The following is a 57,047-nucleotide window of genomic DNA, read 5'->3' on the forward strand; positions in this document are numbered from 1 at the left end:
GGATAATATAACAGTGGAAGGGGATTTGATAACCCCTATAGCCATGACTGAGGGTTTGAGGTTTGCCGTTCGCGAGGGCGGAAAGACTGTAGGGGCAGGGGTCGTAACCAAGGTGATCGAGTAAAGTAGGGACATTCAGCATTAATAAAGGAAAAAGATGAAATGGCAATAGGTCAGAAGATACGGATAAGGTTAAAGGGATATGATTATAAATTGCTTGATCAGTCTGCAGCGGAGATTGTTGAGACAGCAAAACGGACCGGCGCAAGGGTGTCGGGTCCTATCCCTCTGCCAACTAGTATTAACAAGTTTACTGTTCTCAGGTCGCCGCACGTGGATAAGAAGTCGCGTGAGCAGTTCGAGATGCGGACACATAAACGGCTTATAGATATTTATGAACCGACTCCGGAAACAGCAGATGCATTAATGAAGTTAGATATATCAGCTGGTGTTGATGTGGAGATAAAATTATAAAAACGGCTGACTCGATATCAGCATGAATTTAGAAAGATAGAAACCAAAATGATTAATGGACTGATTGGAATAAAACACGGAATGGCTCAGATTTTTGCAGCAGATGGACGTGTAATACCTGTAACAGTGGTTGAAGCCGGGCCATGCAGGGTTATCAGGAAGAAGACCATTGAAAAAGATGGATATGAGTCTGCTCAGGTAGCGTTCAAGGATGCAAAGGAAAAACATCTTACAAAGCCTGTGTTGGGTCATTACAAAAAGCATGGCGCTGCTCCTTCAAGATATTTAGTTGAATTTAGCGGTGATATGGCGGCGCTAACGCCAGGGCAGGAGTTGACTGTAGAGGTATTTCAGGAAGGCGATATGGTTGATGTAAGTGGTGTGACCAAAGGAAAAGGATTTCAGGGGGTTATGAAGAGACATAAGTTTGCAGGTGGTCCGGCAACTCACGGATCCATGTTTCACAGGGCACCTGGGTCTATAGGATGCAGCGCCTATCCGTCAAGGGTCAGGAAAAACAAAAAGCTTCCGGGTCATATGGGGAGTAAGAGGCGCACTATTCAGAATCTCGAGGTAGTTGGGGTTCGTAAGGAGGATAACCTTCTTTTGATAAGGGGTGCGATACCTGGCAGCAAGGGATCTATAGTGTATGTAAAAAAAGCTGTAAAGAGCAGATAACTTACAAGAAAAGCGAGTGTGGGAGATTATGTTACAGGAACCAGTTGTAGATTTAAATAATAATGTCGTAGGCAATGTTGATCTTGATGAGAAGATTTTTGGCCAGCCTGTAAATGAGGCGCTTTTGCACGAGGCGGTAACTCTGTCATTAAATAATCAGAGGCAGGGAACTCATTCCACCAAGACGAGATCGTTTGTAAGCGGCGGTGGGAAAAAGCCATGGAAACAGAAAGGCTCCGGGAGGGCCAGGGCAGGATCATCCAGGTCTCCGGTATGGGTCGGTGGTGGTATTGTCTTTGGTCCGCATCCACGCGACTACTCGTATAGTATGCCAAGAAAGAAGGGCAGGCTTGCGCTATGCAGTGCCCTTGCATCAAAGCTGAAAGATAAGAACTTAACGATTATTGATGCATTTGGTATAAAGGATGGCAGGACAAAAGAGGTAGTATCTCTCCTTCGCAGGCTGAATGTTACTGGTAGTACCTTGATTGTATGTGACAGTCAAAACGAGTTGGTATACAGGGGTGGGCGTAATCTTCCCGGGGTTGTTGTTATGGATGTTGTGCAGATAAATGTATATGATCTCTTGAAATATAAGAACCTTATTATAACAAAAAATGGTATCGAGAAAGTAGCTGAGGTGTGGTCATGAATATTGATATCCATGACATAATCTGCTATCCGATTATTACGGAACGGAGTACCATGCTGAGAGAGGAAATGAACAAGGTGCTGTTTATTGTAAATTCGTATGCTAACAAGATACAGGTTAAGCGGGCAGTTGAAGAATTACTTAAAGTAAAGGTTGAAAAAGTTAATCTGATAAATATGCCGGGTAAGAAAAAAAGACTTGGTAAATTTGAAGGTATAATGCCGGGAAAGAAGAAGGCAGTGGTTACCCTGAGAAAAGGGGAGAAATTGGCAATATTTGAGGGTGCGTAAATTATGGGACTAAAAAAGTTTAAACCGACGTCTCCAGGTGTAAGGGGGAAGACAAGCCTTACGTTTGATGAGATTACGAAATCAACGCCTGAGAAGTCGTTGGTTTCATCAAAGAAGCGATATGGAGGCAGGAATAATAATGGGCGTATTACTGCTGATCATAAGGGTGGCGGACACAGGCAGCTCTACAGAAAGATTGACTTCAAGCGTGACAAGATATCTATACCTGCTAAAGTAGCGGCGATAGAGTATGATCCTAACAGGACTGCAAGGATTGCATTACTTCATTATGCTGATGGTGAAAAGAGGTATATTGTATGTCCCGAAGGATTGAAGGTTGGTGATCAGCTCAGTTCAGGACCGGAAAGTGAGATAAGGGTAGGTAATGCACTTCCATTATCAAATATTCCATTGGGAACGATGATTCACAATATTGAACTATTACCGGGCCGGGGTGCGAAGCTTGCGAGAAGTGCCGGCGCTGCAGTTCAGCTTATGGCCAAGGAAGGTGATTATGTGACGGTCAGGCTGGGGTCCGGTGAGATAAGGATGGTGCATGCGAGGTGTATGGCTACCCTTGGTCAGGTCGGAAACATAGAGCATTTCAACGTCTCTATAGGCAAGGCTGGAAGATCCAGGTGGCTTGGCAAGAGACCTCATGTAAGGGGAGTTGCTATGAATCCGGTTGACCATCCGCATGGCGGCGGTGAGGGTAAGACCTCCGGAGGCAGACATCCATGCACGCCATGGGGTAAGCCGACAAAGGGCTATAAGACTCGCAGGAATAAGACAACTGGCAAGTTAATTATCAAGCGGAGGAAGTAAGGTAAATGGCACGTTCTGTCAAAAAAGGTCCTTTTATAGATTCTCATCTTTCAAAGAAAATTGAAAATATGAATCGCGGAGGAGAGAAAAAGATATTAAAGACATGGTCAAGACGGTCAACTATAATCCCGGAAATGATAGGACATACCATAGCAGTTCACAACGGGAAAAAGTTTATCCCGGTCTACGTAACTGACAATATGATTGGTCACAAGCTTGGAGAGTTTTCCCCTACCAGATCGTTTAAGGGGCACTCAGGCGGTAAGACGGAGAAATCTACCTCATTAAAATAGTGATAAGTTTGAAGAAGCGATGAGCGTTAAGAAGCAATGAGCCATGAGTAGTTAGTAATGAGTTTGGGGAGATTATTTAGTTAATAAGGGGAGTTGTTAATTTTATGGAATCTAAAGCAATATTAAGATATGCGAGAGTGGCGCCAAGGAAGGCCAGGCGGGTGATGAATCTTGTCCGAGGCAAGAATGTGGGAGAGGCGCTTAATATACTTAAATTTCTTCCTCAGCATGCATCTTTTACGATTGATAAAGTACTGAAATCAGCTATAGCAAATGCCAGACAGAAAAATATTGGCGATGTAGATGAGCTGGTTATCAGCAGTGCCTTTGTAGATCATGGACCGGCGCTTAAAAGGTTTAAGGCGGGCCCGATGGGCAAGGGAATGAGCAGAAAGAAGCATATGAGTCATATAACAGTTGTCCTGTCTACAATAGAGGCAGCTAAGCGTCGTTAAGGTAAAGGGAGGGGTTAGATTGGGACAGAAGGTTCATCCGATTGGTTTCAGGTTAGGGTATATAAAGTTATGGAATTCCAGGTGGTATGCAGAGCGCGGATATGCAGCATTGCTGCATGAGGACCTGAAGGTGAGAAACCTTGTCAAAAGCAAGCTTGCTCACGCTGGAGTATCAATGATTGGAATTGAACGTTCTACGCAGACTGCCAAGGTCAACATTCATACTGCCAGACCAGGAATAATTATTGGCCGAAAGGGAGCAGAGGTAGATAAGCTGAAGAAGGACTTAGAAGCCCTTACAGGTAAGCAGATCTCAGTAAATATACTTGAGATCAAGAAACCGGAGATAGATTCACAGCTTGTTGCAGAGAACATTGCATCTCAGCTGGTAAAAAGAATAGCCTTCAGAAGGGCAATGAAGAAGAGCGTTGCCTCAGCAATGAGGTTTGGTGCACAGGGAATAAAGATACAATGCTCCGGTCGTTTGGCAGGTTCTGAAATTGCAAGGACAGAGTGGTATCGTGAAGGTCAGGTTCCGCTTCATACTCTGAGGGCTGATATTGACTACGGATTTGCCGAGGCTAAGACTACGTACGGCCAGATAGGCATAAAGGTATGGATATATAAAGGTGAGGTACTTTCTGACAGGGAGGATATAGCTGGTGTTAGCGCCTAAGAAGATAAAGCACAGAAAGGTTCAGAAAGGTCGCATGAACGGAAAGGCAACGAGAGGGGCCGAACTTAGTTTCGGAACATTCGGCATCAAGACTCTGGAACCGGGGTTGATTACTGCAAGGCAGATAGAGGCTGCCCGTATCGCTATTACACGGCATGTTAAACGTGGCGGTAAGGTGTGGATCAGGATATTCCCGGATAAGCCTGTAACAAAGAAGCCGGCTGAGACAAGAATGGGAAAAGGCAAGGGACCTGTTGAGGGGTGGGTAGCAGTTGTACTTCCGGGTCGTATATTATATGAGATGGATGGTGTTAGTAAGGAGGTCGCGAAAGAGGCATTGAGACTTGCTGCACATAAGCTTCCTGTTGCGACTAAATTCATAGAAAGAGGCGGGGATATAATATGAAGATGACAGAACTGCTCGCTGCCACAATAGAAGAGCTTAAGGGACGTGAGACTGAATTAAAGAGAGAGATGTTTAATCTCAGGTTTCAGCAGGCTGTCGGCGGCAGTCTTGAAAACCCGATGCGCATTAGAAATGTAAAGAGAGAAATAGCAAGGATTAAGACTGTGGCGCAGCAGCGAAAGGCGGAGGGGTAATGGTTGTGAAGAGGCGCAAAGAATTCGTGGGTAAGGTCGTAAGCGACAAGATGAATAAGACTGTAACGGTATTGGTTGAAAATCTGTACAAGCATCCAAAATACGGTAAAGTAGTCAAGATGCGTATGAAGTTTAAGGCTCATGATGAAGAAAACAAGTGTCATGCAGGTGACAAGGTGAAGATAATAGAGACAAGACCTATAAGTAAAGATAAACATTGGACAGTTGTTGACATACTTGAAAGCAGTCAGGCAGGGGAATAGGAAATTATATGATTCAGCCAAGAACAGTGTTAGAAGTTGCAGATAACTCAGGTGCAAAGAAAGTGATGTGTATTAGAGTAATGGGTGGATCCAACAGGAGATATGCCGGCATTGGGGATGTTATTGTTGTTAGTGTTAAGGAGGCAATCCCTGATGGAACTGCCAAGAAAGGGCAGGTTGCGAAGGCAGTAATTGTGAGGTCTGTTGACAGCATTCGCCGTGATGATGGATCCTACATCAGATTTGACAAGAATGCTGCGGTTCTTATTAATGCCCAGGGTGAACCGATCGGTACAAGAATATTCGGCCCCGTTGCCAGAGAACTGAGATGGAAGAAATTTATGAAGATTATTTCTCTTGCTCCGGAGGTGGTGTAATGCAGTTAAGAATAAAAAAAGGTGATACAGTAGAGGCCATTTACGGCAGAGAAAAAGGAAAGAGGGGGAAGGTACTAAGGGTATTGTCCTCAAAAGGCAGTCGGTATGTGCTGGTTGAGCAGATAAATATGATCAAGAAACACATGAAGCCTTCGCAGAAGATTAAAGAAGGCGGTATCATTGAAAGAGAAGGCCGCATGCATATATCCAACGTATCCATGGTTTGTCCAAAATGCAGTAAGGCAACCAGGGTAGGGGTGCAGGTCGGTGATGATAAGAAGCTGCGTTATTGTAAGAAGTGCAGGGAGATCATTGATTAGTTAACGTCGTACTTGAATAAAGGTATATTATGGGAAAAGGTCAAATAAAAAATAGTTTGCCAAGGTTAAAGGAAAAATATCAGAAAGAGGTTATTCCGGCACTTATTCAGGAGTTTTCTTATGAAAATCCTGTCAGGGCGCCTCATATCAAGAAGATTGTAGTCAACGCCGGAATTGGAGAGGCCGTTCAAAATGTTAAAATGCTGGATGGTGTGGTTGAAGAGCTGAAACAGATTTGCGGGCAGCAGCCACTGGTAACAAAGTCGAAGAAGGCTATTGCCAGCTATAAACTTCGAGAAGGAATGCCAATAGGCTGCAAAGTTACCCTCAGGGGAAACAGAATGTATGAGTTCCTGGACAGATTAATCAGTATAGCATTGCCGAGAATCAGGGATTTCAGGGGGATTAATGGAAATTCCTTTGATGGTATGGGAAATTATACACTGGGTTTGAAAGAACAGATAATTTTCCCGGAGATAAAGTATGAGACTGTGACATTTGTTCATGGATTTGATATCACAATAGTTACAAGCGCTGAGAATGACAATGAGGGTAAGGCCCTGTTGAGATTGATGGGGATGCCGTTTAGGAAATGACGTTACTGATGGAGGGAATGTGGCAAAGAAGTCTCTGATAGCAAAATCAAAACTGGATCCCAAGTTTAAGGTCCGCAAATATAACCGATGTCCGTTGTGCGGCAGATCAAGGGCGTTTTTGCGGAAATTTCAGATGTGCCGTATATGTTTCAGGTCTAATAGCCTGTTGGGTAATATCCCGGGCGTGATTAAGTCGAGCTGGTAACATAAGAAGCAATGAGTGTAAAGCAATGGGTAATGAGGTAAACATAAATAAGTGTTGATGACCTGGATTCTAACGGTTTGGAATCCTATTAATTTGGAGTAATTTAATATGGTAATGACAGATCCAATAGCAGACATGTTGACCAGAATCAGGAATGCGAGTAATCAAAAGCATTCAGCTGTTGATATACCTATATCTAAGTTGAAACTTGAGATGGCGAGGATTCTTAAAGAAAGTGGTTTTGTTCAAAATTACAACGTTGATGGAGAAGGTAAAGATAAAAAGATATCTGTACAGTTGAGGTACAACCGGAATGATGCCCCGGTCATTACAGGTTTAAAACGTATCAGTAAACCAGGATGCAGGGTTTATGTAGGTAAAGATGAGGTCCCCCGGGTAATAGGAGGGATTGGGATAGCCATACTTTCGACTTCGAGGGGACTTCTTTCAGATAAAGAAGCACGGAAAGATAAAGTAGGCGGTGAAGTTTTGTGTTATGTTTGGTAAAAAATACTAAGGGGTAAACAAAGTGTCGAGGATTGGTAAGAAACCTATAGCAATACCCAAAGGGGTAGAAGTTAAAGTAGAAAGTAATATTGTATCTGTTAAGGGACCTAAGGGTAGTTTACAGAGAACATTCTCAAGAGATGTAAATATTACAAATCATGAAGGTACAGTCACAGTGGCATCTGTTGGGAATGAAAAACAATACAGATCTCTTCATGGCCTTACAAGAACGCTCATATCCAATATGGTGGAAGGTGTAACAAACGGATATGAAAAGGTGCTTGAGATCAGCGGTGTTGGTTACAAGTCAGCTATGCAGGGCAGAAACATAATGCTGAATTTGGGTTTCTCTCATCAGGTTATTTATCCACTTCCTGACGGGATTGACGCCGCTATTGATAAACAGACTGTTATAACCCTTAAGGGGTCTGACAAGGAGTTATTAGGTCAGGTAGCCGCCAATATACGCGGAATGCGTTTACCTGAACCATATAAAGGCAAGGGAATAAAGTATAAGAATGAGCGAATAGTAAGAAAGGCCGGAAAGACCGGTAAGAAATAAGGAGGAGGACGTTGTCTAAGGAAGATTTGCGGGAAAAACGACATAAGAGGGTCAGAAAAAAGATTGCGGGAACGCAGGAGAGGCCCAGGTTGTGTGTATACAAGAGTAACCGCTACATATATGCCCAGATTATTGATGATATGAAGGGTCACACACTCGCGAGTGCATCATCCATTGAGGAAGCGATTCGGACTGAAAATGTCAACTGTGAGATATCAAGAAAAGTTGGTGCGTTAATTGGAACAAGGGCAGTGGAACGTGGCATAAAAGTAGTAGTATTTGATCGCAGTGGTTACAGGTATCATGGCAATATTAAATCTCTTGCAGATGGCGCAAGGGAAAGCGGACTGGAATTTTAATATTGCTTAATTGATTATGGGGGGTGTCTTGAAGAAGATTAATCCAGATGAGCTTACTTTAAAGGATAAAGTTGTTCACATAAATCGCGTTGCAAAAGTCGTTAAAGGCGGCAGGAGGTTTAGCTTCAGTGCCCTCGTTGTTATTGGTGATGAAAACGGATGTGTCGGATTTGGTAAGGGCAAGGCAGCCGAAGTACCGGAGGCGATACGGAAGGCCATGGAACATGCCAAGAAAAATCTTGTAAGATTTCCTTTAACTAATACTACTGTGCCTCATGAGATCATTGGACATTTTGGTGCAGAGGCAGTGGTCATCAGGCCGGCTTCATCAGGAACCGGGATAATTGCCGGTGGGGCAGTCAGGGCGATGATGGAAGTTGCCGGTGTACAAAACGTATTATGTAAGTCTCTTGGAAGTGGAAATCCTTTTAATGTCGTACGTGCCACTTTAGAAGGCTTAAAATTATTAAGGGTGCCGGAGGAAGTCATTAAATTACGCGAAGCAGCAATTGGAAGTGTGCAATAGTCGCAGGCGATAACCCCTGAATTATCCGGAGAAAATAATGAAAAAGATTGAAATAAAACAGGTAAGGAGTGGTATAGGGACTCCTGAAAAACATAGATTGACAATTAAGGCATTGGGATTGAGGCGCATTGGGCATACAGTTCTAAGGGAAGATACACCGGAAATAAGAGGAATGGTTTGGAAGATAAAACATCTTGTGGAGGTGTCGGAGGGGGTAGATGAAGCTAAATGAGTTAAGACCTGCAAAGGGCGCTAAAAAGAAACGTAAAATAGTAGGCAGGGGGCCGGGATCAGGCCACGGCAAGACATCTACAAAGGGACATAAGGGACAGCTTGCCCGATCAGGCGGAGGAAAGGGGCCTGGATTTGAAGGCGGTCAGATGCCGCTACATAGAAGGTTGATCAAGAGAGGTTTTAATAATCCTTTTAAAATCAGGTACGATGTGGTTAATCTTGATACCCTGGAAAAATATTTTCATGCAGGAGAAGCCGTAACACCAGAGACCCTTTCAGGTAAGGGTATTATTAAACGATCTGCAGATGCAGTCAAGATCCTCAGCCGCGGAGAGATAAGCAAGCCACTGTCTGTACAGGCAAATAAATTCAGCAGGAAGGCTGTAGAGATGATTTTGAGTGCCGGTGGAACTGCAGAGGTAATTTAAGTGTTCGATAGAATAGTCAACAGTATTAAGAATGTATTAAAGATTGAAGAGCTGAGAAGCAGGATCCTTTTCACATTTGGGTTACTTGCAATTTACCGTCTTGGAGCCCATACCCCGACTCCTGGAATCAATGGCGCCGCACTAAGTCAGTTTTTGCGTGACAAGGGTGGTGCACTCATGGGATTTTTTGATATATTCTCCGGCGGTGCCCTGTCAAAACTTTCAATATTTGCACTGGGCATCATGCCTTATATATCTGCGTCTATTATCCTGCAGTTGCTTACTGTAGTTATACCTACACTGGCAAATCTGGCCAAGGAGGGCGAGAGCGGGCGTCGCACCATTACACAATATACCAGATATCTGACGGTTTTAATAAGTTTTATTCAATCATTCGGTATTGCTGTAGGTCTGGAAGGTATGCAGAATGGGATGTTTATTCAAACCCCTGGATGGTCATTTCGCTTGATGACAGTACTTACCCTTACGACAGGCACTATCTTTGTCATGTGGCTTGGTGAACAGATCAATGAACGTGGAATTGGAAATGGTATATCAATTATTATCTTCGCAGGTATTATTGCCAATATACCTCAGGCTGCAATAAACACATTCAGGCTTTACATCGCAGGTCAGATTGGCGCCTTCTTGTTAATAATAGTAGCTATTATGATACTTGCTGTTACTGCTGTAGTCGTATATATTGAGAGTGCAAAAAGGAAGATACCTGTGCAGTATGCCAAACGTGTTGTGGGCAGAAAGGTATATGGAGGACAGAGTACACACATCCCGCTTAAATTAAATACGGCAGGTGTAATACCTCCCATTTTTGCATCTTCACTAATAGCATTTCCAGCTATGGTTGCAGGGTTTATTGCAGTTCCCTGGGTTAACTCAATCGCCAATCAATTTGCTCCGGGATCATTTCTATACACGTTCCTTTATGCAGTGCTGATAATATTCTTCTGCTATTTTTATACAGCTGTTGTCTTAAATCCTGTTGATATGGCAGATAATATGAAGAAATATGGAGGATTTATTCCTGGTATAAGGCCCGGACAGAGGACGTCAGACTACATATACAAGGTAATGTCGAGGCTTACATTAATTGGCGCCCTCTATTTAACTGCCGTATCAATACTGCCGGAACTTCTCGTAGCTTATGCACATGTGCCGTTTTACTTTGGAGGTACGTCAGTGCTGATTGTTATTGTAGTTGCCATGGACACTGCACAGCAGATTGAGACACATATGATAAGCAGGAACTACGAAGGTTTTCTGAAAAAAGGACGGGTCAAGAACAAGGGGTCGTGGTAGATCATAAAGTCTTTGCAGATCTCAGGTGATGCTGAAATAATGTTAAAATGAGTTCAGCTCACTGTTTATATGATAAGAAAGTGGAAAGACATGGATGGTAGAAGGTCAGCATGAATTTTATACTGTTAGGACCGCCAGGTGTAGGCAAGGGTACTCAGGCATGGAAGCTTGCTGAAAAATATGGCATTCCGCAGATATCCACAGGGGATATGCTGCGTGAGGCGATACAAAATGGGACTGAACTTGGCATACAAGCCAGATCATATATGGATAGTGGTAAACTCGTGCCTGACGAGGTTGTTATCGGGATAGTAGAAGAGCGGTTGAGGATGAGTGATTGTGTCTCTGGTTGGATACTTGACGGATTCCCGCGGACCATTCAACAGGCGTCGGCATTGGATATGATGTTAAGCAAAAATAATTCCAAAATTGACCATGTCCTGAGTCTTGAGGCTGCAGAAGAGGATGTTGTAAAGAGGCTAAGCGGAAGAAGGAGTTGTGAGGGATGCCAGAAAACATTTAACTTGCATTATAATTTGCCAAAGAAAGAAGGAGTCTGCGACAGTTGTGGCGGCCGGCTGGTTCAGAGAAAAGATGATCAGGAAGAAACTGTCAGAAAGAGGATGATGGTATACAGGGAAAGTACAGAACCACTTATTTCGTATTATAAAGAACGTGGGACGTTAAAAAGGGTAGACGCGAATGGAGACATTGCGGGTGTATTTGATTTAATTTGTTCCATGCTTTAGAATATGATAATTATTAAGTCCCGGAAAGAGATTGAAAAGATAAGGGCATCCTGTATAATTGTTGCCGGGGCGCTTGATGAGTTAAAAAAAAAGGTGCGATCCGGGATAACGACAAGGGAATTGGATAGAATCGCAGAGGATTTTATAATTAAACATGGCGGGAAACCTGCTTTTAAAGGATACAAGGGTTACCCGAGTGCGACGTGCATATCAGTAAATGAAGAAATAGTGCATGGAATTCCATCAACAAGAGAATTAAAGGATGGTGACATCGTTAGCATTGATATAGGAGTCCTGCTTGATGGGTATTATGGTGATGCAGCAATTACTGTACCGGTTGATGAAGTAGATAGCGAAAGCAAGAGGCTTCTGGATGTGACTGAGAAATCGCTGTATAAGGCATTGGAGCTTGCAGAAACAGGCAACAGGGTGTCTGATATATCCTGCTCCATTCAGGATTATGTAGAAAAAGAAGGTTTCTCGGTTGTAAGAGATTTTGTGGGTCACGGAATAGGGAGTTCCCTTCATGAAGATCCGCCGGTTCCGAATTATGGCGAACGGGGAAAGGGCCCAAGATTGAAGGCCGGGATGGTGCTGGCAATAGAGCCTATGGTAAATGCCGGCAGCAGTGACCTGGTTGTTCTGGATAATGGGTGGACAGCTGTAACCATAGACAAATGTCGTTCTGCACATTTTGAACATACCGTGGCGATTACAGGGGATGGTCATGAGATATTGAGTATGCTATAATATTTAATTTACTTATTTAAAATATCAAGATAATTCATAAAAATGGCAAAAGAAGATTCAATTGAGGTACAGGGTACAATCATAGAGACGCTGCCTAATGCAATGTTTAAAGTTACATTGGATAACGGGCACAAAGTATTAGCCCATGTTTCAGGGAAGATGAGGATGCATTTTATTAAAATTCTGCCAGGCGATAAGGTAACGATAGAACTATCTCCCTATGACCTGACAAGAGGGCGAATTGTATATCGCTTCAAGTAGCTGATTAGAGAGGAGCTTCATCATGAAAGTCAGATCATCTGTAAAAAAAATGTGTATTAAATGTAAGATTATAAGACGCAAGGGAACATTACGCATTCTCTGTTCAAATTCAAGACATAAACAGAGGCAGGGGTAAGAACGGATTTTATAATCATAAGTCAGGAAGTAATATGCAATATGTTAAAGCAAAAAACTGACTTAATTAAAGAGGGGATTACAAATTGGCAAGAATAGAAGGAGTTGATTTACCGGGTGTTAAGAGAGTAGAAGTTGGCCTGACTTACATTTTTGGCATCGGTCGCAGTGCATCCAGGAAGATACTGGCTGCAGCTAATATTGATTTGAACAAGAAGGTCAAAGATCTTACAGAAGAGGAAGTAACTGCGATCAGGGATGAAATAGATAAGAACTTTACAGTCGAAGGTGATCTCAGACGTAAGGTTGCGATGAATATTAAACGGCTTATTGACATCGGAAGTTATAGAGGAGGCAGGCATAGACGGTCTCTCCCTCTGCGTGGACAGAGAACAAAAACGAATGCGAGAACCAGAAAGGGACCGCGTCGTACAATAGGTAATAAGAAGAAAGAAACTAAGTGAGGCAATAGAAATGGCTAAAAAGACACCAAAGAAAAAGGAAAAAAAGAATATTCAGACCGGAGTTGCCCATGTTCAGGCATCTTTCAATAATACGATTGTCACTATAACGGACGTTGGCGGAAATGTAATAGCCTGGTGTAGTGCTGGATCTGAAGGTTTCAAAGGGTCAAGGAAAAGCACACCTTTCGCTGCTCAGAAGGCTGCAGAGACAGCTGCAAGAAAGGGCATGGAACATGGATTACGTCATGTCGAGGTGCTTGTTACGGGTCCTGGCGCCGGTAGGGAGTCTGCAATCAGGGCGCTTCAGGCAGCAGGATTAAAGATTAATGCAATCAAAGATGTTACACCTATTCCTCATAATGGCTGCAGACCGCCAAAGCGGAGAAGGGTGTAGGAGGGAGACTTAGTTGGCTAGATACATCGGTCCTGTCTGCAGGATGTGCAGACGAGAAGGAATGAAGTTATATTTTAAAGGCAGTAGATGTATGACTGAAAAGTGTGCTTTTGAAAGGAGAGGTTATCCTCCAGGTGTACATGGTCAGCGTGCGCATAGGGGGTCGAAAGCGACCAACTACTGCATTCAGTTGAGGGAAAAGCAAAAGGTTAAGCGCGTATATGGTCTTTTGGAGGCACAGTTCAGAGGTTACTTTACAAAGGTATCTAAGAGAAAAGGGGTTACAGGTGAATTGTTGCTGCAAATGCTTGAGCGAAGACTGGATAATGCGGTCTTCAGGTCAGGGTTTGCTGAATCACGAAATGAGGCAAGACAATTAGTTAGACATGGTCATTTCCTGGTCAATGGGAAGAAAGTCAATCTTCCGTCATATCAGATTAAGGAAGGTGACATTATTGAGATAAAGGAAAAGAGCCGTGAGGATGTCAGATTAAAAGATGCCGTTGCAAACCTTGGAAACAAAACTATTCCGTCCTGGTTAGGTGTGGAAGGCGATAATTTCAGGGCACGTGTAACTGGACTTCCGGCCAGAGATGAGATACTGTTGCCGATAAGTGAGCAATTGATAGTAGAGCTCTACTCTAAGTAAATGCGGCTGTAACTACATATAAGCCGGGTGTATTTACCCGGGAGTAGCGAAGGTACTGATATAAGAAAATATTATTCAGGGGGAGCTAATGATAATAAGGACTAAAGACTTTCAGATTCCAAAAAAATTAGAAGTAAACAGCGATACATTAACACCAACATATGGAGAATTTTACGCAGAGCCGTTTGAAAGAGGCTTTGGTGTTACTATTGGAAATTCGCTTAGAAGAGTTCTATTATCCTCAATTGTTGGCGCAGCCATAACATCTGTCAAAATAAACAATGTGCTTCACGAGTTTTCTGCTATCCCTGGGGTAAAGGAAGATGTAACGGACATTATTCTAACATTAAAGAATCTTAGATTGAAGATGTATACTGATAAACCAAAAACGATTTACCTTCAGAAAAAGGGCCCTGGCACTGCGCTTGGCAGGGATATTATTCATGATGCAGATGTTGAGATATTAACACCTGATCTTGTAATAGCTACGATAGAAAAAGATGCAGCGCTGGATATGGAAATGACTGTTAAGCTTGGGCGGGGTTACATTACATCAGAACGTAATAAAGAAGAGGGTCTGCCTATAGGTGTGATACCGATAGACTCTATATTTTCACCAGTTACCCGCGTTAATGTACGCATTGAAAATGCACGTGTAGGAAAACAAACAGACTATGATCGTCTCATCCTGGAGGTCTGGACCGACGGCAGTATAAAACCAGGCGAAGCTATTAATCATGCTGCAAGAATAGTAAAGGATAACTTGAATATTTTTGCTGAAGGTGATATAGATGAAGATGAAAAAGATGATGTGGTAAGTGTAGAAGAATCTCCGTCAGGGAGAGAGGAAGTCATTGAAGGGAATAAGTCTGATACAGCAAAAAATCTTTTCCGGAGTGTGGAGGAACTTGAGTTGTCTGTAAGGTCAGCCAATTGCCTTAAAAATGCCAACATATACACACTCGCGGATCTTGTAAAAAGAACAGAGAATGAGATGCTGGAGACAAAGAACTTTGGCAGAAAATCACTTAATGAGATTAAGGAACTTTTAATATCTATGGGGCTGGCATTTGGCATGGATGTGGACAGCCTTATTAAAAATGACGAAGGGCAGAAGATATGAGACACAAAAATGCGGGAAAACAATTAAGCAGGGATACAAAACATAGAAGGTCATTATTCAGAAACCTTGTAACTGCACTGATGGAACATGGCAGGATTGAGACAACGCTTGCCAAGGCAAAAACGGTCAGGCCGATTGCTGAGAAGATGATTACAATTGGCAAGAGAGGAACTCTTCATGACAGGAGACAGGCGCTTGCATACATTAAGAGTGAATCTGTCGTTACAAAGTTGTTTGAGTCGCTGTCACCTCGTTTTCTTGACAGGTCAGGTGGTTATACCCGGATTATCAGGACGAGACGTAGACTGGGCGATTCAGCAGAGATGGCTATATTGGAATTGGTTAATATTGGGAAAGATGCCGGTAAGAAGGAGACCGCCTGAATCTGCGTTGTCACACCCGTCTCTAATATTCAAAATAATTAAAATTTTATAATATCAGGACTTGCCTTTTTCAAAATAGTGATTATATATCAACCTTGTCAATGCAGCACAAACATTGTGCTTTTAACATCAACTTAATCAAAGAAAGGAGGCGAAAACATGTCAGGAACTACAAAGATCAACCAAAAATTCAGGCCCTTAAAGGACCGCGTATTTGTCAGTTATGCTGAAGAAGGTGATAAGACAGCAGGCGGGATTTATCTGCCGGAGACTGCTAAAGAAAAACCACAGAAAGGTAAAGTCGAGGCTATAGGTAGTGAAGTCAAAGAGATTAAGGCAGGAGATACAATTCTCTTTGATAAATATTCCGGATCCAAGACAAACATTGATGGTACTGAGTATCTGATTCTGAAAGAAGAGGATATCCTGGGCGTACTGGAAGGTTAGATGGGAATTTTATTATAAAAAGGAGGGATGTTGAATGCCTAAACAGATAATGTATGGTGATGACGCAAGGGCAGCCATTCTAAAAGGTGTTAATCAGCTGGCTGATGCAGTGAAAGTAACCCTTGGTCCAAAAGGACGTAATGCGTTATTAGATAAGAAATTTGGTGCGCCGTCAATTACAAAAGATGGAGTTACTGTTGCTAAAGAGATAGAGCTCAAGGATCCCTGGGAAAATATGGGGGCGCAGCTCGTCAAGGAAGTGGCAAGTAAGACCAGCGATGTAGCTGGCGATGGCACTACTACGGCAACTGTCTTGGCACAGGCAATCTTCAGAGAAGGGGCAAAGAATGTCTCCGCCGGCGCTAATTCAATGGAGATTAAACGGGGTATAGATAAATCCGTGGAGGTAGTTGTAGAAGAGATAAAGAAGATGAGCAAACCATGTCAGGATCGTTCGGAGATTGCCCAGATAGGGACGATATCAGCAAATAACGATACTACCATTGGCGAATTGATCGCTGAGGCAATGGAGAAGGTAGGTAAGGATGGTGTTATCACAGTAGAAGAAGCCAAGACCATGGCAACTTCTCTTGATGTCGTTGAGGGAATGCAGTTTGACAGGGGATATATCTCACCATACTTTGTAACTGATCATGAGAGGATGGAGGCGGTACTTGAAGATGTATTGATTCTCATATATGAGAAAAAGATCAACTCGATGAAGGATCTTCTTCCGGTGCTTGAGCAGATTGCTAAGATGGGCAAACCATTGTTAATTATATCTGAGGATATAGAAGGTGAAGCGCTCGCAACATTAGTTGTTAATAAGTTGAGGGGAACATTGAATTGCTCTGCAGTCAAGGCCCCTGGGTTTGGTGACAGGAGAAAGGCTATGCTGGAGGATATTGCAATCCTTACAGGCGGTCAGGTAATTTCAGAGGATATTGGTCTCAAATTAGAGAATGTAAAGATCACGGATCTTGGACGTGCAAAACGCGTTACAATAGATAAAGATAATACTACTATTGTGGAGGGCGCCGGTTCTCATGACAAGATCCAGGGTCGCGTAAAACAGATTAAGGCACAGGTTGAAGAAACCTCATCTGATTATGACAGAGAAAAACTCCAGGAGCGTCTTGCGAAATTAGTGGGTGGAGTAGCCGTGATAAATGTTGGGGCATCAACAGAGACAGAGATGAAGGAGAAAAAGGCCAGAGTTGAAGATGCACTGCATGCCACAAAAGCAGCAGTGGAAGAGGGTATAGTTCCAGGTGGTGGAGTAGCGCTTCTTCGCGCCATTTCAGCACTGGATAAACTGAAACTCGAAGGTGATCAAAAGATAGGCGTCAATATTATTCGGAGGTCTCTTGAAGAACCTATCCGTCAGATTGCTAATAATGCCGGACTTGAAGGTTCTGTTGTGGTCGAGCGTGTCAAGCGCGAAAAGGGCACCTTCGGATTTGATGCATCAAAAGAAGAGTATGTAGACATGTTAAAGGCAGGAATTATAGACCCTACAAAGGTTACGAGGGTTGCTCTGCTGAATGCATCAAGCGTTGCATCTCTTATGCTGACGACTGAAGTGATGATATCAGAGATTCCTGAAGATAAGGAAAAGATGCCGGCCATGCCTCCAGGTGGTGGAATGGGTGGTATGTATTAATTTGTATTTTTAGTATTGTTTTAAGAGCCTCCCGGCTAAGTGCTGAGGAGGCTTTTTTTTTAACTTGATCATTTAAACTAAAGAAAATGTGATTGTCTTACGATTTATATTCATGAAAGGAAGGCATTCACTTGTCAATTGATAAGAGTAAAATTTTAGAAACTGCACAGCAATATACAGGCAGAGGCCAGATTCAGAAGGCTATAGATGAATGGAAAAAACTCTTAACTGATAATCCTAATGATGCTAATATCTATAATTCAATTGGAGACATGTATCTTAAATATCAGACAAATGAGCAGGGAAAAGACGATGCGATAGCTAACTATGTCAAGGCCGCTGAGATATTTGAGTCATCAGGTTTTGCCCTCAAAGCTATTGCTGTACTAAAAAAGATTCTTAAAATAGTCCCTTCCAGCAAAGATATCTATATCAGACTTGGTAACCTTAACTGCGAAAGAGGTCTTATCGGCAATGCCCGCGAAGACTATTTGGCGGCTGCTAAGCTATACTCGCAGGATGGCCAGGTCAGAGAGGCACTGGATGTCTACAGAAAGATCGCAGACCTTGATCCGGCAAACCTGAATGTCCGTCTTAAGATTGCGGATATCTATCTGAAAGAAGATTTGATTAGTGAAGCTATTGAAGAATATAACAAAGTAGCCTCTGTCCATGTTGAGTCAGGACGCTGGGATGAGGCAGAGAGTATATATAGACTAATACTGCGGGTAGCCCCGGATAATGTTGATACCTTAATTAAAATAGGAAGGATTCGTCTTCAGGATGGGTATTTTGAGGAGGCCATGGCGTTCGTTAAAAAGGCACTTGAGCGTTCACCTGACTCGGAAGAGGCATTTTCAATACTTATTGATATATATGACAAGACTAAAATGTATGATGAGGCTGAAGAAATCATAAAAAACCGCATTTATGATAATCCTGATCAGATAGTATACAGGGACCTGCTTGGATCTATCTTGTTAAATAAAGGTGATTTAAAGCGTGCGACTGATGAATATCTCAGTCTCAGCAGGGATTGCCTGGAGAGAAATCTCATTGAAAAGGCATTCGAATATGCTGAAAAGACAATAGATATTACCCCGGATTTAATATGTGCACATGAGAATCTCTTTGACGTGGCTGTTGCATTGGATAAAAAACATAAGGTGGAGGACAGGGGTTTATTTCTCGCTAAATATTATTACGAAAGTGGAGAAATTTTAAAATCAGCTGATTATTATAAGAAGATACTGGAAATAAATCCATCTTCACTTGAGGCTAAAGAAGGGTATGCTAAAACACAGCCGGAATCAGAGCCGGAAATTCAGAATTCTGAAGTGTTCTCAGTTACCACTGACACATCGGAGCAACTTGCGTCAGCTGATGCATTTATGAAATATGGCCTTATTGAAAAGGCTGTGGATGGATATCAGTCCGCACTGAGTGTTGACCCGAATAGCAAGATTGCGCATTCTAGATTAAAAGATGCATATAAGGCTGCAGGCGACGTGTCCAGGGCGATCGAAGAATGTTTAATCCTTCTAAAAATATATGAAGAGGAGGATGAAGGTGACAGCATTGTAGAGTTGATCCAGGAAGCTATAGCGATTAACCCTAATGACCATAGAATACAGGAGTATAGAGATAAGCTGATTCCTCATGTACATGCTGAGATTAATGAGCTTCTGGAAGAGGCAGGATTTTATGCGCAGCAGGGAATGTTTGATGAAGCTGCTGCTGTATATAAAAAGATATTATTAGTATGTCCTGATAATCAGGAGGCCTCGGCGAGACTGATTGATTTGCGAGGTGTTCAATCTGACACTGCTGTTCCGGCGGTAGAGATCTTACCGGATGACAATGGGCCTTCATCGTCATTCTTTGATCTTGGGGAAGTCTTGAAGGATGCAGAAATAGAAGAGCCGGTCCGGCCTTTTGCTCAGGAGGAGGAACCCATTATAAAGAGCTTTGATGATCTCTTTCATGAATTCCAGGATGGCATCAGATCACAGCTTGGGTCCGAGGATTATGAAACTCACTATAATCTTGGAATTGCCTATAAGGAGATGGGGCTTTGTCAGGAGGCTATTGAGGAATTCAAATTATGTTTGCCAGGCGAAGATAGATTTACTGATGCTTCCTTTATGATTGCACTATGCCACAAAGATGTTTGTGAATATTCAGAGGCAGCAGATATTCTGATGGAGACATTGACAAACCCCAGCTATGATGTCCGGAGTCAGCTTGTATTAAAATATGAGCTTGGTGAAATATTGGAAATGCTGGGCAAAAAAGATGACGCCTTTACCGTGTTCCAGGAGATATACGAAATTGATCCAACCTACAGGAATGTTTCTGAGAAGGTCCTGAGTCCTCAATAAAGTCTTTAACCCGCTAAACTTACTTTAGATAAAACTTTTGTTATTTGTTATTTATGCTAAAATAGTGAACCTATTATGCCGTCACTAATAGCCTTAATAGTTTTCATAATTTCAATAGTTACCCCTGTTGTTTCCTCAGGAGAGATTAATCTCAATTCAGGTCATCTTAGTGCAGCGGAAAGTATTGAATTGAATCATCTGGCTTCAATCTTTGATAACCCTGCCGGTGATCAGACCTTACATCGGTTTCTTTCAGACAATGATATGAAGCAGGATGCAACGATGACGGTAATGGGGATAAGAAAAAGATGGGGTGAATTAAGTCCCGAATTTAAAGAAATTGCTTCAAAATATTTTCTGTCAAAACCGGCGCAGCTGAACAGTCAATTCCTTCCTAAAACACCGCCTGGAAGTATAAAATCTGTCCGTGGTACACATTTACTCCCAAACTGGGTTGAAACTGAACACTTCAATATTGAATGGGGAAATAATCTTTTTAATGGTGACAGGGGGGCAGACTCTGACAAAATTATTTCATGTTCAGCAGGGTTTAACAGTGGATCTGTATGTTCTGGGGTCCCAGATTTAGTTGACAAATGGGCTAATTATCTTGAAGAGGTATGGTCATATGAGACAAAGTATCTCGGATACGTTGAGCCGACTGGCACTGAAATGTATCTGTTTGATGTCTATATTGCAAACACCAGAGACAAAATGACAGGTAATGATGATGATCTGACACCTTCATTAGGTTTCAACTATCTGGGCTTAACCGTAACATATTGTGATAAAAACTATTTTCAAATATGCAAAGATGATAATCAGCATGTCCCCTATTCCTATATTGTAGTTAATAATTCATACTCAGATGACCAGACGATTAAGATCACTGCTGCTCATGAATTTTTCCATGCGATACAGTTCAGTTATCCTTCAATTGATAAATGGTGGTCTTCTCCTTCTGATCACTGGTGGATTGAGGCAAGCGCAACCTGGATGGAAGAAGCAGTGTACGATGAAGTTAACAATTATTATGCGAGGATCAGATCGTGGCTCAGGAGTCCGGAGCTGTCATTAAAGAATGACGGAGGCTCAAATTCAGACCATAAATATGGTGACGTAATATTTATACTTTATCTGACAGATGTTTATCTGAAAAACAGAGATTTTGTCAGGAGTGTATGGGAGAGGGATGAGGGCGGAATTGACGCAATAAAAAATGTTCTTGCCACCGAAATGTATGGTCAGGTTGACTTTGAATCAGCATTCAGGGCATTTGTTGCATTAAACGCGGTAGCTGATATTGGTGAGACCTACGGAGGGTATGAAGAGGGAAAACAGTATGGGAGGGCAGCAGTGACCAAAGAGCACAAAGAATATCCAGTGGCATCATCTGTGTCTTCCTCCTCAGCTCCCCATGAGCTTGGAGCAAACTATATTCATTTTCTGCCGCCAGGCAATGATAATAAAAGACTTACTATTCAGTTTGATGGTTCTGATGGCATAAACTGGGCAGCCATGCTTGTTAAGGTCAGGAGTGACGGAGAGGGATTTGAGAGGGATGATCTGGCAATAGATCAGACGCACAAGTCAGGATGTCTCTCAATGGATGGTTTTGGTTCTGATTACAGTGAGGTTTTCCTGGTTTCTTCAGTCCTGATTGACCCCGGTCTTACAGAGACTGCTCCTTACAGTTACAAGGCTGCACTGGGCAATAGTTGTCCTGACGCAGAGATTCAGGCATTTTACCTTCCACAGGACCCTAAAATAAATCCAGCGATTAATGACAGTTCTGACAAACGGTGTTTTATTGCAACCGCTGCATTCGGTTCTTCAGGCTCTCCTTATGTACGAATCCTGCGGGACTTCAGGGACCACTACCTTATGACTTTTAATCACGGACGTGCCTTTGTTGCAGCATACTATTCAGTCAGTCCTCACATTGCTGAGTTATTAGAAAAACATCCTCCTGCACCGTTGATTGTCAGGTATGCCCTGTTTCCTGTTATAGGTATTGCATACCTTTTTCTGAATCCTGCACTGTCAGCAGGTATCTTCTTTGTAGTTTTTTTGTTGTCCGTCCTAACGCTGATTATTTATTCACGCAAAGCTTTAAAAAAGGTTTAATCAAACATACATTCATATAATTGACAAGACTTCGTCATTTCTGTATAATTTCAAATTCGGTCAGAAGGTTTTTAAACTCTTCCGGAGAAGGCAGTATATACCTCTATGAAGATAATAGTGAGTAAAATCCCGGATGAAGGTGTTGAAATTCACAGCATTGAAACTGCCGGTAGTTTGGGTTTATCGCCGCCGGATTTGATGCTGAATGAAAATGTCCATATAGATGCTGTGGTTACCCGGCAGGGGAGGGTCTTCTTCGTAGATGGAACACTAAGGACTTCTCTGCAGCTTACATGCAGCAGGTGTGCCGGTGAATTCTCTTATCCGGTAAATACCAGTTTTTACTGTCAGGAGCAGCCATTCAGTAATTCTGACCTTGATAAGGAAGCAGCTCTCCTAAAAGGAGATATGGATATAGACCACTATTCCGGGGATGAAGTTGAGTTGAATAACATCTTCAGGGAGCAGGTTATACTATCAACTCCGATGCATCCATTATGCAAAGGAGATTGCCGTGGTCTTTGCCCAAAATGCGGGCAAAACCTGAATATAGCAAGTTGCGAGTGCAGGGACGATGAAGTGAAGAGTCCCTTTAGTGTCATAAAGAAACTATTTGAACAAGGAGATTGATACAATGCCTAATCCAAAACACAAAATATCCAAATCGAGGGGAGGCAAGAGGAGATCGCACAAAAAACTTGCAATGCCGGGATATGTTCAGTGTCCGGAGTGCCGGGAAACAAAATTAGCTCACCATGTATGCCCTTCCTGCGGAACATATAAAGGCCGGGAAGTAGTTGCCGTTGTCGAGAAATAACCGGTAGAAAATCAGTATGAGGATTGCATTAGACGCTATGGGTGGAGACAGCTCTCCGGCTGCAGAAGTTGAGGGTGCAGTCTTGGCAGCAAGAGAGTACAATACAGAGATAGTACTCGTTGGCGACGAAAAACTACTCAGGTGTGAACTTGAAAAGCATCGTACTACAGGTCTGCCGATAACTATCTCGCATGCTTCACAACGGGTTGAAATGCATGAGAGTCCGGTCTCTGTCCTTCGAAAGAAAAAAGATTCATCCATTATTATTGCTACAAAGCTGGTTCGTGACGAAAAGGCTTCAGCAGTCGTCAGCGCCGGCCATAGCGGCGCCACTATGGCTGCATCCCTGCTGATATTGGGGCCTGTAAAGGGAGTTGAGAGACCTGCAATTGCCACTATCCTGCCTACACTCGAAGGTGTTGCTATAATGCTTGATGTTGGAGCTAACGTCGATTGTAAACCCAAACATCTTTTTCAGTTTGCTATTATGGGGCATGCATATGCAGTAAAGATGCTTAAAAAGGAAAACCCGAGGATAGGATTATTAAGCATTGGAGAAGAAGATACCAAGGGAAACATGCTTACCAAGGAGACATTCGTGTATCTTAAAAATAGTCCACTTAATTTTATAGGTAATGTTGAAGGAAAGGATGTTTACAGAGGAAGAGCAGATGTTATAGTATGTGATGGATTTATTGGTAACGTAGCGCTCAAAATCAGTGAAGCAGTAGCTGACACAATGGGAAAAATGTTGTCGCGTGAAATAAAAAAATCACCTGCAGGAAAGATCGGGTATCTCATGCTAAAGAAGGCATTCGCGTCTTTTAAGAAGAAGGTTGATTATGCAGAGTATGGGGGCGCTCCATTGCTTGGTGTTAACGGGGTCTGCATAATATGTCATGGCAGGTCCTCTCCAAAGGCAATTAAGAATGCAATAGGAATGTCAGTTGGGTTATCAGATGTTCATACTATCGAGTATCTTCAGAAAGATGTATCAGAGTTAATGACATATTTTAAGGAGGATGTGAATTAGCATGGTCATCCGTTCCAGGATCGCAGGAACAGGTTCCTACCTGCCAGACAAGGTTCTTTCGAATAAAGATCTTGAAGAGATGGTAGATACATCCGATGACTGGATTGTTGAAAGGACAGGTATAAGCGAAAGGAGGATCGCTTCAAAGGATGAAGCGGCTTCTGACCTGGCTTTTTTTGCGGCTGAAAAAGCGATAACAGACGGAGGAATTAAACCTTCAGATATTGAATTTATTATAGTGGCTACTGTCACGCCTGATATGTTGTTCCCATCCACAGCATGTCTTGTTCAGAACAGGCTTGGAGCTAAAGGTGCTTTTGCATTTGATCTGTCCGCAGCATGCTCCGGTTTTATTTATGCATTATCTGTAGCAGACCAGTACATAAGGTCTGGAATGTATCATACCGGGCTTGTTGTAGGTTCTGATGTCTTTTCCAAGGTGATAGACTGGACTGACAGAAATACCTGTATTCTATTCGGAGATGGTGCAGGTGCAGTTGTATTGAAATCCGATTCAGGCGGAAGTGGAATTATATCATCTAATCTCTACTCTGACGGGGAATTGTGGGATATGCTTTATGTGCCAGGAGGCGGTTCGCGCATCCCTCCAGGAGAGGATATGATAAATAACAGGCTTCAATACGTTAAAATGCGTGGTAATGAGACGTTCAAAGTTGCGGTAAACACTATGAGCAGCTCAATAAATGAGGTATTAAAGAATAATGGTCTTACGGCAGACGACATAAAACTATTCATCCCGCATCAGGCTAATCTGAGGATAATCCAGGCAATTGGGAAAAAGCTTAATGTTCCTATGGAACGTTTTATGATAAATCTTGACCGTTATGGCAATACTTCGGCAGCATCAATCCCTATTGCGCTTGATGAAGCTGTAAAAGAAGGCAGGGTCAAGCATGGTGATAATATCTTACTTGAAGCATTTGGCGGCGGTCTGACGTGGGGGGCGGTGCTGATAAAATGGTAAGGAAAATTGCATTCCTGTTTCCAGGGCAGGGCTCACAATACTCTGGCATGGGGAAGTCTCTGTATGACAACTATTCTTCTGCAAGGGATGTTTTCAACGCTGCAGAGGGGATACTCGATTGGGACATAAAGGGGTTATGTTTTAATAACTTCGGTGATAAAATCAATTTGACAGAATATACTCAACCTGCTATTTTAGTCACGAGTATTGCAGCGTGGAGTGTCTTGACGAATGCACAAATAACTCCATCTGCTGTTGCAGGCCATAGCCTTGGAGAGTACTCGGCAATTGTTTCTGCAGGTGGGTTTCCTCTATCTGATGCGCTTCCTGTAGTACAAAAAAGAGGCAGGTTTATGCAGGATGCCGTACAAAAAGAAGGCGGCATGATGGCAGCATTGCTTGGGATAACAAGGTCTGATGTCATTGAAATATGTAAGTTGTCAACTACCAGCGGTGAAGATATTGTAACACCTGCTAATTTTAATACCCCGGAGCAGATAGTAATTGCAGGTACTTCAGGGGCAGTTCAAAAGGCAATGGAATTAGCAAAAGGTAAAGGGGCAAAGAAGGTAATTCCTCTGAATGTGAGTGTTCCATCGCACTCACCACTTATGAAACCGGCCTCTCAGAAATTATCAGAGGTACTTAACAATATTGCATTTTCAAGCCTTAATATGCCGTTAATTACTAATGTTGATTCTTGCCTGGTTAAAGATTCAGATGAAATTAAAGATGCACTTCTCCGTCAATTGACAAACCCTGTAAAATGGGATGATTCTATGCAGTATCTCATTAATGCTGGATTTAATACATTTATAGAGGTTGGTCCCGGTCGTGTCCTGACCGGGTTGCAGAAGAGGATTGCAAGGGAGTTGCAAACGACGGCAGAGTTGTTTAATGTAGAGGATATGGAGAGTATGGAGAAAACTTGAGCGGGATTGGGGAATCCATGACAGAGAGCAGAGTTGCATTGATCACCGGGGCAAGCCGGGGTATTGGATATGCCATAGCCGAATCACTGGCAAGGAGTGGAGTTGATATTGCAGGTATAGACATTAACATTACTGAACTGCAATCTGCCATGAAGATGATCGGAGAAAGCACAGGAAGAAGGGTTTTAGCCCTGCAGGCAGATGTGGGAGATTTTGCGAGTATGGAGGATGCGGCAGCAGAGGCTAATAAGGTGTTTGGTAAAATAAGTATTCTTGTCAACAACGCAGGAATAACCCGGGACAACCTTCTCCTTCGAATGAAGGACAATGAATGGGATGATGTAATAAGAATAAATCTGACTGGGACATTTAACAGCACCAGGTCGGTGATAAAGGGGATGGTAAAAAACAAGTATGGCAGGATTATTAGTATTGCATCAATTGTCGGTCTAATGGGTAATGTCGGACAGGCAAATTATGCTGCATCAAAAGCCGGTATTATAGGATTTACAAAATCCATTGCACGGGAATATGCAAATAGGGGTGTTACTGCAAACGCCATTGCGCCAGGCTTTATTGAAACAGATATGACAAAAAAACTTCCTGAAGATGTTGCAACTGCATTGCTGGGTCAGATACCTATGGGTAAACTTGGGATGCCTGAAGATGTCGCTAATGCTGTCAGATTTCTTGCTTCAGATGAAGCCAAGTATATTACAGGTCAGGTTTTACATGTTAACGGCGGTATGTATATGTAGGAATATCCAATATCACAAAATATATATTTTAAAAGGAGGTGATTTTATCGTGGCATTGTCAGTAGAAGAGAAAGTAAAGAAGATAGTTGGTGAACAGCTTGGGGTTGATGAGGAGGAAATAACTCCGGATGCATCATTCGTGGAAGATCTCGGGGCAGATTCACTTGATACTGTGGAACTGGTTATGGCCTTTGAAGAGGAATTCAGTATTGAAATACCTGATGAAGATGCAGAAAAGATAATAACTGTACAGAATTCAGTGGACTATATAAGAGAAAGGATGTAGCCTTGAAAAGGCGCGTAGTAGTAACAGGCGTAGGACTTGTTACACCCCTTGGAACAGGGGTGGAAAAAACATGGCAATCCCTTTGTGAAGGAAAATCAGGCATTGGCAGAATAACACGTTTCGATCCATCAGAACTGCCTTCTCAGATTGCCGCTGAGGTAAAAGATTTCGATCCTGTAGACTTTATCGAGAAAAAAGAGATAAAGAAAATGGACCGGTTTATTCAGTTCGGTATTGCCGCTGCAAAGATGGCTGTTGAAGATGCGAGACTTGAGATTACAGATGCAACGGCTGACAGGGTAGGTGTATATGTAGGGGCTGGAATTGGGGGCCTTCCTGCAATTGAATCCAATCATATAAAATTTCTTGAAGGGGGCATAAAAAAGTTGACCCCTTTTTTTATCCCGATGGTAATAATAAATCTTGTATCCGGCCATATAGCCATTATGGTTGGCGCCAAGGGGCCCAACTCAGCAGTAGTGACGGCATGTGCCACCGGAACGCATGCTATTGGAGATGCATTTAAAATAATACAACGCGGGGATGCCGATGTAATGATTGCCGGAGGCACTGAATCAACGATAAGCCCCCTTGCAGTCGGAGGATTTTGTGCCATGCGCGCACTATCGGTTAGAAATAATGAGCCTGAGAAGGCAAGTCGTCCGTTTGATGCTATGAGAGATGGTTTTGTAATAGGTGAGGGTGCAGGAGTTGTAATACTGGAAGAGTTGACCTTTGCAGAGAAACGGGGGGCCAGGATATATGCTGAAGTGTGTGGGTATGGAATGACAGGTGATGCGTACCACATAACCTCACCTGCCCCTGAAGGGGTTGGAGCAGAGCGCTGTATGAAGGTAACACTTAAAGATGCAGACTTGAGCCCTGACGACATCTCTTATATCAATGCCCACGGCACATCTACAAAGTTTAATGACGAAAATGAATCATCTGCAATTAAGGCCGTCTTTGGGAAAAAGTCTTACGATATCCCGGTCAGTTCTACAAAGTCTATGACTGGACACTTATTGGGGGCAGCAGGCGGTATAGAGGCTGTATTCTCATTATTATCCATTGAACGCGGAGTAATTCCTCCCACCATCAATTATGAGAATCCTGATCCAGAATGTGATCTGGACTATGTTCCGAACAAATCCCGCACAATCAATGTAAATGTTGTACTTTCAAACTCCTTCGGTTTTGGCGGTACCAATGCTTGTATCCTCTTCAGGAAATTCAAAGGTTAAAGTATATGAAAGATGAACAGATGAGAGATCTTGAAAAGAGACTTTCATATAACTTCATGAATATTGACCTTCTCAAGGAGGCCGTTACACATAAGTCGTATGTTAATGAAAACCCGGACCTGAACGCTAAAGACAACGAGCGCCTGGAATTCCTTGGTGATGCAGTCCTGGACCTTTCAATAAGTTCATACCTTGTTGAGAATTTTCCACAATATCAGGAAGGGGAGCTGTCTAAATTTAAATCTATGATGGTTAGCGAACCATCATTATCAAAGATAGCATCTGAGCTTGATATCGGTGAATACCTGCTGCTTGGGAGGGGTGAAGAGCATACAGGCGGTAGAAAAAAAGAGTCTTTGCTCGCAAATGCACTGGAGGCTATTATTGCAGCCATATATTTTGACGGTGGATTACCTGCTGCTGATCGTTTTGTAAGGATGGTCTTTGTTGCTCAGATTCAAACAGCTACTCGCGAGGGCATCAGCCTTGATTATAAAACGGATCTTCAGGAATACTGTCAGGGGCATGATCTGGAGTTGCCCTCTTACAGGGTCTCAAAGGAGATGGGGCCTGATCACAAAAAGACCTTTGAGGTTGAACTTTTAATTAATGGTGAGGTATTGGGTTTGGGGATTGGGAAGAATAAGAAAGAGGCTGAACAGAGGGCGGCAAAAGAGACATTAAAATACTTGACAAGCAAATCCTAACCATGATAGATTACCGACCCATGAATAAAAAATATTTATTAGCGCCAGGCCCGACACAAGTGCCGCCTGAAGTCCTCCTAAGAATGGCACATCCTATGATTCATCACCGTTCTCCTGATTTTACACCTGTAATGGAGGAGGTCAGCTCTGGTCTTAGGTGGTTATTTCAGACCAGTAGTGATGTCCTGATACTTGCATCAAGCGGTACAGGTGCAATGGAAGGATCTGTCTCAAACTTTCTAACACCGGGAGATAAGGTCATCACAGTTAATGGAGGTAAGTTTGGTGAGAGATGGGGAAAGATATGCAAGGCATTTGGAATTATAGCTGATGAGATCAAAGTTGAATGGGGTGATGCGGTTGATCCAACGGTTATCTCTGATCTTCTTAAGAAAGATACATCAATAAAAGCAGTGTATGTTCAGGCAAGTGAGACATCAACCGGTGTGGCTCATGACGTAAAGGCAATTGGTGAGATAGTTAAGAATTATCCTGAGACGATCTTCGTAGTAGATGCAATCACTGCCCTTGGTGTCTTTGACTTAAGACCGGATGAATGGGGAATAGATATCCTTATAACCGGATCTCAAAAGGCATTGATGCTGCCGCCGGGTCTTGCCTTTGCAAGTGTTAGTGAAAAGGCCTGGAAGAAGAATGAGACTGCTAAGTGTCCCAGGTTCTACTTTGACTTTAAAAAGGAACGGGATAATATAAAGAAGAATACTACTGCTTATACCCCTGCTGTTTCACTGATTATCGGGCTTCAGCAGGTGCTTAAATCATTGAGAGAAGAGGGTTTGGAAAACATATTTGCAAGGCACAAGCTTCTTGCTACAGCAACAAGAGAGGGAATGAAGGGTTTTGGTCTTGAATTATTGCCAAAGTCATCACCGAGTGATGCTGTTACTGCAGTTAAGTCACCTGAAGGTTTCGACGGCCAGCAGATATACAAGAGGTTGAGGGAGAGGCACGGCATTACTGCAGCTGGAGGTCAGGATCATCTGAAAGGGAAGATATTCAGGATATCTCATATGGGTTACTGTGACAAGTTTGATGTTATAACGGCAATAGCTGCTACCGAGATGGTATTGAAAGAAATGGGTTATCCAGGTGAACTTGGAAGCGGTTTGAGAAGGGCAGAGGAGGTCTTTCTTAAGATCTGAGGCCTCAAAGAAGGGGATTAGGATCGTGTAAGATATTACGCAATGCGGGTACTGGTCAGCGACAGCATATCTGATAAGGGTGTAGAAATACTGAGAAACGCCGGTCTAACGGTGGATGTAAAAACCAAGTTAAGCCCGTCTGAATTAATCAATATTATAGGTGAATATGAAGGTCTTGTTGTACGCAGTGCAACTAAAGTTACTTCAGACGTAGTTAACGCAGCAAAAAAACTCAAGGTTGTCGGCAGGGCCGGTGCCGGTCTGGACAACATTGACGTTCCAGCGTCCACAAAAAAAGGTGTTGTCGTCATGAATACCCCTGGCGGCAATACAGTTACCACAGCGGAACATGCAATTGCCATGCTGCTCTCTCTTGTACGCCTGATACCACAGGCGACAGCCTCTACAAAGGGCGGCAAGTGGGAGAAGAACAAATTTACAGGACAGGAGTTCTTCAATAAGACTTTAGGTATAGTGGGCATGGGCCGGGTTGGCGGTCATGTTGCCAAACTGGGGCAGGGTCTCTTAATGAATGTCCTTGCATTCGACCCCTATTTAACTCAGGAAAATGCGCAAAAAATGGGTGTCGAACTGGCATCCCTCGATGAGATCTATAGCCGTTCGGACTTTATTACCATACACACTCCGCTGACAGCCGAGACAAAGAATCTTATAAGTACAGAGGCAATAAATAAGATGAAGGACGGTGTTCTTATTGTAAATTGTGCGCGCGGGGGCATCGTTGATGAAACGGCTCTTTATGATGGATTAAAATCAAATAAAATAGGTGGCGCGGCATTTGATGTGTTTGTGCAGGAGCCGGTAGATGCACAGAACCCGCTTCTTTCCCTTGATAATTTTGTCTGTACGCCTCACCTTGGCGCCTCGACGACAGAGGCACAGGAAAATGTGGCGTTAGCCATAGCTGAGCAGATAGTTGATTACCTCACGAAGGGTGTAATAAGGAATGCTGCAAACTTCCCATCTGTTTCACCTGATGTGTTGCCGAAGCTTCAGCCATATATTGCTCTTGCTGAGAAGCTGGGTGCTTTTCAGGCAAGCATAAGTGAAGGCGCTATAGAAAAGGTAAGTATAGAGTACCGTGGAAAAGTTGCCGAATTATCAACAGCCCCTCTTACTATAGCTGCACTTAAAGGATTATTAACTCCGATTTTGGAAGATTCCGTAAACTATGTGAACGCACCAATAATTGCGCAGGAGAGGGGGATTGGAGTTGAGGAGTCGAAGAACCGGGATGCAGGGGATTATATCAGTCTCATTACCATCAAAGTGAAGACAAATACAGGCCTCAATGAGGCCAGGGGTGCGCTCTTCAGCAGGAGAGATCCTCGAATTATTGAAATAAATGGATATCCGCTGGAAGTTGTACCTGAAGGATATATGATTGTTTTATCTAACGTAGATAAGCCTGGAGTAGTCGGAAATATAGGCTCAATCCTTGGACAACAAAATATTAATATTGCACGCATGCAATTTGGAAGAGATGTCCCTGGTGGAAAGGTCTTATCCGTAATAAGTATAGACTCTCCTGTTTCACCGGAGCTCCTGGCACAGATGCAAAAGCTGCCAAATGTATTGTCAGTAAAGCAGATTAAACTGTGACGACGCTTCAAAAGTCGCATTCCCGGTGTTACGCTGAGTATTTGTTTTTTCCATTACCACTCGGTGAACGAAAAAACCTGTTTTGTTGAACAGGTTTCAGCATCTCATGTAGACCATTTAACCAGTTCAGAGTGACTTACTCAACCTATGACAGAATCATCACCTTTATCCTGCCTTTCAAGATTGCAATTAGAGTTTTAAAATGTTATGTTTAATATAATTTAATTATACAGAATTAGTTGAATATTCCTTTATAATATAGATTGTTATGAAAATAAGCATCCAGCCGTCCAGTACCTCGACCCCTTGCGGGATGTCAACCCATTTACCAGCCAGTGCACTGCTCAGGCGGCATGTACAGGACACTGTGCTTGCTACCTTTATTAAATGGGGTTACAGGGAAGTAATCCCTCCAGTCTTTGAATACCTTGATGTCCTTTCGAGGGGGCTAAACAGTACTTTATTGGAAAAGAGTTATAAATTTGTAGACCGTGACAGTGGCAGATTGATTTTGTTAAGACCTGATATTACTCCTCAGGTGGCCAGGATGGTTGCAGGCATTCTGTCAGATGAACCGAAACCATTAAGGCTTTGTTACTACGGAAATGTATTCCGGTATGAGGAATCTCATGCCGGATTGGAACGGGAGATGTTTCAGGCAGGTTGTGAACTTGCGGGAGTTGCATCTGCGGCTGCAGATGCAGAGATTATTTCTGTTGCCTCGGAGTCTATAAAGGAATTCGGGATTAAAGATTTCAAAGTTGTAATCAGTCACGCCGGCTACCTCTCAGGGATAGTGAATTATCTTAAGAAATTACTACACGGGTCAATGCCGCCGGACTTTGAGAACTCCTTGAGGGATGCAATTTCAAAAAAGGACGGTTGCCGTATTGCCTCAGTGCTTGATCATGCCGGAGCAGAAAAGTCGGTGAAGAATGAAGCCCTGGATGTGTTGAAACTTTTTGGCAGTGAAGGAGTGTTTGACAGGGCTGAGGGCGTTATTCAGAACGCTGAATCAAAAGAAGCCTTAATAAACTTGAAGGAAATTTATGAGACATTATGTTCATATGGTCTTAAAGAACATGTTTTAATAGATTTATGCGAGATCAGGGGAATTGACTATTATACAGGATTGTTTTTTGAGATATTTCATGATGGTGTTGCCTATCCTCTCGGGCGGGGAGGCAGATATGACAATTTAATCGGTAAGTTTGGCCTTGATTGTCCGTCTACAGGATTTGCTATTGATGTAGAATCAATTATTATGGCTAAAGAAAAAAGGTATGGAGTAACCTTGCCGGATGACAGCATCAATTACCTGGTCTTCTTACGTAATGGATCCAGAGACAATTCTATTGAGATATCCAGGGCATTAAGGAATGCAGGAAATAAAGTGATTTCTGACACTGGGTTGGAAACTGTCGAGATGGCAACTGAATACGCCGTGTATAATAATATTGAAAATATCATTACTGAAGGAAAAGACGATATGCATTTTACTGTCATAAATGTTAAAACAGGGAAAAAACTGCATGTCGAAAGCAGTAAATTAATCACCGGCAAGTAGAATATTTCAGGGATGCAGATGGAAGCATATACAACAGATATAGAAGACTCGACGTTTAAAGTACCTCCTCAGAATATTGAGGCCGAACAATCTGTTCTGGGAGCTATACTGATAGAGAACAGTTCTATATATAAGGCAATTGAGATTTTAAATGCCAATGATTTCTATAAAGAGGCACACAAAAGAATTTTTATGTCAATGCTCGAATTGAATGAAAAGAATGAGGCCATTGACCTTGTGACGCTTACAGATTATTTGCGAAAGAAGAATGACGTGGAGATAGTAGGCGGAGTAGCGTATCTTTCAATGCTCTCAAACACAGTTCCGACAGCTGCCAACATCAGATATCATGCAAAGATCGTTTCAGAGAAATCACTGCTCAGAAATTTAATCAACACAGCTACTGAGATTGTTACGAGGGGCTATGAGAACCTTCAGGATGTTGATGATCTCCTCGACTTTGCTGAAAACTCTATATTTAGCATATCAGAAAATAAAATCAAACGGTCTTTCATCCATATAAAAGACATAATTAAAGACAGCTTTGAGACAATCGAGAAGCTTTCAGAGAAGAAGGGTCGTGTAGTAGGTGTTCCTTCAGGTTTCATTGACCTCGATAATATGACAACGGGGTTTCAACCAGCTGATCTGATTATAATTGCGGGTCGTCCATCCATGGGGAAAACTGCTTTTTGTTTATGCATAGCCCAGCATGCCGGTATTGAAAAAAAAGAACCTGTTGCAATATTCAGCCTTGAGATGACCAAGGAGCAGATCGTTACAAGATTACTATGTTCAGAAGCCCGGGTAGATGCCCATAAGCTGAGGTCCGGTTTTATCAGTAAATCTGACTGGCCGAGATTGACTAACGCTGCCGGTCGTATATCAGAATCAGCTATTTTTGTAGATGATACACCTGCAATTACTGCCCTGGAAATAAAGGCCAAATCCCGGCGGTTGAAAGCAGAGCATGGTTTGAGCCTTATAATTGTAGATTACCTCCAGATCATGGGAGGGAGGAGTGCCGGCAGAAGGGGCGGCTCTGATACACGCGAACAGGAGATATCGGATATATCGAGGTCCCTGAAGGCGCTTGCTAAGGAATTAAATGTGCCTGTAATAGCCCTTTCTCAATTGAATCGTGCAGTTGAATCGAGACATGACAGGAGACCTATGCTCGCTGATCTGCGTGAATCCGGAGCAATTGAACAGGATGCTGATGTTATTTTATTCATTAACAGGGAAGAGGTATATAAACAGACTGAAGAAAACAGGGGTATAGCAGAGATTATCATAGGTAAACAGAGAAATGGTCCAATTGGATCGGTGAAACTTGCCTTCCTGGATAAATATACTAAATTTGATAATCTTGAGAAGGTTCATAGTCAGTGAAAATTACAGATATTTGTTTGATTATTATTTTGACAGGAAAGGAATGAGATGGTCATACGATTAATAATTTCAATGATATCTTTACTAATGTTGCTTAATGCATGTATGCCGGTTAAGAAGATATCATCGGTCAGGAGTGATGAACCGCAGGAGATAACACGGGAAGTTCAGAGCGTGTCGTCTCCGGAGGCATATTATAATTATCTTCAGGGTTTTATGGATGAGCAGAACGGGGATCTTAAAATGGCCCTTCAGAAATATGAGACGGCACTTTCTTATGATGAGAATTCTCTATTTATTTTAAGTCGTGTTGCTGCACTTCAGGCCAAATTAGGTCAAATTGACAATGCTATTGAGAGTATGAAGAAGTTGATTACCCTGGCCCCGCGTCCTGACGCTGCTATCTTCTTATTGGCAGAGATGTATTTTAATTCCGGTGATTATGAGAATTCTGTCAAGACATTTAATCAACTTATTGAAAAAGAGCACGGTTCAGTTAAAGTCTATTTAAACAGGGGTATGGCCCTGGCAAATCTGAAGAGGTTTGATGAGGCTGAGGAATCAATACGGCAGGGGATTAGCCTGGACCGAAATAATCCGACCGGCTATGTCTATCTTGGGGACCTTTATGCTGAACAGGGAAAGACGGGAGAGGCCAGGAGATATTATAAAAAGGCAATCTCAAAAAAGAATAACTATGAGTTGGCATACCTAAAACTGGCCGCAGTCTACCTGCAGGAAAAAGATTCAGGTAATGCTGAGAGGATTTATAAGAAGATACTGACAGATGTTAATCCATACAGCCGCGAGGCTGCTCTTCAACTAATGCAGTTGTATGCGCAGAAGAAGGAATTTGAGAGTGCGATTAAAGTGTTAGAGACTGCTCTTGAGCATAATCCAAGAGATTATGACATGCTCTTTAAGTTATCATACCTTTATAAAGAAATTAAGGACTATCCGAGGGCAATTCAAAAGGCTTTGACAGTGGTTTCAGCGAGACCAAGGGATACGAGGATGCATGAATATCTCGGATATTTATATGAGGAGACGGGTGATTATGAAAATGCCGAGAAGGTATATTCAAATCTAATTGAATTAGAGCCTTCTGATGTTGATGCTCATATTCACCTTGGCTTTGTGCTTTCAAGGAAAAATGACAAGGTTAATGCCATAAAGATACTAAAAAAGGCCATAGAGCTTGACCCAAAACGTTCCAATGCATATCTGATACTTGGTATGCTTTATACCCAGGAAAAGAGGTTCAGGGAAGCACAGGATCTATACTTGAGTGGGATAGAGATTATTCCTGAAAATGCTGCGATACACTTTAATCTTGGCGTGGTCTACGATAAGCTTGATATGTTTAATGACATGGTCAGGGAGATGGAAAAGACCATTGAACTGGATCCTGATAATGACAATGCACAGAATTACCTTGGATACAGTTATGCCGACAGGGGGATTAATCTCGATCTCGCGCTTGAATTGATCTTGAAGGCTCTTGATAAGAATCCGGATAACGGTGCATATGTTGACAGTCTTGGATGGGCTTACTATAAAAAGGGATTGATTGAGCCTGCCCTGGAAAAGCTGAAAATGGCTGCACAATTAATGCCGGGAGATCCAACTATCCTTGAGCACCTTGGTGATGTCTATCTTGAAAAAAATATGAGGAGTGAGGCGAGGGCAGAATGGATCAAGGCGCTTGAACTTGATATTGAGAACGAAAAATTGATAAAGAAATTCAGAGAGACAGGGTTTGGTGAGCCATTTGAAGAAGAGAGATTAAAAATGAAGTATGAAGAATTCATGAAAAAAAAATCCACACACCAGCCTGAAATAGAAATGCCCACACCTGATATTCGTTAGGCATAGTACCCTTCATACGACTTATGACGCTCGTCAAATAATTAACTCATGATGACAAAATTTGTCATATGTTAGAGCGTTACTGTGCATGTATTAATAAGATCAACTTCATAACAATTAGCCTAACTCATTAATAATAAAGGAATAACTTGTATGTTTTAATGGTCTTCCCTAATAGGCATGTAAAATGCATTCATCTGGCGTTAGGCAAATAAGATATGACATTTTAAAAAGGAGGTGAGACAGATATAAGTGCTTAACAACAAAGAAACCGGTCCTTTGGATTGGTAATAGGAGGAAGGAAAGATGTTAAAGATAGGAAAGATTAGCAGGTTAGTGAAGCTGGACAGGGAAAAGGGTTTTACCCTTATAGAATTAATGATCGTGGTTGCGATACTTGGAATTTTGGCTGCCATAGCGATTCCAAACTTTATGAGATTTCAAGCCAAGTCGAAGCAGAGTGAGGCTAAGACCAACCTTGGGGGCATAGGAACGACGGCTGAGGCATGGCGCACCGAAAACGATACGTACATTGCCACTGCAGCTCAATTGGGTTGGGCACCTCAGGGAGCAACCCGTTACGGCTATTCTTACAATGCTCTACTGTTAGCTGCAAATACTACTGCCGGAAACTGTGCTACATCCGGGGCCGCAAATGCTGCTGCGGTTGCTGCCGCTGCTACATTTATTGCAGTCGCCGATGGGGATGTGGATAACGATGCTACTTGTGATGTATGGCAGTATAACCAACTTCGTGCATTGACTAACACTACAAATGATGTCAGTGGTTAAGAGAAAAGATATGACGGCATGTTGTCTCATAAAAGGGGCGTTCGTAATTGTCGCCCCTTTTTTATACGCTGACGCTGAAAGAGATAAAGAAAGTTATGGTTAAGAATTTTCGTCAAGATGGTTTTACCCTCATCGAGTTGATGGTCGTTGTAGCCATCCTTGGTATTCTGGCTACCTTGGCCACTGGTGCTGTTCTCAGTTACCAGGCTAAGGCTAAACAGGCTGAATTGAAGACCAACTTGGGTGCAATAGGTGATTTAGCTATTTCCTATAAGGCTGAATATAGTACTTATATCACTGACTGGAACGGAGTTGGCTGGCAACCAAGACAGACAACACGTTACAGGTATTGGTATAATGGAATAGCTGCCCCGGGAACCCCATCAGCACCAGAAGCTGGCATTGACTATTCAGACCCAGGTTCAGTAGCGACAATAAATACTTTTTCTGCTGCTGTTGTTGGAAACATAGACAAAGACAACGCCACTGATCAGTGGCTCTATGACCAGAACAGAAGTTTTACCATCCTGCAGAACGACGTTACCACACCGTAGACAATCATTACAATCAACAGGCAGGTTTCAGGTAATTACAGAATTGGTATTGATATGGACAGTACTAAAGCTTATATATAAGTATAACCTGTTTGGGGAAGAATTGAGAATATATGCATGCTCTCCTGTTAAAGGCTAAATATCCCTTTGTGATTCCGCTGATAGCTGCTTTGGCATTTTCCATATATCTTGTTCAGCATCAGATAATAGTGCATAAGGGTATAGAGAAAAAGATCGAAGAGTTTGTAACACTCCCCAGGGGGGAATATCTCAAGCCCGCGGTTTTAGGATATGAGCAGGTGATTGCGGATTTAATCTGGCTTAAGACTATACAGCTGATAGGAGAGGATACGGTTACACCGGATGGATATGACTGGATATATCATGCCCTGGATGTTGTGACCACACTCGACCCTAAATTTGCCTATGCCTATCAACTGGGCGGGGTTACCCTTTCAGTGCTCGGGAAGGCGCCTGAGAAGAGTAATTTATTACTAATTAAAGGGATGAGGGAAAATCCAGAGGTATGGCAGATACCCTTTTACATAGGCTTTAACAATTTTTTCTACCTTAACGATTACAAAACGGCTGCTGAGTATATGGCTAAGGCATCTGAACTGCCAGGAAATCCTGCGTATTTGCCAAAGCTTGCAGCAAGGCTTTATGTGAAGGCAGGAGACCCGGAAATAGCCCTTGAATTTCTATCTAACTTCTATAAGGAAACCAAGGACGAGAATGTCAGGGAGGCTTTAGATCAGAGAATAAAAGAGGTAATGGTGGAGAGAGATGCAGGATTTCTGGAAGTTGCGGTAAAAAGATATAAGGATATTTATAAAGCTAATCCTGAAAGTCTGATGCAGTTAGTTGAAAAGGAGATTATTGCCTCCTTACCTCATGAGCCATTTGGAGGCTTTTACTATTTTAATCCTGAGGATGGGAGGGTATACAGCAGTGTGGTTAAAGAGAGAATGAAGTTGTATGGGAAACCATGAGCAATGAATAGAAGAAGCAATGAGACGAAGAAGTGTGAGTTCAAAGCAATGGCAATGAGTTTTTGTTGTCTGTATTCTCAGCCAGAGGGATAAATGGATAAGGTCGTTATAAAAACGGAGAATTTGACAAAGGTCTTTAAGGTTGGTTTCAGGGGAAAGGGAGTTGCTGCATTAAAAGGACTTAGCCTTGAGGTAAATGAAGGTGAAATATTTGGTTTTCTTGGTCCTAATGGGGCAGGTAAGACAACCACTATTAAGATTCTTATGGGATTTATATATCCCACTTCCGGAAAGGCATGGATATTAGATAAAGAAGCAAATGATATTGAAGTAAAGAATCATATTGGATTCCTTCCTGAGCAGCCATATTTTTATGACTATCTTACCTCGCTGGAATTCCTGCGATTCTATGGACAATTATTTGGATTGGAAAGAGATGACTTAAGGGCGAGGATGGACAATCTTCTCTATTTGGTCGGACTTGAAGATGCATCAGATACCCAGCTTCGGAAATTTTCCAAAGGAATGCTCCAGAGGATAGGAATCGCCCAGGCATTGATTAACAGGCCTGACCTTATAGTTCTTGATGAACCTATGTCCGGGCTTGATCCGATAGGTAGGAAGGAAATACGGGATATCATCCTGCGGCTTAAAGATGATGGTAAGACCGTCTTTTTCAGCACCCATATAATCCCTGATGTTGAGATGATCTGTGACAGGGTTGGTATACTTATGAAGGGTGAACTGGTAAACGTAGGCAGGTTGGATGAGATAATGGATGCGAAGGTCAAATATGTGGAAATTAATGCAAGGAATGTCAGCAAGGAGATGTTGGCACATATGGAGGCTATGGGTTTCTCAATCTATGAAACCTGGGAGAATGCAGCAATAAGGGTATCTGATGAAAACAGAGTTGATGTAATATTGCAACTGATAATGGATGGAAAGGGGAGGGTCGTCTCCGTTATACCTCATCGTGAAACCCTGGAAGAACACTTTTTGAAAAAGATAGGAGGAGGGAATTCTTGAAGGCACTGACTATAGCAAGAAATACATTTAGAGAGGCCATCAGAGATCGGATTCTCTATAACCTGCTCTTCTTTGCCCTCCTCATGATAATGGTATCTCTCCTCCTTGCGACCTTAACAGTGGGTGAACCGTCAAAGATCATTATTGATATAGGTCTCGGAAGTATCAATATATTCGGTGCGCTTATCGCTATATTCCTGGGGATAGGACTAATAATTAAAGAGATCGAGAAAAAGACAATTTACAACATACTTTCTAAACCAGTGCACCGCTTTCAGTTTATTGCCGGGAAGTACCTTGGGCTTCTTGTCACTATAATGGTAAATATAGTAATTATGGGAGCAGGTCTGTATCTTATCCTTATTATAAATGAGCTTCGATGGGGGCATGATTTATCTAACATTAATCTTGATATCTGGAAGGCTATTTATTTGATATTTATAGAGTTGATGGTTGTGACAGCACTTGCACTTATGTTCTCTACTTTTTCGAGTTCATCAACTTTAAGTGCCATATTCACAATAGCGGTATATTTTATTGGCCATCTTACTGAAGAACTCAAACTATTAGGTGACAAATTCCCTGGCACTTATCTGGAACGTCTTATTGATTTATTTTATTACCTGCTGCCGAATTTTGATAACTTTAATGTTAAAGGCAAGGTGGTTCACGGAATTTTTGTTTCTCCAAATTATATGATAATGGTCACCCTTTATGGTTTCCTGTATATTGCAGCTGTATTGGTTATTTCAGGAGTAATCTTTCAGCGAAGGGATTTTAAGTAGCCGGTTCTTTTTTATCAGGTGCTGATGAAGCAGTTTCAGCAGGTTTATCCTCCTTCTTATCTTCCTTCTTTTCTGAAACCTTATTCTGACCATTTATAGACTTAGATGGCTCTGCAGGCGGTTTACCTTTTGAAGAATAGTCTGTTACGTACCATCCACTTCCTTTAAACATCAGGCCAGCAGGAGAGATTACCTTCGACATCGAACCATTACATTTCTCGCAAACGGTTATAGGCTGGTCACTCATTTTCTGAATAATCTCTATTTTATGACCGCACTTAGCGCACTTGTATTCATAAATTGGCATTTGAAGATTACCTCCGTAAGTAAAAAATTATACAAGCTGTTTTATTGCTGATTCAAGCCTGTCGAGTCCCTTTTCTATATTGTCCATGGATGTAGCAAATGACAGCCTCAAAAAGCCCGGGGCGCCAAACGCATCACCGGGTACGGCGGCCACTTTTGCCTCATTTAAGAAATACTCTGCCAGCTTGACAGATGAATCCACTGTAGTATTGTTAAATTTTCTGCCTAATATTCCGGAAATATTAGGAAATACATAAAATGACCCGATCGGCATGAAACAGGAAATGCCGGCTATCCCCCGCAGCCTGTTGACGATATAATGTCTCCTCTTGTCGAACCTCTCAACCATTGCTCTAATGAAATCCTCATATTTACCACTCAGTGCCTCAAGTGCAGCCTTTTGAGATATTGAAGTCGGGTTTGAAGTACTCTGACTTTGAATATTGCCCATTGCTTCAATAATTTCACGGGGACCGGCAGCATATCCTATTCTCCAGCCAGTCATCGCATAAGACTTTGAAACGCCATTTATGACAACAGTAAGCTTGAATATATCGCTGTTTAATGATGCGATACTTGTATGTTTGAACCCATCATAAACTATGCCCTCATAGATCTCATCTGAAATAACATAAATATTGTGCCTTACTGCTATCCCGGCGATTTTTTCAAGGTGATCTTTGTCATATGCAGACCCTACAGGATTAGAAGGGCTGTTTAGGATTAATCCTTTGGTCTTATCAGTAATTAGACTCTCCAGGATCTCAGGTTTGAGAAGAAAACCTTCATCTTCAAGAGTACCGGCAATCACTGGTTTTGCACCGCATAGCAGGATCTGCTCCGGATAGGTAACCCAATAGGGAGACGGGATTATAATCTCATCTCCTTCCTCAAATAAAGCCATAGAAAGATTGTAGAGGCTATGCTTGGCGCCACATGATATAAGCACCTCTTCAGGTTTATACAAAAGGCCGTGTTGCCTGGCCAGCCTTTCAGCAACAGACCTTCTGAGTTCTATTATTCCGGAGGATGGGGTATATTTAGTGAACCCATCGTTAATTGCCGATATAGCAGCAATCTTAATCCCATCCGGGGTATCGAAATCCGGTTCACCGGCACTAAAACTGATTACATCTATGCCGTCTTTCTTCATCGACTTCGCTACTGCTTCTAATGCAAGGGTTGGTGATGGTTTTATTAATGATACGCGTTTTGTAAGCTTCATCTAATTAAAAGTCCTTTCTATCCTTAAACCTACTTTTTAATAATGTGTTTACATGACTCGGAACTAATGAAGAAATATCACCATTTAAGCTGCTGACAACCTTAATGATAGTTGATGTAAGATATGAATATTCTTCGCTCGGCATGAGGAAAACAGTCTCAATTTTATCATCAAGTTTTCTATTCATAAGTGCCATTTGGAATTCATACTCGAAATCTGAAACCGCCCTTAGTCCCCTAATGATGGAAGATGCCCCCCTTTTTTTTGCAAAATCAACAAGAAGACCATCAAATACCTCAACAGTTACGTTTGGAAGATCCTTAATGGCCTCTCCAACCATGCCAATCCTTTCATCAATTGAAAAAAGCGCTGTCTTCTTTGGGTTAGGACCTATTCCGAGGATTATGTGATTGAATAGCCTCAAGCTCCGTTGAAGAATATCAAGGTGTCCATTAGTAATAGGGTCAAATGTCCCTGGATATATCGCTGTTATTGCCATGTTTTCTGTAAACCGTTAAAGTCGAATCTCCATAGACATACTTGCCATAATCTTCAAAGTCTATCAGTAGATTCGGCATAGAAACCTTTGAAGAATGTTCACAAATAAGAAATCCGTAACCCGCAATTCTAACATTTTTAATTATCTTTAACAAGAGGTCAGACCAATTATTATAATTATATGGCGGGTCGGCAAATAATATGTCATAGGACCTTTCGCCCAGGGTTAATCTGTCAATAATGGTAATTGAATCTCCAAAGATAACTTCACATGATTGTTGAAATCCGCAAATCCTGATATTTTCTTTTAACACTCTTATATGTTTGACATGATTGTCTATTAATGTGGCGCACGCTGCACCTCGACTAATGGCTTCAATTCCAACAGCACCCGACCCGGCGAAAAGGTCAAGAAACGTTGAGCCCACTATGTTGTCGCGACCTATTATGTTAAACAAAGACTCCCTTACCTTATCTGAAGTAGGTCTTATCTTAGTACCGGAAGGAACCTGGAGTTTACGACCCTTTGCACTCCCAGAGATAATCCTGAGCATTGGTGTTATTACCTCATGAATATATAAACGTTGACAATAATCATAACATTATGCTAACAAAAGGGTAACGTCAATAGGGGGATAACATGATAAAAAAAAGCGGCAAGGTTTATTTATTAATAAATACAGACATTGGCAAGGAGAGGATTGTAAGGGATGAATTAAGGAGGTTAGAGCATGTAAGTTGTGCAGATATGATTACGGGACGATATGACATTATCGCAATTCTTGAAGGTGATGCTGTCGGCGACATATTTGCAACTGTCATCAGCAACATCAGGGCTATTAAAGGTATAGTCAGAACAGAATCAAATTTGGTTTTTGAGTAATAACCAATAGTGCCATTTATCTGTAAGGTAAAAAACCTCCCATCAGTATAAATGGTTTTTTGTTCTGCAAAATAGTGCTATCCAATAGAGTGCCACAGTTTACGCACCTCCAAGCATAGAAAACAAGTGAATAATCAGTGCATCTCTCTGATACCATGAACCCGCCGCATTTGGGACAATGCATCTGTAACCTCCTTATGGAATGAGACAATTGTTTGGTTCATCTTTATATTTATATATTGTATTGAGCAAAATTAATGCCATCTATTTGACAAACATTTATTATTACTCATGAATGACAATGTCGGATTAAAATAACAAAATAAATTAATGGGTTACAAAATGACGACTATATTGATAGGGGGTGTTCAGGCATTTAAGTGATCATTTCCCGGCCACTAATCTGTGTTGGACGGGAGTCAAATTGTGCATAAAGTGACAAAATTATGTTCAGGCAGGCGTTGATCCTGATATTAAAATTGCAGATATATGATCCTATATACAACATCCTTATAACGTCTGATAATAGATATTATGTAAACTCAGAATGGTTTGAACCCTTAATCTCCTCTTAAAGTCCCATCAGTAAATATATATACAAACTCTTCTATATTCCGTTTAATCTCATTCTTCCCCAGGTTTCTGCCCTTAACGATCTCTTCCATATGAAAAAATGAAAATATCATACCAAGAAATGCCTTGGCTGCAATTTCAGACTGGAAATTTCTCAGCAGTCCATTCTTCTTCCGGATACTGAAATAATCAGCCAACAGGTTTATCATCTCATCAATAAATCTGCTGTGTACTTCTTTAATCTTTTCGGGATATAACTGAATTTCACATGTCATTATCCGGACTAATAATTTCCTCTCTTTCAGTGTTTCAACGAAACGTGTGCCAATCCTGATAAGCCCTTCACTATAATCGAATGAGTTGTTCTCCAGTTCAGGCAGAAGTACTTTGAGCTCTGGCAGGAATGAATAATTCTTCAGCGTTTCCTCAAAGAGTCTTTCTTTGGAACCGAAGTGTCTGAACAGGGTAACTTCCGTTACACCTGCTTCAGAAGAGATCTCTCTTGTGGAAGTGCCGGTATATCCCTTCAGGGAGATTAATTTCAAGGTTGCGGCAAGGAGCCTTTGATATGTATCTCCCCGTTTCCCGATCACATTGTTTACACTCTTCATTTCTGACCCGGGTATTCAGGCTTCTGTCCCTCCGCAACCACCTCGTTAAGAATCAGCCCCATTCTCTTTTTTAATTCAATAATCGCCAGCTGAAGATCTATAGTGTTGTTGGAGAGATCGCTTTGTGCTGTTACAAGTGTTGATTTGGCATCTATGACATCAGCATTAACAGCAAGTCCGTATGTGAATTGTTTAAATACTGTGTTGTAATTTTCCTCTGCAAATGATACCTGTGTCCTGTAAAACTCTATTGAAGAATTAATGGCATCTATATTGTATGAAGCGTCCCGAACCTCAATTTCAATCTCCTTTTTAAGGCTTATTTTATTTAATACGGCCTCTCTGTATTTACTTTCCGCCTCCCTGACCTCTGCCACCCTCAACCCACCCTCGTATAAAGGATATGTGAGGGTAATAGACGCAAACATACTCTCTTTGTTAAAGAAGGCAGATGCGACAGGGTCCTGGTCCCTTCCAGAGTAGACACCGTCGAGCCGCAGAGTAGGCTTGTATCCAGCTTTAGCGTATTGCACGCCCTCTCTTGCGATTTCAACATCAGCACTTGATTTTAGATAATCCTTCCTGTTATTAAGTGCGGTTTGAATGAAATCATTAATTGTACCATCAGGTACGTGCTTCTGCGGCGGCTCTGATATATCAAATCCAGGCTTTAGACCAATAAGCCTGGACAAGCGGACTTCTGAGGTTAGCAGCTCCTTCCTTACCCTTGAGAGATCAGCTTGTATGCCTGCTGTTTCTGCGTCAGCCCTCAGCACTGCGGTTTTTGTAACCTCGCCCACCTTGAATCGTGCACTCGCCACTCTGCTCCATTCTTCAGCCCGTTTTAAGTCTGCCTCTTTTATTTCTATCTCTTTCTGAATCTTTAGCCTGCCTAAGTAAGCATATGATACCGCCAGAACTACGTCTTCCTTAGTAATTCCTACAACTTTTTCACCGGCATCAATCATGTGCTTTGCCTGTCTCAAGGCACTCCACTCTTTACCTCCCCTGTACAGCGGCAGAGATATTGTCAGGCTGTAATTCAGACTGTAATCCGGCTGCAGGACAGTGATGGCGGAACTCTTTTCCTTTGAATACCTGGTGTAACTTCCCTCTGCAGTCAAAGATGGAAGAATGTTTGATACAGCCTTCTTCCTTGTCTGTTCCAGTTGATAAAGGCCCTCGCCGGCGACTTTTACAGCCTCATGATTTTTTAAAGCCAGGTTATATGCCTCATCAAGTGAAACCGTGAGATCGCCTGCACCGGCAGGATGGCATAAAAGAAGCAATACTGATAATACTGATAGAACGATAAAATGCATGTTTAACCTCCTTAAAATCATCTTAAATTACCCTGTTTTTTACTGCCTTACAGTATGTTAGTAAGCACTAACATTAAGCTACTATAAAGAATCACACATGTCAATAACACCAATTAATTTTGCAGATTTATGTATTAGTATTTAATCCGGCAGTATAATTAATAAATGTCATCGGGTGTCAATGCTGCATTGTCTTTACCCCTGCTGTATAATCTATAGTCAGATGACGAGTTGTCATCAGGATATTTTTCATATACAAACTGATTATGCCATTCATCCGAAATGATGGAGTCTCCAACGTATTTATCAGAATATAGGGTTGAAAGAGAGTCAGGAATATTTCCGTTGACCAGATAGTAATAACTGATTGCCCTTTTTAGTCGGTTCAGATTAGCGGCTGTACGATACTGCCTGAGGGTATCTGATATCTCCTGCACTTTACCCAGACCCACCATTTCACCGGCTGGTAATAATAAAAGAATAAAGCTGATTACGAAGATAAGAATTGCCATCTGAAATGCGTACTTCAGCCTGATCCTGTACTCTGCTTTTTCTTTATGTACCTCTGCAGATGTCTCTACTGGTTCAGTATTACCTTGCCCTGATCCTGAATTTATCTGTTTATTTGACAGGGATGATGGTGTTATAAAACCTGACATCATCAGAGTCAGCATGATCCTGAAAACAGGGAATTTCCCAAGTTGAGAGACTGTTAAAATATCAGAGATGTCACGATTACCGTCTACCAGATTATAAATTGATAATTCATCAGGACTTAATTTTGAAAATAGCTGCTCCACTTCACTTCCTTTGTCAGTTTGTGAAAATATGACATTAGCAGCAGGTATCTTGCTCTCAATGTAACCCCATTCATCAACCATTCTCGAGCCTTCCATAAGAATAAAATCAGTTTGTACCGGTATCTGAAATTCCCTGTCATAATCTATTTCACATGCGTTAAACTTATAGTGCCCGTCTCTCCATCTCAACACATGAAAAATTACATCCATCAGCTGCTGCTGCAAGGCATCTTTTACATCATCTGTGGATATTAGACCGGAAGAAACGAATAATTTACCTATTTTATCCTTTGACACCTCCTGCATGCGCAGGGTATTCTCGACATTCCGTTCTGTCAGTTTGCCGGAATTAACAAGTATCTCTCCGAGACGCTTGGTTTCCCCCCCGAATATGGATGTGGCGAACACAAGCTGACCATTGTCAAAATACAAAGATGTTGATTCATTTTCATGTGAGATGGAGACAACTCCGCTCTTTTTTTGCATGGAGATGAGTTGCAGTATCTCTGCCAGGCCGAACTCTTTTATAGAACCTTCTAAGGACATTCCTTTATTTTAATCCAAACCATTAATCAATTATTATCTCTCATTGCCTGAGACTGGACCTGAATGGACGTATTCCGGAAAAATACAGTAACAAATATGATAATGTTATCAATGATATCCATAGGATAAAAGACCGCACCGGCTGATAGTATGCTGTCTCCCAGGTATTATAAGCCCTCCATACAATTAGCCCGGAGATTCCTGCGCCGAAAATCATACTCAAAAAGATGCCTTTGATAATATGTCCACTGAGCATATGCCATAGGCCGGGTATAAGAAAATATATTTGCATTCTTCTTAACGCCGGAGTACCACTTTGCTGCTCTCCTCGCTTGCATGTCTTACAAATTCCCCCAAAGATTCGCGAGCCGGTGCATCTGCCGCACACACTCCTGTTACAATCAGGGCAATAATATGCCATAGGTGTTTTTGGTTTGATATAAGAAAGTACCGACAGTATTATCCCCAGGCTGATCCCAAGAAATGGAAACCTTTCGGCGGGTATTCTTATTAAAGCCTGAAGTATGTCGTTGACTAATATTGCAGTCTCGTCTGAAGTTGTTAACGCAACATGCCATAAGTCACGCATAGAAATCGGATATTCAATAACACGGTATCCATCCCCCTTAGCTGACAGGGATGTAAATCGTTCAACGTCATGAATGCTGATTTTCTTGGCTGTTTCATAACTTTTCCCGGCCTCGGAAAAAAGAAGTTTTTCTCTGTATGCCTGACTAAGATTATAAAAAGGGAGAGCAGACTCAGGCGATATCTTAATAGTATCCATATAATATGCAATTGCCTTATCAAAATTCCCTCTGTAGAAATTGATGTTGCCTATAGAGTTTAGAGCATTTATTCTGATATTCCTGAGGCTGGAGCCAGTAAGTTTTTCAAAATAAGTCAAAGAGTCCTCAGTCCTATCATCTTTATTGGACAGGTATGCTATGGAAAAAGTTATGTAATTGTTGTCTGGTTCCTTTCGCTCTTGATCCTTTAAAATCTCTATAAGGCCAGGCTCGCCATAACCCCGTTCTGCGGCAATAAGACCCTGAAGTGTCACATTATTATGGGCTGTCAAATACAATGTACTGTATTGAAGCACTCCTGGCAATAACAGCAGTAAGATGATGCAGCATGTCGCAAATATCTTGTCATTTCTACTCATATATATCCATGAAATTACTATCCACATTAATACAAACCAGGCAATTCCGAATAGAAGGGAAACAAAGGCTATTATTATAAAGAATATTACATTGAAAGGACTATTTAAAAATCCGGATGTTATCTCTTTAAATGTATGAAGGAAGAGAGGAATAAAACGGCAGCAGAGAGAAACAGTGAATACCATGATCGAAATACTTAAAGCAAGGAGAATTACTGTGTAAAGCCTTCCAACGTAGTTAAACAATGTCCAGAAGTCGCTTATTGACGACCTGACTCCTGCCAGATATTCATTTACTATTTCTCCTTTGCCTGCGCCTGACATGCTGCGAAGTGATTTTGCAGCCAGATAATGAGATGGTGCGTAATCCGGCGAGATCTCCATGGCTATTTTGCTGAGACGATCAGCCTTTTCAGGCATACCGTCTTCAAGAGCCAGGTATCCCTCACGGACAAGCAGGGCGGATATAACGTCTATTCTGTTAATCCCAAGCTTGTATTTGGTTTTCACAATTTCATTAATAATATTGTCAGCAGCCTTGAGATCTCCCGACGCTACAGCGCTCTGTCTCTCATTCCATAACCTTTCCAATTCTACCGGCATCAGCCTGTCATAAGCAACCGCAGTTTCTGCGAAAGCGGCGTTTGATGAGACAAGAATTATGAGTAGCAGGATCATTGGCTTGCTCCGCCCTGCTCCTATCTTTCCTTCCTGGCCGGCAAGCAGTCTCCTGATGTTCTCAATATGTCTGAAATAAAGAAGTGCAGAGATGATTATAGAAAAGATAGAAAACGAAATGCTTCTTTCCCCTATTGAAGTGACAACGGGGAGGATGCCAAATGATATTAGGGCTGCGAGCGATGAATACTTCCAAATAAACATGCCCGCTATCCATATACTCATTGTAATAACACCGATATACGGCCATAATGCGAAAAGGACACCGAGGCTGGTTGCAACACCCTTGCCCCCCCTGAATTTAAGGAATATAGTATAATTATGACCAAGTATTGCTGCTAATGCGATTGCAAGTGTCCAGTTATCAAGCCCCCATAATGATTTTGCGATTAATACGGGTACTGCTCCCTTAAGGGCATCCAGCAATAATGTCAAGGCGCCTCCGAACTTCCCTGTCGTTCTTAATACATTTGTTGCTCCGATGTTGCCACTTCCCTGCTTCCTGATATCTCCGGCCCCCATAATCGTTGAAATGATCATCCCGAATGGAATAGACCCGGCAAAGTAGCTTATGAAGACCATGAGCATCTTGATAACAGTCATGTCTTTTTCACACCTTTCCAGAACCTGAATATATAATCGCCTGCTGATATTAATGAGAGGATGGCTGAATACCATAGTATTACAGATCCAAAAGTATGTAAATCAATAACCCTTGAACTGAAGAAAACAGGATAGTTAAGAATAAGAAACACTATTGCAATAATTTGCACTAAAGTTTTTATCTTTCCCATTTCTTTAGCGGCTATTACGATTCCGATTGATGACGCTATAGCCCTCAGACCTGTTATGGCGACATCTCTGCCTACTATCACTATAGCGAGCCATGAAGGGACTCTGTGAAATTCCACGAGCATGATTAAAGCAGATAATACAAGGAGCTTGTCAGCAACAGGGTCAAGTAGTTTTCCTGACAATGTTACCTGTCCATATTTCCGGGCAATGTAGCCGTCAATCCAGTCTGTCAGGGATGCAAGGATAAAGATAATTGCAGCCCAGTTAGATCTTGTTATTGATGGAACTGCAAATACTATTATAAAAAATGGTATTAATAATATTCTTAGAATGGTAAGGAAATTTGGCAGATTCAAATTCTACCCTTCGATTTAAGAATGAAATCTGTAACCTCTCGTACTGCCCCGCCTCCCCCCATTTTATCTGATATCATATCTACCGCCTCTCTGACCTCCCTCACTGCATCAGCAGCCGTTGCAGAAAATCCGACAATGCTAAGCAGGGGGAGATCAATGAGGTCGTCGCCCATAAATGCAACCTGCTCATCTGCAAGGTTGTATTTCCCGGCTATTTGTTTATAAACTGAAACCTTATCAGTTATGCCCTGATATACTTCAGTAATGTTGAGTTCCTTAGCCCTGTATTCTACAGATCTGGAACTTCTTCCGGAAATTATTCCAACGCCTATACCCGATTTTTTCAGGAGATAGATTCCATATCCGTCATGAATATGAAATGTCTTGAGCTCATTACCGTAACTATCTATAAAAATCCTGCCATCAGTAAGGATTCCGTCAACATCAAGCAGGAGGAATTCAATCATGCCGGCCTTATCTGTCAGTGATTTAAACTCCGGCACTTTTATGCGATTCCCTTCTTTAAGAGGTCATGAAGATGGACTATACCTGCTACTGTTGCATCCTCATTTAAAATGACAAGTGAAGTTATTGAATATGTCTCCATTATCTGAAATGCTGATACTGCAAGAGCGTCCCGTTTAATTACTTTTGGGTTTTCCGTGGCTGCCTCACCGGCCGTAAGTTTAAATATGTCATGTTCCTGACCTGCTTCACGTTCAAGCAATCTTCGCAGATCGCCGTCTGTTATAATCCCGAAAAGCCTGTCTTTATCATCGAGAACCGTCGTGACCCCTAACTTCTTTGAGGTCATTTCAAAGAATACATCTTTCATCTGACTGTTTTTGTAAACGACAGGTATATCCTTACCCGTATGCATCAGGTCTTCTACATGCAGAAGAAGCCGCCTCCCGAGCGCCCCGCCCGGGTGAAATAACGCGAAATCCTCCTTCCTGAAGTTACGTTTTTCGAGGAGGGCAACAGCAATCGCGTCTCCCATGGCGAGCGCAGCCGTAGTGCTTGCTGTCGGTACTATATTCATGGGACATGCCTCTTCCTTTATGCTGACATCCAGTACCACATCACTTATCCTGGAAAGGGTCGAATCCATCTTACCTGTCAGACAGATTATCCGGAGATTTATTTTTTTAAAGACTGGCAATAAAGCAAGGAGTTCATCTGTCTCTCCACTGTTGGATATCGCCATTATTGTGTCATCAGGCATGATCATGCCGATATCTCCATGTATCCCTTCGGCAGGATGCAGGAAAAATGCAGGTGTCCCTGTACTTGCAAGGGTTGCAGCAATCTTCCTGCCGATTAACCCTGACTTTCCCATTCCTGTAACAACCACCCTCCCCTTGCAGTGAAAAAGCAGGGAGATTGCATCAACAAAGCTTTGGTCAAGCCTCAACCTTAGAGTGTCAATGGCCCTTGCTTCAACATCAAGAACCCTGCGGCCCGTTTCAATCTCATTCATACTAAAATCCCTTCAAAATAGTCTTTTCGGCTACATGTCATATCTAAACAGAAATACCGGTTATTTTTCACTTCTGATAAAACTACCCAGCCTGCTGAGATCCTGAATGAAATCCCTGACTTCTTTCAGAGGTAGTTGTGTAGCGCCATCTGACAAAGCCTTAGCGGGTTCAGGATGGACCTCCATGAAGACCCCATTACAACCTGCAGCTACAGCCGCCATGGACAGCGGCCTGATGTATTCCCTTTGACCTCCGGATGCATTACCAGTACCTCCGGGAAGTTGGACACTATGTGTGGCATCAAATATAACAGGATAACCGAATGACTTCATTACAGGTATAGACCGCATGTCAACGACAAGGTTATTATAACCTAACATTGTACCGCGCTCCGTGACCAGTATATTATTATTCCCGAGATGTTTAATCTTCTCTACGGCATTTTTCATATCCCATGGTGAAAGAAACTGGCCCTTTTTTATGTTTACTGCCTTTCGTGTCATAGCTGCTGACACCAATAGATCTGTCTGCCTGCATAGAAATGCAGGTATCTGCAAAATATCAAGCACATCTTTAACTTTATCTACCTCATCAGGAGTGTGTATGTCGGAAAGGACAGGCAGTCCGGATTCAGCTTTGATCCTGGCAAGTGTTTGAATCCCTTTTTCAATACCAGGGCCCCTGTATGAGTTTATTGATGTCCTGTTAGCCTTATCATATGATGCCTTGAATATAATAAATATATTATTGTCTTCAGCAATGCTGCGCAGTTCTGATGCAACCTCTAATGCCATAATATCATCTTCAAGCACACACGGGCCTGCAATGAAGAATAGGGGGCTTTCATTAGTTATTGAGAAATTCCCTATTTGAATACTCATTTAACCAGTCTTACGGCCGCCTCTATAAAGGAGGCAAATAATGGATGAGGGGCAGTAGGCTTTGACTTGAATTCAGGGTGGAATTGCGTAGCAAGAAACCACGGATGATCTTTTAGCTCTACTATCTCAACAAGGTCTTTTTGCGGATATAGCCCGCTTATGACCAGTCCTGCCTTGATGAGATTATCCCTGTAGTGGTTATTGAATTCGTACCTGTGACGATGACGTTCACTGATCCTGGCGCTCTTATAAGCATGATGGGCGGTAGAATCCGGCATAAGGACGCATGGATATGCCCCAAGCCTCATTGTCCCGCCTTTATCTTTGCCTTCCTGGTCAGGCATTATATGTATTACCGGATTTGCAGCCTTCTCATCAAACTCAGTGCTGTTGGCATCCTTTAATCCTGCCACATGCCTTGCAAATTCAATGACGGCGCATTGCATACCAAGACATATACCAAAAAAGGGGATGTTATTCTCTCTGGAATATTGTATGGCCGTTATCTTACCTTCAATGCCCCTGTTTCCAAACCCTCCGGGAACAAGGACCCCGTTCACATCTGATAAAAATTCCTTAGCCCCCCTGTTTTCAATCTCCTCTGCATCAACCAGACGGAGGTTGACACTAACATTGTTGGCCAATCCGCCGTGTATAAGAGCCTCACAAAGGCTCTTATAGGAATCCCTCAGGTTAATGTATTTACCAACAATTGCTATAGTTACCGTGCCCCTGGGGTTTTTAATCCTCTGAGATATTTCAATCCAACGGCTCAGGTCCGCCTTTCCTACACTCAGATTAAGTTTTTTAATAATTATCCTGTCGAGCCCGTCATCATGGAGCATGATCGGAATTTCATAAATATTTTCTACATCCCTCGCAATAATTACTGCCTCAGACTCTACATTGCAGAAAAGAGCGATCTTCCTTTTTACATCTTCGGATATTGGCCTGTCGGTCCTGCAGACAAGGATATCAGGTTGTATCCCTATCTCTCTCATCTTGTTAACACTATGCTGGGTAGGTTTAGTCTTAATCTCATCTGCTGCCTTGACAAAAGGAATCAGCGTCAGATGCATATACAGTACCTTATCACTACCTATGTCAAACCTGAATTGCCTGATTGCTTCCAGAAATGGAAGGCTTTCAATATCGCCAACAGTGCCCCCTATCTCTACAATCACGATATCCATTCCGTTTGAAGCCTCGAGTATGCACCTTTTGATCTCATCCGTAATATGGGGGACCATCTGCACTGTGCCGCCGAGGTATTCTCCCCGCCGCTCTTTAGTGATGACGTTATAGTATATTTTGCCTGTAGTGAAATTGTTTTTAGCTGATGTTGTAACTGAAGTATATCTCTCATAATGGCCCAGATCCAGATCTGTTTCAGTACCGTCATCAGTTACAAAGACTTCTCCATGTTGAAACGGGTTCATCGTTCCGGGATCAACGTTTATGTATGGATCAAACTTGAGGAATGTAACCTTCAGGCCGTAACATTCCAGGAGGCTGCCCGCTGCCGCCGCCGCCACACCTTTACCCAGTGATGATACAACTCCTCCTGTAACAAAAATGAATTTGGCCTTTACAGTATCATTGCTCATGGTTTAGCCCCTCTTCAAGTTTTTTCAGGTCTTCGGGTGTATCTATCCTGAAAGATTTGTGTAACGTTTCTTTCAATTTAATCCTGTACCCGCATTCCAACACCCTGAGCTGCTCCAGTTTTTCCAGTTCCTCAAGACTTGTTGTCGGAAGTGAACCAAATAACAAAAGGAAGTCACGTCTGTATGCATATATCCCCAGATGCTTATAATAAGTCTTTTGCGGGAAGACCTCGTTGTTTATTCTGTCACGGATATGCGGGATAGGTGAGCGGGAAAAATATAATGCATAATCGTTATTATCGGTGACCACTTTTACAACATTTCTGTCCATTAAATCCCCTGGGGAGGTTATCTCAGACTTTAAGCTTCCCATTTTAATGGAATCATCCTCTTCCATCATGAGAATCAGTTCATCTATCATTTCAGGCCCCTGCAGGATTTCATCTGCCTGAAGATTGATTATAATGTCGGCGCCAAGTTGTCTGGCGACCTCTGAACACCGGTCTGAACCAGTTCTGAGCCTTGAAGATGTCATTATTACATTGCCGCCAAATCCTCTGACCGTATCATATATCTTCTGCTCATCTGTTGCAACAATAACATTGTCAGTATGAACAGACTTATTTGCAGCATCATATATCCACTGGATGATGGGTTTAGAGCCAATAGATACCAATGCCTTTCCAGGGAACCTGGTTGAGCTGTATCGTGCAGGTATGATTACTGCTGCTGTTTTTGAAACATTCATACGAGAATGCACTCCTCAAGTCCCCCCTTACCCCCCCTTTTCAAAAGGGGGGTACATTATTCCCTCATTAAAAAGGAAGGGTAATTAATTTCCCCCTTTGAAAAAGGGGGATTAAGGGGGATTTTCAGTCAAAGCCGCTATCAGCTGTTCCTGGTGCACCGTTGCCGTACCAACAATACCTACCACTATACCACCGGCATAGTTTGCAAGTAGTGCCGCATCCGTTAGCGAGGCCCCTGCAGCGACAGACAAGGCAAGTGTGCTCACAACTGTATCTCCGGCCCCTGTAACGTCATATACCTCTCTTGCAAAAGCAGGTATATGAGTTGCATCATGGCCTCTTTGAAAGAGACTCATGCCATGCTCACTTCGTGTTATCAGGATAGCCTCTGCATTTGATTGATTAAGAAGTATATTTCCGGCCTTTAAAAGGGTTTCATCGTCGGAGATAGACAGCCCTGATGCAATAGATGCCTCAGAGGTGTTGGGCGTTATAACCGTTGCCCCCGTGTAAAAGTCAAAATGCTTGAGTTTGGGGTCTACTATCACACATAGATTGTTCTCAGCAGCCAGCTGAAGGATGTTCTTTACCAGCCTGCTTGTAATTACTCCCTTGGCATAATCAGAAATAATGACAACTTTAATATCGTTTATATGTGTTCTAATATAATCAAATATCAAATCCTGAGAGTGCAGGGATATTTCTCCCCTGCTTTCATGGTCAAACCTGACTACATGCTGACTGTGAGCTATGACCCTGGTCTTCTTAGAAGATGGACGACCTTCCTCAACGATGATTCCATCTGTGCAAACACCATCTGATTTAAGTCTGTTACTAATCCACCGCCCCATATCGTCACTGCCGATAACTCCGCATATCCTGACCTTTCCTCCAAGAGATAATATATTACTTGCAACATTCCCAGCTCCGCCGAGCAGATAACTTTCACTCTGGACATCAACGATAGGTACCGGCGCCTCCGGCGAAATACGCTCTACTTTTCCCCATACATAATGATCAGCGATAATATCACCTACAACAAGTACAGTTGCGTTATTAAATTTGTTGATGTATCCCGATAACCTGTTCATTTATTTTATTCTCATCCCTATCCTCCCCCACCTTACCCAGCTGTCTTCACCATCCCATGACCAGTAAATAATGAACGCCTTTCCCCTGATCTTGTTTAATTTCACAAATCCCCAGTAACGGCTGTCAAGGCTGAAATCCCTGTTGTCTCCCATGACGAAATAAGAATCTTCCGGAACGACCACAGGCCCGAAATTGTCTCTGGGCTGGATGGTCCCGGGGTATAGCATTGGATCGCTATGTTCTGCAAATTGCTCGGCAGCGAATTTACCATTTACGTATACCTTTTTGTCTTTTACCTCTATGCTATCGCCAGGTTTTCCGACGACGCGCTTGATAAAATCCTTTTTTTCATCTTCAGGGAACTTAAAAACGATAATGTCTCCATAGTCAGGTTTGTGAAAAGGTATCAGTACCCTGTCTGTAAATGGTATCTTTATCCCGTAGATGAATTTATTCACCAGGATGTGGTCGCCAATTTGAAGCGTAGGGATCATGGAACCTGATGGTATCTTAAATGCCTGAACAATAAATGCCTTAATAATAAGGGCCATAATTACGGCAATCAGGATAGACTCTATATATTCTCTTACTATGTGTTTTTTCTTTTTTGTAATTGTATTTTCCATATTGATTATTCTTTCACCTTCAATATCGCGAGAAATGCCTCCTGTGGAATTTCAACCTTTCCAAACTGTTTCATTCGTTTTTTCCCCTTCTTCTGTTTTTCCAATAACTTTCTTTTTCTGGATATATCCCCTCCATAACACTTTGCGATAACATTCTTT

73 protein-coding genes (1 of these 73 running past the window's edge) are annotated in these 57,047 nt (G+C 42.2%); 56 read left to right on the plus strand and 17 right to left on the minus strand.

All coding sequences use genetic code 11. The annotated features are described in order from the left end of the window. The 55 genes from tuf to IT392_02870 all read left to right on the plus strand — a co-directional run. A partial coding sequence (gene tuf, locus IT392_02600; protein ID MCC6543375.1) for an elongation factor Tu occupies positions 1 to 124 on the plus strand: 124 nt, incomplete at its 5' end. A gap of 38 nt (positions 125 to 162) precedes the next feature. Beyond that, complete coding sequence (gene rpsJ / locus IT392_02605) at positions 163 to 474, plus strand: 30S ribosomal protein S10 (GenBank protein ID MCC6543376.1); 312 nt, start codon at positions 163 to 165, stop codon at positions 472 to 474. Positions 475 to 522: 48 nt separating this feature from the next. Beyond that, positions 523 to 1,152, plus strand: coding sequence for a 50S ribosomal protein L3 (rplC, locus tag IT392_02610; protein MCC6543377.1), 630 nt, complete (start codon positions 523 to 525; stop codon positions 1,150 to 1,152). A 28-nt stretch (positions 1,153 to 1,180) separates the two neighbouring features. After that, positions 1,181 to 1,804, plus strand: coding sequence for a 50S ribosomal protein L4 (rplD, locus tag IT392_02615; protein ID MCC6543378.1), 624 nt, complete (start codon positions 1,181 to 1,183; stop codon positions 1,802 to 1,804). Then, positions 1,801 to 2,094 (plus strand): 50S ribosomal protein L23, encoded by a 294-nt coding sequence (gene rplW / locus IT392_02620; GenBank protein MCC6543379.1) that lies wholly within the window; start codon positions 1,801 to 1,803, stop codon positions 2,092 to 2,094. The genes rplD and rplW overlap by 4 nt, the downstream gene beginning before the upstream one ends. A gap of 3 nt (positions 2,095 to 2,097) precedes the next feature. Further along, on the plus strand, positions 2,098 to 2,919 hold the full coding sequence (gene rplB, locus IT392_02625) for a 50S ribosomal protein L2 (GenBank protein ID MCC6543380.1): 822 nt from the start codon (positions 2,098 to 2,100) through the stop codon (positions 2,917 to 2,919). 5 nt (positions 2,920 to 2,924) lie between these two features. After that, entirely contained in the window at positions 2,925 to 3,212 is a 288-nt protein-coding gene (rpsS, locus tag IT392_02630; GenBank protein ID MCC6543381.1) for a 30S ribosomal protein S19, read from the plus strand. Between the two features lie 104 nt (positions 3,213 to 3,316). Continuing rightward, positions 3,317 to 3,667 carry a 50S ribosomal protein L22 gene (gene rplV, locus IT392_02635; protein MCC6543382.1) on the plus strand — a complete coding sequence of 117 codons (351 nt, stop codon included), beginning with the start codon at positions 3,317 to 3,319 and terminating at the stop codon, positions 3,665 to 3,667. A 19-nt stretch (positions 3,668 to 3,686) separates the two neighbouring features. Continuing rightward, positions 3,687 to 4,343, plus strand: coding sequence for a 30S ribosomal protein S3 (gene rpsC / locus IT392_02640; protein ID MCC6543383.1), 657 nt, complete (start codon positions 3,687 to 3,689; stop codon positions 4,341 to 4,343). Then, positions 4,330 to 4,749: a 50S ribosomal protein L16 gene (gene rplP, locus IT392_02645; protein ID MCC6543384.1), complete on the plus strand. Its 420-nt coding sequence runs from the start codon at positions 4,330 to 4,332 to the stop codon at positions 4,747 to 4,749. Before rpsC ends, rplP begins: the two co-directional genes overlap by 14 nt. Continuing rightward, the gene (gene rpmC / locus IT392_02650; GenBank protein ID MCC6543385.1) at positions 4,746 to 4,943 is read left to right on the plus strand and encodes a 50S ribosomal protein L29; all 198 of its coding nucleotides are present in this window, start codon (positions 4,746 to 4,748) and stop codon (positions 4,941 to 4,943) included. The genes rplP and rpmC overlap by 4 nt, the downstream gene beginning before the upstream one ends. After that, positions 4,943 to 5,206, plus strand: a complete 264-nt coding sequence (gene rpsQ, locus IT392_02655; protein ID MCC6543386.1) for a 30S ribosomal protein S17 — start codon at positions 4,943 to 4,945, stop codon at positions 5,204 to 5,206. The genes rpmC and rpsQ overlap by 1 nt, the downstream gene beginning before the upstream one ends. 8 nt (positions 5,207 to 5,214) lie before the next feature. Then, positions 5,215 to 5,583 carry a 50S ribosomal protein L14 gene (gene rplN / locus IT392_02660; GenBank protein ID MCC6543387.1) on the plus strand — a complete coding sequence of 123 codons (369 nt, stop codon included), beginning with the start codon at positions 5,215 to 5,217 and terminating at the stop codon, positions 5,581 to 5,583. Further along, positions 5,583 to 5,903, plus strand: coding sequence for a 50S ribosomal protein L24 (locus IT392_02665; GenBank protein ID MCC6543388.1), 321 nt, complete (start codon positions 5,583 to 5,585; stop codon positions 5,901 to 5,903). The genes rplN and IT392_02665 overlap by 1 nt, the downstream gene beginning before the upstream one ends. A 56-nt stretch (positions 5,904 to 5,959) precedes the next feature. Continuing rightward, entirely contained in the window at positions 5,960 to 6,499 is a 540-nt protein-coding gene (gene rplE / locus IT392_02670; protein ID MCC6543389.1) for a 50S ribosomal protein L5, read from the plus strand. Positions 6,500 to 6,518: 19 nt separating this feature from the next. After that, a complete protein-coding gene (locus IT392_02675) occupies positions 6,519 to 6,704 on the plus strand; it encodes a type Z 30S ribosomal protein S14 (protein ID MCC6543390.1) in 186 nt (61 codons plus the stop codon). A gap of 108 nt (positions 6,705 to 6,812) precedes the next feature. Next, on the plus strand, positions 6,813 to 7,211 hold the full coding sequence (gene rpsH / locus IT392_02680) for a 30S ribosomal protein S8 (protein ID MCC6543391.1): 399 nt from the start codon (positions 6,813 to 6,815) through the stop codon (positions 7,209 to 7,211). 22 nt (positions 7,212 to 7,233) lie between these two features. Next, positions 7,234 to 7,773 (plus strand): 50S ribosomal protein L6, encoded by a 540-nt coding sequence (gene rplF, locus IT392_02685; protein MCC6543392.1) that lies wholly within the window; start codon positions 7,234 to 7,236, stop codon positions 7,771 to 7,773. Continuing rightward, the gene (gene rplR, locus IT392_02690; GenBank protein MCC6543393.1) at positions 7,770 to 8,132 is read left to right on the plus strand and encodes a 50S ribosomal protein L18; all 363 of its coding nucleotides are present in this window, start codon (positions 7,770 to 7,772) and stop codon (positions 8,130 to 8,132) included. The genes rplF and rplR overlap by 4 nt, the downstream gene beginning before the upstream one ends. A 28-nt stretch (positions 8,133 to 8,160) precedes the next feature. Next, positions 8,161 to 8,658, plus strand: coding sequence for a 30S ribosomal protein S5 (rpsE, locus tag IT392_02695; protein ID MCC6543394.1), 498 nt, complete (start codon positions 8,161 to 8,163; stop codon positions 8,656 to 8,658). Between the two features lie 37 nt (positions 8,659 to 8,695). Beyond that, a complete protein-coding gene (gene rpmD / locus IT392_02700; protein ID MCC6543395.1) occupies positions 8,696 to 8,890 on the plus strand; it encodes a 50S ribosomal protein L30 in 195 nt (64 codons plus the stop codon). Further along, the gene (gene rplO / locus IT392_02705; GenBank protein MCC6543396.1) at positions 8,877 to 9,320 is read left to right on the plus strand and encodes a 50S ribosomal protein L15; all 444 of its coding nucleotides are present in this window, start codon (positions 8,877 to 8,879) and stop codon (positions 9,318 to 9,320) included. Before rpmD ends, rplO begins: the two co-directional genes overlap by 14 nt. Further along, on the plus strand, positions 9,321 to 10,637 hold the full coding sequence (secY, locus tag IT392_02710) for a preprotein translocase subunit SecY (protein MCC6543397.1): 1,317 nt from the start codon (positions 9,321 to 9,323) through the stop codon (positions 10,635 to 10,637). Between the two features lie 110 nt (positions 10,638 to 10,747). After that, positions 10,748 to 11,386: an adenylate kinase gene (locus IT392_02715; GenBank protein MCC6543398.1), complete on the plus strand. Its 639-nt coding sequence runs from the start codon at positions 10,748 to 10,750 to the stop codon at positions 11,384 to 11,386. A 3-nt stretch (positions 11,387 to 11,389) separates the two neighbouring features. Further along, positions 11,390 to 12,136 carry a type I methionyl aminopeptidase gene (gene map / locus IT392_02720; protein ID MCC6543399.1) on the plus strand — a complete coding sequence of 249 codons (747 nt, stop codon included), beginning with the start codon at positions 11,390 to 11,392 and terminating at the stop codon, positions 12,134 to 12,136. Between the two features lie 42 nt (positions 12,137 to 12,178). Then, a complete protein-coding gene (gene infA / locus IT392_02725; GenBank protein MCC6543400.1) occupies positions 12,179 to 12,397 on the plus strand; it encodes a translation initiation factor IF-1 in 219 nt (72 codons plus the stop codon). Between the two features lie 22 nt (positions 12,398 to 12,419). Next, the gene (gene rpmJ / locus IT392_02730) at positions 12,420 to 12,533 is read left to right on the plus strand and encodes a 50S ribosomal protein L36 (GenBank protein MCC6543401.1); all 114 of its coding nucleotides are present in this window, start codon (positions 12,420 to 12,422) and stop codon (positions 12,531 to 12,533) included. An 85-nt stretch (positions 12,534 to 12,618) separates the two neighbouring features. After that, entirely contained in the window at positions 12,619 to 12,996 is a 378-nt protein-coding gene (gene rpsM, locus IT392_02735) for a 30S ribosomal protein S13 (protein MCC6543402.1), read from the plus strand. Positions 12,997 to 13,006: 10 nt separating this feature from the next. After that, entirely contained in the window at positions 13,007 to 13,390 is a 384-nt protein-coding gene (gene rpsK, locus IT392_02740) for a 30S ribosomal protein S11 (GenBank protein ID MCC6543403.1), read from the plus strand. Positions 13,391 to 13,403: 13 nt separating this feature from the next. After that, complete coding sequence (gene rpsD / locus IT392_02745; protein ID MCC6543404.1) at positions 13,404 to 14,039, plus strand: 30S ribosomal protein S4; 636 nt, start codon at positions 13,404 to 13,406, stop codon at positions 14,037 to 14,039. Between the two features lie 88 nt (positions 14,040 to 14,127). Continuing rightward, a complete protein-coding gene (locus IT392_02750; GenBank protein ID MCC6543405.1) occupies positions 14,128 to 15,162 on the plus strand; it encodes a DNA-directed RNA polymerase subunit alpha in 1,035 nt (344 codons plus the stop codon). Continuing rightward, complete coding sequence (gene rplQ, locus IT392_02755; GenBank protein ID MCC6543406.1) at positions 15,159 to 15,545, plus strand: 50S ribosomal protein L17; 387 nt, start codon at positions 15,159 to 15,161, stop codon at positions 15,543 to 15,545. Before IT392_02750 ends, rplQ begins: the two co-directional genes overlap by 4 nt. A 159-nt stretch (positions 15,546 to 15,704) precedes the next feature. Further along, positions 15,705 to 15,992, plus strand: coding sequence for a co-chaperone GroES (locus IT392_02760; GenBank protein ID MCC6543407.1), 288 nt, complete (start codon positions 15,705 to 15,707; stop codon positions 15,990 to 15,992). 34 nt (positions 15,993 to 16,026) lie between these two features. Continuing rightward, positions 16,027 to 17,655: a chaperonin GroEL gene (gene groL / locus IT392_02765; protein MCC6543408.1), complete on the plus strand. Its 1,629-nt coding sequence runs from the start codon at positions 16,027 to 16,029 to the stop codon at positions 17,653 to 17,655. A gap of 131 nt (positions 17,656 to 17,786) precedes the next feature. Further along, positions 17,787 to 20,036 (plus strand): tetratricopeptide repeat protein, encoded by a 2,250-nt coding sequence (locus IT392_02770; protein ID MCC6543409.1) that lies wholly within the window; start codon positions 17,787 to 17,789, stop codon positions 20,034 to 20,036. Between the two features lie 75 nt (positions 20,037 to 20,111). After that, complete coding sequence (locus IT392_02775; GenBank protein MCC6543410.1) at positions 20,112 to 22,163, plus strand: hypothetical protein; 2,052 nt, start codon at positions 20,112 to 20,114, stop codon at positions 22,161 to 22,163. 105 nt (positions 22,164 to 22,268) lie between these two features. Then, positions 22,269 to 22,793, plus strand: coding sequence for a DUF177 domain-containing protein (locus IT392_02780; GenBank protein ID MCC6543411.1), 525 nt, complete (start codon positions 22,269 to 22,271; stop codon positions 22,791 to 22,793). 4 nt (positions 22,794 to 22,797) lie between these two features. Further along, complete coding sequence (gene rpmF / locus IT392_02785) at positions 22,798 to 22,980, plus strand: 50S ribosomal protein L32 (protein MCC6543412.1); 183 nt, start codon at positions 22,798 to 22,800, stop codon at positions 22,978 to 22,980. 16 nt (positions 22,981 to 22,996) lie between these two features. Further along, positions 22,997 to 24,013, plus strand: a complete 1,017-nt coding sequence (gene plsX, locus IT392_02790) for a phosphate acyltransferase PlsX (GenBank protein MCC6543413.1) — start codon at positions 22,997 to 22,999, stop codon at positions 24,011 to 24,013. 7 nt (positions 24,014 to 24,020) lie between these two features. Then, positions 24,021 to 24,998, plus strand: coding sequence for a ketoacyl-ACP synthase III (locus IT392_02795; GenBank protein ID MCC6543414.1), 978 nt, complete (start codon positions 24,021 to 24,023; stop codon positions 24,996 to 24,998). Beyond that, complete coding sequence (gene fabD / locus IT392_02800; GenBank protein MCC6543415.1) at positions 24,992 to 25,930, plus strand: ACP S-malonyltransferase; 939 nt, start codon at positions 24,992 to 24,994, stop codon at positions 25,928 to 25,930. The genes IT392_02795 and fabD overlap by 7 nt, the downstream gene beginning before the upstream one ends. Positions 25,931 to 25,947: 17 nt before the next feature. Beyond that, complete coding sequence (fabG, locus tag IT392_02805) at positions 25,948 to 26,688, plus strand: 3-oxoacyl-[acyl-carrier-protein] reductase (protein MCC6543416.1); 741 nt, start codon at positions 25,948 to 25,950, stop codon at positions 26,686 to 26,688. A gap of 55 nt (positions 26,689 to 26,743) precedes the next feature. After that, entirely contained in the window at positions 26,744 to 26,974 is a 231-nt protein-coding gene (gene acpP, locus IT392_02810; GenBank protein MCC6543417.1) for an acyl carrier protein, read from the plus strand. Between the two features lie 2 nt (positions 26,975 to 26,976). Further along, positions 26,977 to 28,218, plus strand: a complete 1,242-nt coding sequence (fabF, locus tag IT392_02815) for a beta-ketoacyl-ACP synthase II (GenBank protein ID MCC6543418.1) — start codon at positions 26,977 to 26,979, stop codon at positions 28,216 to 28,218. Between the two features lie 5 nt (positions 28,219 to 28,223). Next, on the plus strand, positions 28,224 to 28,925 hold the full coding sequence (rnc, locus tag IT392_02820; GenBank protein ID MCC6543419.1) for a ribonuclease III: 702 nt from the start codon (positions 28,224 to 28,226) through the stop codon (positions 28,923 to 28,925). A 20-nt stretch (positions 28,926 to 28,945) separates the two neighbouring features. Beyond that, positions 28,946 to 30,088, plus strand: coding sequence for an alanine--glyoxylate aminotransferase family protein (locus IT392_02825; protein MCC6543420.1), 1,143 nt, complete (start codon positions 28,946 to 28,948; stop codon positions 30,086 to 30,088). Between the two features lie 42 nt (positions 30,089 to 30,130). Next, entirely contained in the window at positions 30,131 to 31,711 is a 1,581-nt protein-coding gene (locus tag IT392_02830; protein ID MCC6543421.1) for a phosphoglycerate dehydrogenase, read from the plus strand. A gap of 268 nt (positions 31,712 to 31,979) precedes the next feature. After that, entirely contained in the window at positions 31,980 to 33,278 is a 1,299-nt protein-coding gene (hisZ, locus tag IT392_02835) for an ATP phosphoribosyltransferase regulatory subunit (GenBank protein MCC6543422.1), read from the plus strand. A gap of 18 nt (positions 33,279 to 33,296) precedes the next feature. After that, positions 33,297 to 34,670, plus strand: a complete 1,374-nt coding sequence (gene dnaB / locus IT392_02840) for a replicative DNA helicase (GenBank protein ID MCC6543423.1) — start codon at positions 33,297 to 33,299, stop codon at positions 34,668 to 34,670. An 87-nt stretch (positions 34,671 to 34,757) separates the two neighbouring features. Continuing rightward, on the plus strand, positions 34,758 to 36,539 hold the full coding sequence (locus tag IT392_02845; protein MCC6543424.1) for a tetratricopeptide repeat protein: 1,782 nt from the start codon (positions 34,758 to 34,760) through the stop codon (positions 36,537 to 36,539). 306 nt (positions 36,540 to 36,845) lie between these two features. Beyond that, entirely contained in the window at positions 36,846 to 37,331 is a 486-nt protein-coding gene (locus IT392_02850) for a prepilin-type N-terminal cleavage/methylation domain-containing protein (GenBank protein ID MCC6543425.1), read from the plus strand. A gap of 95 nt (positions 37,332 to 37,426) precedes the next feature. Further along, entirely contained in the window at positions 37,427 to 37,885 is a 459-nt protein-coding gene (locus IT392_02855) for a type II secretion system protein (protein ID MCC6543426.1), read from the plus strand. Between the two features lie 113 nt (positions 37,886 to 37,998). Continuing rightward, complete coding sequence (locus IT392_02860) at positions 37,999 to 38,877, plus strand: hypothetical protein (protein ID MCC6543427.1); 879 nt, start codon at positions 37,999 to 38,001, stop codon at positions 38,875 to 38,877. 93 nt (positions 38,878 to 38,970) lie between these two features. Continuing rightward, positions 38,971 to 39,906, plus strand: coding sequence for an ABC transporter ATP-binding protein (locus IT392_02865; GenBank protein ID MCC6543428.1), 936 nt, complete (start codon positions 38,971 to 38,973; stop codon positions 39,904 to 39,906). Next, positions 39,903 to 40,691: an ABC transporter permease subunit gene (locus IT392_02870; protein MCC6543429.1), complete on the plus strand. Its 789-nt coding sequence runs from the start codon at positions 39,903 to 39,905 to the stop codon at positions 40,689 to 40,691. The genes IT392_02865 and IT392_02870 overlap by 4 nt, the downstream gene beginning before the upstream one ends. Here IT392_02870 and IT392_02875 read toward each other — a convergent pair. From IT392_02875 to rsmD, 4 genes are read right to left on the minus strand one after another with little or no spacing between them, the layout of a single operon-like run. Beyond that, the gene (locus IT392_02875; protein ID MCC6543430.1) at positions 40,684 to 40,998 is read right to left on the minus strand and encodes a zinc ribbon domain-containing protein; all 315 of its coding nucleotides are present in this window, start codon (positions 40,996 to 40,998) and stop codon (positions 40,684 to 40,686) included. The genes IT392_02870 and IT392_02875 overlap by 8 nt on opposite strands. Before the next feature lie 27 nt (positions 40,999 to 41,025). Continuing rightward, positions 41,026 to 42,222: a pyridoxal phosphate-dependent aminotransferase gene (locus tag IT392_02880; protein MCC6543431.1), complete on the minus strand. Its 1,197-nt coding sequence runs from the start codon at positions 42,220 to 42,222 to the stop codon at positions 41,026 to 41,028. A gap of 4 nt (positions 42,223 to 42,226) precedes the next feature. Next, the gene (gene coaD, locus IT392_02885; GenBank protein MCC6543432.1) at positions 42,227 to 42,721 is read right to left on the minus strand and encodes a pantetheine-phosphate adenylyltransferase; all 495 of its coding nucleotides are present in this window, start codon (positions 42,719 to 42,721) and stop codon (positions 42,227 to 42,229) included. Next, positions 42,687 to 43,274, minus strand: a complete 588-nt coding sequence (gene rsmD, locus IT392_02890; protein MCC6543433.1) for a 16S rRNA (guanine(966)-N(2))-methyltransferase RsmD — start codon at positions 43,272 to 43,274, stop codon at positions 42,687 to 42,689. The genes coaD and rsmD overlap by 35 nt, the downstream gene beginning before the upstream one ends. Before the next feature lie 86 nt (positions 43,275 to 43,360). On the opposite strand from rsmD, the gene IT392_02895 reads away from it, so the two are divergent. Next, complete coding sequence (locus IT392_02895) at positions 43,361 to 43,603, plus strand: Lrp/AsnC ligand binding domain-containing protein (protein ID MCC6543434.1); 243 nt, start codon at positions 43,361 to 43,363, stop codon at positions 43,601 to 43,603. A 560-nt stretch (positions 43,604 to 44,163) separates the two neighbouring features. On the opposite strand, the gene IT392_02900 is transcribed toward IT392_02895, so the two are convergent. From IT392_02900 to lepA, 13 genes are all read right to left on the minus strand, one after another. Further along, a complete protein-coding gene (locus tag IT392_02900) occupies positions 44,164 to 44,787 on the minus strand; it encodes a TetR/AcrR family transcriptional regulator (protein ID MCC6543435.1) in 624 nt (207 codons plus the stop codon). Beyond that, positions 44,784 to 46,109: a TolC family protein gene (locus IT392_02905; GenBank protein MCC6543436.1), complete on the minus strand. Its 1,326-nt coding sequence runs from the start codon at positions 46,107 to 46,109 to the stop codon at positions 44,784 to 44,786. The genes IT392_02900 and IT392_02905 overlap by 4 nt, the downstream gene beginning before the upstream one ends. 158 nt (positions 46,110 to 46,267) lie before the next feature. After that, positions 46,268 to 47,455, minus strand: coding sequence for a DUF4388 domain-containing protein (locus tag IT392_02910; GenBank protein ID MCC6543437.1), 1,188 nt, complete (start codon positions 47,453 to 47,455; stop codon positions 46,268 to 46,270). A gap of 40 nt (positions 47,456 to 47,495) precedes the next feature. Beyond that, on the minus strand, positions 47,496 to 49,904 hold the full coding sequence (gene plsY, locus IT392_02915; GenBank protein ID MCC6543438.1) for a glycerol-3-phosphate 1-O-acyltransferase PlsY: 2,409 nt from the start codon (positions 49,902 to 49,904) through the stop codon (positions 47,496 to 47,498). Then, positions 49,901 to 50,452 carry a CDP-diacylglycerol--glycerol-3-phosphate 3-phosphatidyltransferase gene (pgsA, locus tag IT392_02920; protein MCC6543439.1) on the minus strand — a complete coding sequence of 184 codons (552 nt, stop codon included), beginning with the start codon at positions 50,450 to 50,452 and terminating at the stop codon, positions 49,901 to 49,903. Before pgsA ends, plsY begins: the two co-directional genes overlap by 4 nt. Then, positions 50,449 to 50,919 (minus strand): HAD-IIIA family hydrolase, encoded by a 471-nt coding sequence (locus tag IT392_02925; protein ID MCC6543440.1) that lies wholly within the window; start codon positions 50,917 to 50,919, stop codon positions 50,449 to 50,451. The genes pgsA and IT392_02925 overlap by 4 nt, the downstream gene beginning before the upstream one ends. A 38-nt stretch (positions 50,920 to 50,957) precedes the next feature. Then, complete coding sequence (locus IT392_02930; protein MCC6543441.1) at positions 50,958 to 51,932, minus strand: KpsF/GutQ family sugar-phosphate isomerase; 975 nt, start codon at positions 51,930 to 51,932, stop codon at positions 50,958 to 50,960. 60 nt (positions 51,933 to 51,992) lie between these two features. Beyond that, a complete protein-coding gene (gene kdsA / locus IT392_02935) occupies positions 51,993 to 52,814 on the minus strand; it encodes a 3-deoxy-8-phosphooctulonate synthase (GenBank protein ID MCC6543442.1) in 822 nt (273 codons plus the stop codon). Then, on the minus strand, positions 52,811 to 54,421 hold the full coding sequence (locus IT392_02940; GenBank protein ID MCC6543443.1) for a CTP synthase: 1,611 nt from the start codon (positions 54,419 to 54,421) through the stop codon (positions 52,811 to 52,813). The genes kdsA and IT392_02940 overlap by 4 nt, the downstream gene beginning before the upstream one ends. Next, positions 54,411 to 55,169 carry a 3-deoxy-manno-octulosonate cytidylyltransferase gene (kdsB, locus tag IT392_02945; protein MCC6543444.1) on the minus strand — a complete coding sequence of 253 codons (759 nt, stop codon included), beginning with the start codon at positions 55,167 to 55,169 and terminating at the stop codon, positions 54,411 to 54,413. The genes IT392_02940 and kdsB overlap by 11 nt, the downstream gene beginning before the upstream one ends. A gap of 111 nt (positions 55,170 to 55,280) precedes the next feature. Next, a complete protein-coding gene (gene rfaE1, locus IT392_02950; GenBank protein MCC6543445.1) occupies positions 55,281 to 56,261 on the minus strand; it encodes a D-glycero-beta-D-manno-heptose-7-phosphate kinase in 981 nt (326 codons plus the stop codon). After that, a complete protein-coding gene (lepB, locus tag IT392_02955; GenBank protein ID MCC6543446.1) occupies positions 56,262 to 56,888 on the minus strand; it encodes a signal peptidase I in 627 nt (208 codons plus the stop codon). A gap of 5 nt (positions 56,889 to 56,893) precedes the next feature. After that, positions 56,894 to 57,047, minus strand: the 3' end of a protein-coding gene (gene lepA, locus IT392_02960) for an elongation factor 4 (protein ID MCC6543447.1). It continues 1,649 nt past the right edge of the window; 154 of the gene's 1,803 nt are visible here — the last part of the coding sequence; its start codon lies off the right edge, out of view — the gene reads right to left on this strand; it ends in the stop codon at positions 56,894 to 56,896.

This window comes from Nitrospirota bacterium (assembly GCA_020846775.1).
Classification (GTDB): domain Bacteria; phylum Nitrospirota; class 9FT-COMBO-42-15; order HDB-SIOI813; family HDB-SIOI813; genus RBG-16-43-11.

Coding starts and splice junctions, on each gene's coding strand:
- hisZ (MCC6543422.1), top strand. CDS start 31,980: ATGAAAATAAGCATCCAGCCGTCCAGTACCTCGACCCCTTGCGGGATG.
- coaD (MCC6543432.1), bottom strand. CDS start 42,721: ATGGCAATAACAGCGATATATCCAGGGACATTTGACCCTATTACTAAT.
- rpsQ (MCC6543386.1), top strand. CDS start 4,943: ATGGTTGTGAAGAGGCGCAAAGAATTCGTGGGTAAGGTCGTAAGCGAC.
- rpsS (MCC6543381.1), top strand. CDS start 2,925: ATGGCACGTTCTGTCAAAAAAGGTCCTTTTATAGATTCTCATCTTTCA.
- IT392_02665 (MCC6543388.1), top strand. CDS start 5,583: ATGCAGTTAAGAATAAAAAAAGGTGATACAGTAGAGGCCATTTACGGC.
- IT392_02875 (MCC6543430.1), bottom strand. CDS start 40,998: ATGCCAATTTATGAATACAAGTGCGCTAAGTGCGGTCATAAAATAGAG.
- rplQ (MCC6543406.1), top strand. CDS start 15,159: ATGAGACACAAAAATGCGGGAAAACAATTAAGCAGGGATACAAAACAT.
- fabD (MCC6543415.1), top strand. CDS start 24,992: ATGGTAAGGAAAATTGCATTCCTGTTTCCAGGGCAGGGCTCACAATAC.
- lepB (MCC6543446.1), bottom strand. CDS start 56,888: ATGGAAAATACAATTACAAAAAAGAAAAAACACATAGTAAGAGAATAT.
- rplC (MCC6543377.1), top strand. CDS start 523: ATGATTAATGGACTGATTGGAATAAAACACGGAATGGCTCAGATTTTT.
- IT392_02780 (MCC6543411.1), top strand. CDS start 22,269: ATGAAGATAATAGTGAGTAAAATCCCGGATGAAGGTGTTGAAATTCAC.
- IT392_02910 (MCC6543437.1), bottom strand. CDS start 47,455: ATGTCCTTAGAAGGTTCTATAAAAGAGTTCGGCCTGGCAGAGATACTG.
- IT392_02775 (MCC6543410.1), top strand. CDS start 20,112: ATGCCGTCACTAATAGCCTTAATAGTTTTCATAATTTCAATAGTTACC.
- infA (MCC6543400.1), top strand. CDS start 12,179: ATGGCAAAAGAAGATTCAATTGAGGTACAGGGTACAATCATAGAGACG.
- IT392_02880 (MCC6543431.1), bottom strand. CDS start 42,222: ATGAAGCTTACAAAACGCGTATCATTAATAAAACCATCACCAACCCTT.
- IT392_02825 (MCC6543420.1), top strand. CDS start 28,946: ATGAATAAAAAATATTTATTAGCGCCAGGCCCGACACAAGTGCCGCCT.
- map (MCC6543399.1), top strand. CDS start 11,390: ATGATAATTATTAAGTCCCGGAAAGAGATTGAAAAGATAAGGGCATCC.
- IT392_02855 (MCC6543426.1), top strand. CDS start 37,427: ATGGTTAAGAATTTTCGTCAAGATGGTTTTACCCTCATCGAGTTGATG.
- rpmJ (MCC6543401.1), top strand. CDS start 12,420: ATGAAAGTCAGATCATCTGTAAAAAAAATGTGTATTAAATGTAAGATT.
- rplW (MCC6543379.1), top strand. CDS start 1,801: ATGAATATTGATATCCATGACATAATCTGCTATCCGATTATTACGGAA.
- IT392_02860 (MCC6543427.1), top strand. CDS start 37,999: ATGCATGCTCTCCTGTTAAAGGCTAAATATCCCTTTGTGATTCCGCTG.
- IT392_02715 (MCC6543398.1), top strand. CDS start 10,748: ATGAATTTTATACTGTTAGGACCGCCAGGTGTAGGCAAGGGTACTCAG.
- rplO (MCC6543396.1), top strand. CDS start 8,877: ATGAAGCTAAATGAGTTAAGACCTGCAAAGGGCGCTAAAAAGAAACGT.
- IT392_02845 (MCC6543424.1), top strand. CDS start 34,758: ATGTTGCTTAATGCATGTATGCCGGTTAAGAAGATATCATCGGTCAGG.
- IT392_02930 (MCC6543441.1), bottom strand. CDS start 51,932: ATGAATGAGATTGAAACGGGCCGCAGGGTTCTTGATGTTGAAGCAAGG.
- rsmD (MCC6543433.1), bottom strand. CDS start 43,274: ATGCTCAGGATTATCTCTGGGAGTGCAAAGGGTCGTAAACTCCAGGTT.
- kdsB (MCC6543444.1), bottom strand. CDS start 55,169: ATGAATGTTTCAAAAACAGCAGCAGTAATCATACCTGCACGATACAGC.
- IT392_02905 (MCC6543436.1), bottom strand. CDS start 46,109: ATGCATTTTATCGTTCTATCAGTATTATCAGTATTGCTTCTTTTATGC.
- fabG (MCC6543416.1), top strand. CDS start 25,948: ATGACAGAGAGCAGAGTTGCATTGATCACCGGGGCAAGCCGGGGTATT.
- rpmC (MCC6543385.1), top strand. CDS start 4,746: ATGAAGATGACAGAACTGCTCGCTGCCACAATAGAAGAGCTTAAGGGA.
- IT392_02925 (MCC6543440.1), bottom strand. CDS start 50,919: ATGATTGAATTCCTCCTGCTTGATGTTGACGGAATCCTTACTGATGGC.
- rplV (MCC6543382.1), top strand. CDS start 3,317: ATGGAATCTAAAGCAATATTAAGATATGCGAGAGTGGCGCCAAGGAAG.
- IT392_02900 (MCC6543435.1), bottom strand. CDS start 44,787: ATGAAGAGTGTAAACAATGTGATCGGGAAACGGGGAGATACATATCAA.
- IT392_02850 (MCC6543425.1), top strand. CDS start 36,846: ATGTTAAAGATAGGAAAGATTAGCAGGTTAGTGAAGCTGGACAGGGAA.
- rpsH (MCC6543391.1), top strand. CDS start 6,813: ATGGTAATGACAGATCCAATAGCAGACATGTTGACCAGAATCAGGAAT.
- IT392_02830 (MCC6543421.1), top strand. CDS start 30,131: ATGCGGGTACTGGTCAGCGACAGCATATCTGATAAGGGTGTAGAAATA.
- IT392_02940 (MCC6543443.1), bottom strand. CDS start 54,421: ATGAGCAATGATACTGTAAAGGCCAAATTCATTTTTGTTACAGGAGGA.
- rpsJ (MCC6543376.1), top strand. CDS start 163: ATGGCAATAGGTCAGAAGATACGGATAAGGTTAAAGGGATATGATTAT.
- plsY (MCC6543438.1), bottom strand. CDS start 49,904: ATGACTGTTATCAAGATGCTCATGGTCTTCATAAGCTACTTTGCCGGG.
- rplN (MCC6543387.1), top strand. CDS start 5,215: ATGATTCAGCCAAGAACAGTGTTAGAAGTTGCAGATAACTCAGGTGCA.
- rpmF (MCC6543412.1), top strand. CDS start 22,798: ATGCCTAATCCAAAACACAAAATATCCAAATCGAGGGGAGGCAAGAGG.
- rpmD (MCC6543395.1), top strand. CDS start 8,696: ATGAAAAAGATTGAAATAAAACAGGTAAGGAGTGGTATAGGGACTCCT.
- IT392_02895 (MCC6543434.1), top strand. CDS start 43,361: ATGATAAAAAAAAGCGGCAAGGTTTATTTATTAATAAATACAGACATT.
- rfaE1 (MCC6543445.1), bottom strand. CDS start 56,261: ATGAACAGGTTATCGGGATACATCAACAAATTTAATAACGCAACTGTA.
- rpsK (MCC6543403.1), top strand. CDS start 13,007: ATGGCTAAAAAGACACCAAAGAAAAAGGAAAAAAAGAATATTCAGACC.
- IT392_02750 (MCC6543405.1), top strand. CDS start 14,128: ATGATAATAAGGACTAAAGACTTTCAGATTCCAAAAAAATTAGAAGTA.
- groL (MCC6543408.1), top strand. CDS start 16,027: ATGCCTAAACAGATAATGTATGGTGATGACGCAAGGGCAGCCATTCTA.
- rplD (MCC6543378.1), top strand. CDS start 1,181: ATGTTACAGGAACCAGTTGTAGATTTAAATAATAATGTCGTAGGCAAT.
- rnc (MCC6543419.1), top strand. CDS start 28,224: ATGAAAGATGAACAGATGAGAGATCTTGAAAAGAGACTTTCATATAAC.
- dnaB (MCC6543423.1), top strand. CDS start 33,297: ATGGAAGCATATACAACAGATATAGAAGACTCGACGTTTAAAGTACCT.
- plsX (MCC6543413.1), top strand. CDS start 22,997: ATGAGGATTGCATTAGACGCTATGGGTGGAGACAGCTCTCCGGCTGCA.
- rplB (MCC6543380.1), top strand. CDS start 2,098: ATGGGACTAAAAAAGTTTAAACCGACGTCTCCAGGTGTAAGGGGGAAG.
- kdsA (MCC6543442.1), bottom strand. CDS start 52,814: ATGAGTATTCAAATAGGGAATTTCTCAATAACTAATGAAAGCCCCCTA.
- IT392_02760 (MCC6543407.1), top strand. CDS start 15,705: ATGTCAGGAACTACAAAGATCAACCAAAAATTCAGGCCCTTAAAGGAC.
- IT392_02865 (MCC6543428.1), top strand. CDS start 38,971: ATGGATAAGGTCGTTATAAAAACGGAGAATTTGACAAAGGTCTTTAAG.